At 40.8% G+C, this 57,671-nt stretch carries 62 protein-coding genes, 3 tRNA genes and 3 pseudogenes (2 of these 68 running past the window's edge); 19 read left to right on the top strand and 49 right to left on the bottom strand.

From position 1 onward, the window contains the following. Both M886_RS08405 and M886_RS08400 read right to left on the bottom strand, forming a co-directional pair. A protein-coding gene (locus tag M886_RS08405; RefSeq protein ID WP_235203905.1) for a FecCD family ABC transporter permease crosses the window boundary here: on the bottom strand, positions 1-526 show its 5' end (the start). Its footprint begins 545 nt before the window's first position; the window shows 526 of its 1,071 coding nt (coding positions 1-526); the start codon lies at positions 524-526; its stop codon lies off the left edge, out of view. A gap of 137 nt (positions 527-663) precedes the next feature. Beyond that, positions 664-1,980 carry an iron ABC transporter substrate-binding protein gene (locus tag M886_RS08400; protein WP_053228879.1) on the bottom strand — a complete coding sequence of 439 codons (1,317 nt, stop codon included), beginning with the start codon at positions 1,978-1,980 and terminating at the stop codon, positions 664-666. A 300-nt stretch (positions 1,981-2,280) separates the two neighbouring features. On the opposite strand from M886_RS08400, the gene M886_RS08395 reads away from it, so the two are divergent. Together M886_RS08395 and M886_RS08390 are read left to right on the top strand one after the other, a co-directional pair. Continuing rightward, positions 2,281-2,667, top strand: coding sequence for a hypothetical protein (locus tag M886_RS08395; protein WP_152558007.1), 387 nt, complete (start codon positions 2,281-2,283; stop codon positions 2,665-2,667). Positions 2,668-3,968: 1,301 nt separating this feature from the next. Next, positions 3,969-5,429, top strand: a complete 1,461-nt coding sequence (locus tag M886_RS08390) for an Ig-like domain repeat protein (protein ID WP_053228878.1) — start codon at positions 3,969-3,971, stop codon at positions 5,427-5,429. A gap of 635 nt (positions 5,430-6,064) precedes the next feature. Here the strand turns inward: M886_RS08390 and M886_RS08385 are convergent. From M886_RS08385 to M886_RS08340, 10 genes are all read right to left on the bottom strand, one after another. Further along, positions 6,065-6,149 (bottom strand) — tRNA-Leu (locus tag M886_RS08385). 92 nt (positions 6,150-6,241) lie between these two features. Further along, positions 6,242-6,329 (bottom strand) — tRNA-Leu (locus M886_RS08380). Between the two features lie 241 nt (positions 6,330-6,570). Continuing rightward, entirely contained in the window at positions 6,571-7,371 is an 801-nt protein-coding gene (locus M886_RS08375) for a DNA-directed RNA polymerase subunit D (protein WP_011034089.1), read from the bottom strand. 72 nt (positions 7,372-7,443) lie between these two features. Beyond that, positions 7,444-7,824 (bottom strand): 30S ribosomal protein S11, encoded by a 381-nt coding sequence (locus M886_RS08370; RefSeq protein WP_011034088.1) that lies wholly within the window; start codon positions 7,822-7,824, stop codon positions 7,444-7,446. Positions 7,825-7,826: 2 nt separating this feature from the next. After that, positions 7,827-8,486 (bottom strand): 30S ribosomal protein S4, encoded by a 660-nt coding sequence (locus M886_RS08365; protein WP_048051020.1) that lies wholly within the window; start codon positions 8,484-8,486, stop codon positions 7,827-7,829. Positions 8,487-8,507: 21 nt separating this feature from the next. Beyond that, complete coding sequence (locus tag M886_RS08360; protein WP_011034086.1) at positions 8,508-8,996, bottom strand: 30S ribosomal protein S13; 489 nt, start codon at positions 8,994-8,996, stop codon at positions 8,508-8,510. Positions 8,997-9,282: 286 nt separating this feature from the next. Beyond that, positions 9,283-9,365 (bottom strand) — tRNA-Ser (locus tag M886_RS08355). A gap of 158 nt (positions 9,366-9,523) precedes the next feature. Beyond that, complete coding sequence (locus M886_RS08350) at positions 9,524-10,540, bottom strand: RNA-guided pseudouridylation complex pseudouridine synthase subunit Cbf5 (RefSeq protein WP_048051019.1); 1,017 nt, start codon at positions 10,538-10,540, stop codon at positions 9,524-9,526. 178 nt (positions 10,541-10,718) lie between these two features. Beyond that, positions 10,719-11,261 (bottom strand): (d)CMP kinase, encoded by a 543-nt coding sequence (gene cmk, locus M886_RS08345; protein ID WP_015412339.1) that lies wholly within the window; start codon positions 11,259-11,261, stop codon positions 10,719-10,721. Then, positions 11,261-11,881: a DUF106 domain-containing protein gene (locus M886_RS08340; protein WP_011034083.1), complete on the bottom strand. Its 621-nt coding sequence runs from the start codon at positions 11,879-11,881 to the stop codon at positions 11,261-11,263. The genes cmk and M886_RS08340 overlap by 1 nt, the downstream gene beginning before the upstream one ends. A 545-nt stretch (positions 11,882-12,426) precedes the next feature. Here M886_RS08340 and M886_RS08335 point away from each other — a divergent pair. Further along, positions 12,427-12,972 (top strand): carbonate dehydratase, encoded by a 546-nt coding sequence (locus M886_RS08335; RefSeq protein ID WP_048047534.1) that lies wholly within the window; start codon positions 12,427-12,429, stop codon positions 12,970-12,972. A gap of 231 nt (positions 12,973-13,203) precedes the next feature. On the opposite strand, the gene M886_RS08330 is transcribed toward M886_RS08335, so the two are convergent. The 27 genes from M886_RS08330 to rpl3p all read right to left on the bottom strand — a co-directional run bounded on the left by M886_RS08330 (position 13,204) and on the right by rpl3p (position 28,525). Then, positions 13,204-13,482, bottom strand: a complete 279-nt coding sequence (locus M886_RS08330) for a winged helix-turn-helix domain-containing protein (protein WP_011034081.1) — start codon at positions 13,480-13,482, stop codon at positions 13,204-13,206. A 457-nt stretch (positions 13,483-13,939) separates the two neighbouring features. Continuing rightward, positions 13,940-14,449 (bottom strand): 5-(carboxyamino)imidazole ribonucleotide mutase, encoded by a 510-nt coding sequence (gene purE, locus M886_RS08325; RefSeq protein ID WP_015412336.1) that lies wholly within the window; start codon positions 14,447-14,449, stop codon positions 13,940-13,942. A 235-nt stretch (positions 14,450-14,684) separates the two neighbouring features. Beyond that, entirely contained in the window at positions 14,685-15,332 is a 648-nt protein-coding gene (locus M886_RS08320; protein WP_011034079.1) for an adenylate kinase, read from the bottom strand. Positions 15,333-15,424: 92 nt separating this feature from the next. Further along, positions 15,425-16,900, bottom strand: coding sequence for a preprotein translocase subunit SecY (secY, locus tag M886_RS08315; protein WP_048051018.1), 1,476 nt, complete (start codon positions 16,898-16,900; stop codon positions 15,425-15,427). Positions 16,901-17,040: 140 nt separating this feature from the next. After that, entirely contained in the window at positions 17,041-17,463 is a 423-nt protein-coding gene (locus M886_RS08310; protein ID WP_011034077.1) for an uL15m family ribosomal protein, read from the bottom strand. A 10-nt stretch (positions 17,464-17,473) separates the two neighbouring features. Beyond that, positions 17,474-17,935 (bottom strand): 50S ribosomal protein L30, encoded by a 462-nt coding sequence (locus M886_RS08305; protein WP_048040985.1) that lies wholly within the window; start codon positions 17,933-17,935, stop codon positions 17,474-17,476. A gap of 1 nt (position 17,936) precedes the next feature. Next, the gene (locus M886_RS08300; protein ID WP_011034075.1) at positions 17,937-18,566 is read right to left on the bottom strand and encodes a 30S ribosomal protein S5; all 630 of its coding nucleotides are present in this window, start codon (positions 18,564-18,566) and stop codon (positions 17,937-17,939) included. A gap of 9 nt (positions 18,567-18,575) precedes the next feature. Continuing rightward, entirely contained in the window at positions 18,576-19,100 is a 525-nt protein-coding gene (locus tag M886_RS08295; RefSeq protein ID WP_011034074.1) for a 50S ribosomal protein L18, read from the bottom strand. Between the two features lie 16 nt (positions 19,101-19,116). Beyond that, the gene (locus tag M886_RS08290; RefSeq protein ID WP_048038487.1) at positions 19,117-19,569 is read right to left on the bottom strand and encodes a 50S ribosomal protein L19e; all 453 of its coding nucleotides are present in this window, start codon (positions 19,567-19,569) and stop codon (positions 19,117-19,119) included. A 1-nt stretch (position 19,570) separates the two neighbouring features. Next, positions 19,571-20,005, bottom strand: a complete 435-nt coding sequence (locus M886_RS08285; protein ID WP_011034072.1) for a 50S ribosomal protein L32e — start codon at positions 20,003-20,005, stop codon at positions 19,571-19,573. A 10-nt stretch (positions 20,006-20,015) separates the two neighbouring features. Beyond that, positions 20,016-20,546, bottom strand: coding sequence for a 50S ribosomal protein L6 (locus M886_RS08280; protein ID WP_048051017.1), 531 nt, complete (start codon positions 20,544-20,546; stop codon positions 20,016-20,018). A gap of 14 nt (positions 20,547-20,560) precedes the next feature. After that, positions 20,561-20,953, bottom strand: coding sequence for a 30S ribosomal protein S8 (locus tag M886_RS08275; protein WP_011034070.1), 393 nt, complete (start codon positions 20,951-20,953; stop codon positions 20,561-20,563). A gap of 10 nt (positions 20,954-20,963) precedes the next feature. Further along, positions 20,964-21,116 (bottom strand): 30S ribosomal protein S14, encoded by a 153-nt coding sequence (locus M886_RS08270; RefSeq protein ID WP_011034069.1) that lies wholly within the window; start codon positions 21,114-21,116, stop codon positions 20,964-20,966. Beyond that, a complete protein-coding gene (locus tag M886_RS08265) occupies positions 21,117-21,614 on the bottom strand; it encodes a 50S ribosomal protein L5 (protein WP_048051016.1) in 498 nt (165 codons plus the stop codon). Between the two features lie 4 nt (positions 21,615-21,618). Continuing rightward, positions 21,619-22,326: a 30S ribosomal protein S4e gene (locus M886_RS08260; RefSeq protein ID WP_048040977.1), complete on the bottom strand. Its 708-nt coding sequence runs from the start codon at positions 22,324-22,326 to the stop codon at positions 21,619-21,621. 13 nt (positions 22,327-22,339) lie between these two features. Further along, complete coding sequence (gene rplX / locus M886_RS08255; RefSeq protein WP_015412330.1) at positions 22,340-22,690, bottom strand: 50S ribosomal protein L24; 351 nt, start codon at positions 22,688-22,690, stop codon at positions 22,340-22,342. Between the two features lie 10 nt (positions 22,691-22,700). Next, positions 22,701-23,099 (bottom strand): 50S ribosomal protein L14, encoded by a 399-nt coding sequence (rpl14p, locus tag M886_RS08250; protein WP_011034065.1) that lies wholly within the window; start codon positions 23,097-23,099, stop codon positions 22,701-22,703. Further along, positions 23,096-23,425, bottom strand: a complete 330-nt coding sequence (locus M886_RS08245) for a 30S ribosomal protein S17 (RefSeq protein WP_011034064.1) — start codon at positions 23,423-23,425, stop codon at positions 23,096-23,098. Before M886_RS08245 ends, rpl14p begins: the two co-directional genes overlap by 4 nt. Before the next feature lie 4 nt (positions 23,426-23,429). Next, on the bottom strand, positions 23,430-23,762 hold the full coding sequence (rnp1, locus tag M886_RS08240; RefSeq protein WP_011034063.1) for a ribonuclease P protein component 1: 333 nt from the start codon (positions 23,760-23,762) through the stop codon (positions 23,430-23,432). After that, positions 23,752-23,955, bottom strand: coding sequence for a 50S ribosomal protein L29 (rpmC, locus tag M886_RS08235; RefSeq protein WP_011034062.1), 204 nt, complete (start codon positions 23,953-23,955; stop codon positions 23,752-23,754). The genes rnp1 and rpmC overlap by 11 nt, the downstream gene beginning before the upstream one ends. Continuing rightward, on the bottom strand, positions 23,955-24,878 hold the full coding sequence (locus M886_RS08230; protein WP_011034061.1) for a 30S ribosomal protein S3: 924 nt from the start codon (positions 24,876-24,878) through the stop codon (positions 23,955-23,957). Before M886_RS08230 ends, rpmC begins: the two co-directional genes overlap by 1 nt. Then, positions 24,879-25,334, bottom strand: a complete 456-nt coding sequence (locus tag M886_RS08225) for a 50S ribosomal protein L22 (RefSeq protein ID WP_011034060.1) — start codon at positions 25,332-25,334, stop codon at positions 24,879-24,881. 11 nt (positions 25,335-25,345) lie between these two features. Further along, entirely contained in the window at positions 25,346-25,756 is a 411-nt protein-coding gene (locus M886_RS08220) for a 30S ribosomal protein S19 (RefSeq protein ID WP_011034059.1), read from the bottom strand. A 15-nt stretch (positions 25,757-25,771) separates the two neighbouring features. Beyond that, positions 25,772-26,488, bottom strand: a complete 717-nt coding sequence (locus M886_RS08215; RefSeq protein WP_011034058.1) for a 50S ribosomal protein L2 — start codon at positions 26,486-26,488, stop codon at positions 25,772-25,774. A 10-nt stretch (positions 26,489-26,498) separates the two neighbouring features. Beyond that, on the bottom strand, positions 26,499-26,747 hold the full coding sequence (locus tag M886_RS08210; protein ID WP_011034057.1) for a 50S ribosomal protein L23: 249 nt from the start codon (positions 26,745-26,747) through the stop codon (positions 26,499-26,501). Next, positions 26,744-27,505, bottom strand: a complete 762-nt coding sequence (rpl4p, locus tag M886_RS08205) for a 50S ribosomal protein L4 (protein WP_015412326.1) — start codon at positions 27,503-27,505, stop codon at positions 26,744-26,746. Before rpl4p ends, M886_RS08210 begins: the two co-directional genes overlap by 4 nt. Before the next feature lie 6 nt (positions 27,506-27,511). Continuing rightward, positions 27,512-28,525 carry a 50S ribosomal protein L3 gene (gene rpl3p / locus M886_RS08200; RefSeq protein WP_048038471.1) on the bottom strand — a complete coding sequence of 338 codons (1,014 nt, stop codon included), beginning with the start codon at positions 28,523-28,525 and terminating at the stop codon, positions 27,512-27,514. 109 nt (positions 28,526-28,634) lie between these two features. Here rpl3p and M886_RS19325 point away from each other — a divergent pair, with 109 nt between their 5' ends. Then, the gene (locus tag M886_RS19325; protein ID WP_264357967.1) at positions 28,635-28,760 is read left to right on the top strand and encodes a hypothetical protein; all 126 of its coding nucleotides are present in this window, start codon (positions 28,635-28,637) and stop codon (positions 28,758-28,760) included. Between the two features lie 722 nt (positions 28,761-29,482). On the opposite strand, the gene M886_RS08195 is transcribed toward M886_RS19325, so the two are convergent. The 7 genes from M886_RS08195 to M886_RS08170 form a co-directional block, all read right to left on the bottom strand. Then, positions 29,483-29,746, bottom strand: coding sequence for a hypothetical protein (locus tag M886_RS08195; protein WP_048051015.1), 264 nt, complete (start codon positions 29,744-29,746; stop codon positions 29,483-29,485). 15 nt (positions 29,747-29,761) lie between these two features. Then, complete coding sequence (locus M886_RS08190) at positions 29,762-31,351, bottom strand: PASTA domain-containing protein (RefSeq protein ID WP_235203904.1); 1,590 nt, start codon at positions 31,349-31,351, stop codon at positions 29,762-29,764. A 37-nt stretch (positions 31,352-31,388) separates the two neighbouring features. Further along, positions 31,389-31,793 carry a hypothetical protein gene (locus tag M886_RS08185; protein WP_048037809.1) on the bottom strand — a complete coding sequence of 135 codons (405 nt, stop codon included), beginning with the start codon at positions 31,791-31,793 and terminating at the stop codon, positions 31,389-31,391. Positions 31,794-31,957: 164 nt separating this feature from the next. Then, the gene (locus tag M886_RS08180) at positions 31,958-32,578 is read right to left on the bottom strand and encodes a hypothetical protein (protein WP_235203903.1); all 621 of its coding nucleotides are present in this window, start codon (positions 32,576-32,578) and stop codon (positions 31,958-31,960) included. Positions 32,579-32,847: 269 nt separating this feature from the next. Beyond that, positions 32,848-33,033, bottom strand: coding sequence for a hypothetical protein (locus M886_RS18275; RefSeq protein ID WP_152558006.1), 186 nt, complete (start codon positions 33,031-33,033; stop codon positions 32,848-32,850). A gap of 348 nt (positions 33,034-33,381) precedes the next feature. Further along, positions 33,382-33,906, bottom strand: coding sequence for a PEF-CTERM sorting domain-containing protein (locus M886_RS19105; RefSeq protein ID WP_053228877.1), 525 nt, complete (start codon positions 33,904-33,906; stop codon positions 33,382-33,384). A gap of 979 nt (positions 33,907-34,885) precedes the next feature. Further along, complete coding sequence (locus M886_RS08170) at positions 34,886-37,309, bottom strand: DUF1616 domain-containing protein (RefSeq protein WP_048051014.1); 2,424 nt, start codon at positions 37,307-37,309, stop codon at positions 34,886-34,888. A 496-nt stretch (positions 37,310-37,805) separates the two neighbouring features. Here M886_RS08170 and M886_RS08165 point away from each other — a divergent pair, with 496 nt between their 5' ends. Next, positions 37,806-38,987, top strand: a complete 1,182-nt coding sequence (locus M886_RS08165; RefSeq protein ID WP_235203902.1) for a M48 family metallopeptidase — start codon at positions 37,806-37,808, stop codon at positions 38,985-38,987. 357 nt (positions 38,988-39,344) lie between these two features. Continuing rightward, positions 39,345-40,775 carry an IS1634-like element ISMma20 family transposase gene (locus M886_RS08160; protein WP_048051013.1) on the top strand — a complete coding sequence of 477 codons (1,431 nt, stop codon included), beginning with the start codon at positions 39,345-39,347 and terminating at the stop codon, positions 40,773-40,775. Positions 40,776-40,856: 81 nt separating this feature from the next. On the opposite strand, the gene artC is transcribed toward M886_RS08160, so the two are convergent. Further along, positions 40,857-41,618 (bottom strand): archaeosortase C, encoded by a 762-nt coding sequence (gene artC / locus M886_RS08155; protein ID WP_084685058.1) that lies wholly within the window; start codon positions 41,616-41,618, stop codon positions 40,857-40,859. A gap of 285 nt (positions 41,619-41,903) precedes the next feature. Here artC and M886_RS08150 point away from each other — a divergent pair, with 285 nt between their 5' ends. The 8 genes from M886_RS08150 (at position 41,904) to M886_RS08115 (ending at position 51,521) form a co-directional block, all read left to right on the top strand. Next, entirely contained in the window at positions 41,904-42,740 is an 837-nt protein-coding gene (locus M886_RS08150) for a hypothetical protein (RefSeq protein ID WP_048051678.1), read from the top strand. Between the two features lies 1 nt (position 42,741). Further along, positions 42,742-43,758 carry a lipid II:glycine glycyltransferase FemX gene (locus M886_RS08145; protein WP_048051677.1) on the top strand — a complete coding sequence of 339 codons (1,017 nt, stop codon included), beginning with the start codon at positions 42,742-42,744 and terminating at the stop codon, positions 43,756-43,758. A 63-nt stretch (positions 43,759-43,821) separates the two neighbouring features. After that, the gene (locus M886_RS08140; RefSeq protein WP_235203900.1) at positions 43,822-44,274 is read left to right on the top strand and encodes an acyltransferase; all 453 of its coding nucleotides are present in this window, start codon (positions 43,822-43,824) and stop codon (positions 44,272-44,274) included. Beyond that, positions 44,271-45,296 carry a DUF354 domain-containing protein gene (locus M886_RS08135; protein WP_048051012.1) on the top strand — a complete coding sequence of 342 codons (1,026 nt, stop codon included), beginning with the start codon at positions 44,271-44,273 and terminating at the stop codon, positions 45,294-45,296. The genes M886_RS08140 and M886_RS08135 overlap by 4 nt, the downstream gene beginning before the upstream one ends. A gap of 63 nt (positions 45,297-45,359) precedes the next feature. Continuing rightward, complete coding sequence (locus M886_RS08130; protein ID WP_048051011.1) at positions 45,360-46,253, top strand: glycosyltransferase; 894 nt, start codon at positions 45,360-45,362, stop codon at positions 46,251-46,253. Continuing rightward, positions 46,225-47,835, top strand: a complete 1,611-nt coding sequence (locus tag M886_RS08125; RefSeq protein ID WP_053228876.1) for a hypothetical protein — start codon at positions 46,225-46,227, stop codon at positions 47,833-47,835. Before M886_RS08130 ends, M886_RS08125 begins: the two co-directional genes overlap by 29 nt. 550 nt (positions 47,836-48,385) lie before the next feature. Continuing rightward, positions 48,386-49,501, top strand: coding sequence for a glycosyltransferase family 4 protein (locus M886_RS08120; protein WP_048051010.1), 1,116 nt, complete (start codon positions 48,386-48,388; stop codon positions 49,499-49,501). 574 nt (positions 49,502-50,075) lie between these two features. Further along, complete coding sequence (locus M886_RS08115; RefSeq protein ID WP_048051009.1) at positions 50,076-51,521, top strand: flippase; 1,446 nt, start codon at positions 50,076-50,078, stop codon at positions 51,519-51,521. 36 nt (positions 51,522-51,557) lie between these two features. On the opposite strand, the pseudogene M886_RS17755 reads toward M886_RS08115, so the two are convergent. Then, a pseudogene (locus M886_RS17755) lies at positions 51,558-51,737 on the bottom strand (IS481 family transposase); the annotation flags it as partial. A gap of 222 nt (positions 51,738-51,959) precedes the next feature. On the opposite strand from M886_RS17755, the gene M886_RS08110 reads away from it, so the two are divergent. From M886_RS08110 to M886_RS19575, 4 genes and pseudogenes are all read left to right on the top strand, one after another. Beyond that, positions 51,960-53,390: an IS1634 family transposase gene (locus tag M886_RS08110; protein WP_048051008.1), complete on the top strand. Its 1,431-nt coding sequence runs from the start codon at positions 51,960-51,962 to the stop codon at positions 53,388-53,390. A 181-nt stretch (positions 53,391-53,571) separates the two neighbouring features. Then, positions 53,572-54,345, top strand: coding sequence for a DUF1670 domain-containing protein (locus M886_RS08105; protein ID WP_230628066.1), 774 nt, complete (start codon positions 53,572-53,574; stop codon positions 54,343-54,345). Continuing rightward, positions 54,342-55,130 carry a DUF1670 domain-containing protein gene (locus M886_RS08100; protein ID WP_011032664.1) on the top strand — a complete coding sequence of 263 codons (789 nt, stop codon included), beginning with the start codon at positions 54,342-54,344 and terminating at the stop codon, positions 55,128-55,130. Before M886_RS08105 ends, M886_RS08100 begins: the two co-directional genes overlap by 4 nt. A gap of 62 nt (positions 55,131-55,192) precedes the next feature. Further along, positions 55,193-55,558, top strand: a pseudogene (locus M886_RS19575) (ISH3 family transposase); the annotation flags it as partial. 96 nt (positions 55,559-55,654) lie between these two features. Here M886_RS19575 and M886_RS17750 read toward each other — a convergent pair. Then, positions 55,655-55,869: pseudogene (locus M886_RS17750) on the bottom strand (ATP-binding protein); the annotation flags it as partial. A gap of 972 nt (positions 55,870-56,841) precedes the next feature. On the opposite strand from M886_RS17750, the gene M886_RS17745 reads away from it, so the two are divergent. After that, positions 56,842-57,671, top strand: partial view of a right-handed parallel beta-helix repeat-containing protein gene (locus M886_RS17745; RefSeq protein WP_084685057.1) — the 5' portion only. 2,890 nt of this gene lie beyond the right edge of the window; the window shows 830 of its 3,720 coding nt (coding positions 1-830); its start codon is at positions 56,842-56,844; its stop codon lies beyond the right edge, outside the window.

Here is a 57,671-nt window from a genome sequence, read left to right as displayed (position 1 = left end):
TACCGGCGAGTACCAGCGTGACAACAGGCGTCTGCCCCCTGCTCCTTGCCAGCGTGTATGCAAGGAATACGGAGAGCGAGGCAAATATGAAAGCACCCAGCTGTATAGAAATAAAGATATGAGGATAGACTATCCCCAGAGCTGCACCGAAAGCCGCTCCCGAAGATACCCCAAGGATGTATGGCTCCACAAGAGGGTTGCGGAAACATCCCTGATAAATCGCCCCGGCTACAGAAAGACCGATGCCGACGGTTATAGCCATAATGACCCTCGGGAAGCGGATATTCCAGACAATTGTGTTTTTCAGTTTATTCAGGGAATCCACGTTATCCGATGAAAAGAGATGAGTGGCAATGATTGAGTATACTTCCGGTATAGAGATATGATAGGTCCCTAAACAGATCATGACCATACCGCCTGCCACCATCACAACAGCAAGGAAAAGCATGATACAAAGCTTCCTCGCTTCAAAAAAATCGAGGGTGGTAAGGGTCGATTTTTTCACGTCATTCGATACTTCTTCCACGACAAACACCCTGGAACCCTGCTCTATCGTTCAGTCCAGCCACGTGTTTAAACGAAGCAGCACGCTTGATACACTTCGACACTTTCATCTGCACACCATGCATTCCATAACACACCTGTATCCTTTCCACCGCATTTTTAGAAATCGTACTCGACAGTCCAGTCAAGGTACTGGGCCGACCTTATTTTTTCTGCTGTTGCACGATCCACCCCGTATACATCCTGATATAGTTTCAACGCAAACTCATGGACTTTAATATCCTGGAAACGATCAGGATAGCAGCCTTTAGCGACAATCAGCAAATCCAGAGGATACTCGACACGACGGTCACAGTTTCTCGGCGTGTAAGGCATGGAATAGATACGCTTGTTTTTTATTGCCTGAAGTTCCTGCACATTCTGGTAATATATTGCATCTTGCAGTTCGATAGACGGATGGTACCCGGAATATGTGGGTAAAAAAATCACATCAGGATTTAATGCCAGCACCTGCTCGGCATTGAGCAGCTTTCCAGAGCCGGTGTCCTGGTAAGCATTCCTGCCATTGGCAACGGTCTCGAGTATGTACGATTCAGGAGTATCGGTGCCGCTCACATACCCGGCACCGCCGCTCTGCCTGGCCTTGGAAGAAATCCCGAGGTACAGCGCTGTGACCTTCTCATCTTCAGGGACATCCCTGGTCCTGTCCAGGATCATCTTTTCCGTATTATCCAGATAGTCTGCCAGGGCCATTGCCTCTTTCTCCTTATCGAACAACTGTCCGATTACGCTCATCTCATCACGCATGGTGTTCAGGCCGGAATTATTGTAATTGTTCGGTGAATAGAGCACAATTACGGGTATACCCAGCGACTCGATCGTTGATATCTTTTTATTGTTATTTTCGATATCATTGGCACTAATGGAGCAGTCACCGACCCTTATGATGAGAACATCAGGATTCGCGCTTGCCAGTTTTTCATAGTTAATTATGGTCATGCCTGACGAAGACTCCGTACAGGACACATTAGCCAGCCATGGATTAACAACGCACATCGTGTTTGATCCACCGCTAAAAGTATAATTTGTACCGGAGTTTAGAGTAATATTTGACTGATAAAATGAACTGGAACCAAGCCCAACTGAACCGACGGAGACTACTTTATCAACCTCGCTAAGATTTGTCAGGACTCCTTCAACAAACCCATCATCGATGGTAGCGATACGCTGGATATCCTTAGGCAGTTTCACCTGAACGCCACGCATATCCTTCACGTAACGGAATTGTTCATCAGGCGCGGCTGCTGTCGTCGAGGAGTCTGCGGCAGTTGTTGTAATCTGACCTGTCTGTTCAGTGCACCCTTCTACAGATACTATAAAAAGCATTATGAGTACACACAACACAAAACCCTTTTTAAAATAGAAATGACTCAAATGCCCGGTTATTCGATTATCATTTTCAGGTTTATCATTCATATATGGCACCTGTTGCTATTTATTAAATATACTTCAATTCCGAAAAGTAATAATATGAACCATTCGTAAACTAACTGTTACAAAATATAAAGATTTGTAACATTTTTTATTACACAGACTTACTTATTTAACATTTGTATGTATTATTGTATGAAAAGTTATCGATTTTATTCAAAATTGTATGACATACAGATGTGTTAAAAGCAAGTTTGTACAGGGGTTATTATGTTAAGGTCCAGTTATCATCGGTTTTCCGAAAATCAAGAGATAAACGTATTACATGAGCTGTACCTGGCAATATTGGTCATATTATTACTTTTACCCACACTGCCATCCGTGGCTGAGGCGGAAGATACGAAACCGGTTACCGCCATATATCTTTATGATGAAAGCTGCCATCGATGTACCGAAGCAATGCCATTAGTCAGGCAGGCTATTGAAGAAGCCCGTAAAGGAGGTATACCTGTCGTTTATCAGGAAATCAGAGTTAATTCGCAAAAAGGCGCATCTTATGTCGACAGATACAATCTTTTAGATATCCCGGATCTGATCATAGATAACTATACAGTCATCGGCCCCACAAACCTGGAAGGACAATACGGAACCGTTTTGAGGGATATTAAGGATACAATCGCATCTTCTTATGGCTATGCTCCGAAGCATTTTCCTGCGAAAACGGAGGTATAAGAATGAAGGAAAAATCATACACCGCCTGGCTGTGGTGGGAAAAGTCGTGAGCCAGACCTGGTAGTTGGCCTCTGTTTGATAGCTCTCTTTATAGGGTTTTTCATATTCTTTGCTACTCGAATATTGCAATATCGGAGGCATATAACATAGTTAAAACGAATAGCGGAATAAAACAAAATGTGGAATTAAAAAGAGAAGAGATGGGATTTCTGCGTAATCTTATACGCATACTTTCTGGGAACTCATATGAGGGAGTCAAAATCAGTATCTCTTTTTTTCTTTGATGGTAAACACATGAACGATCTACTTAAACGCATGAAAGATCTATCTTTTTCTTAAAACATGGTCAACAACTTGCTGATACGGTCTGGATTTGATTTTGATACTTTGTTTTTCATTTGGCATGAGAGTACTTCCAAATACTTTCTTTTTTGTGCCTATTCTTTGAAGTATTTCATGTTTGTTTTTTGTGCCTTGTACTTAGAAATATTTCGTGTTTGTTTTATATATTTCATTTTTCTTTGTTATTCTTCACCGATTTCTTTTCTGAATTCTATGTAATCCCTTTCGACTTCTTCAAGTTCGTATTCCATTTTATACCTCCATCTTTAAGTAATAGCAATTGAAATTAGTTTAACAAAGATTATATGTAATTATTTAGGAATTAGGTAACCTACTTCCTATCTAATACTATAAATATATTTCCCAGGGAATCGTAGAATTATCCAGATGAAAAGCATCATACATGCAGAAAATTATTGCCTGTAAAGATCAAGAGATAAAAACACGTAAAACCACTCGTGAGAATTGAGAAAAGACTAGAAGAAGAAGCTAGAGTAGTCTCATAGTCAACAGAAAAGTCTAGACATCAAGAGACAAAATAATGAATAGCAAAAAAAGTCTGGATGCGAGGGTTGCGATTCGAACGCACGAACTCCGACGAGACCAGGCCCTCAACCTTGAGCCATTGAACTGGCTTGGGCAACCCTTTACTTATAACGTTATCAGTCCTCTTTTAATGCCCCATTATGACGCTATAAATCTCCTGTTCTTACTTCACTCATAATTTAGAATGATTATTAATGAATAACCGAGTTTCTGACAATTATTTCCACTATGATTATTTAAATGGATCAGAATTCATTGATTTAAATCTATAGAAACATACATATCACATAAATTAACCAATTAGCATAAAAACTCAAACATTTTAAATTATTGATTAAGTATCCGAATATTAATTATAAAAACATTACATTAAATTAGATTTTCGGGCGTTACATAGGGAGGCAGGGAAATAAATGAAAAAAGAAAATAAAACATATTCCCTATTTTTGGCTTCAACTTTTATTCTATTATTTTTAATTCTTTTTTTATTTATAGAACCGGCATCCTCTTTACAAAGTGGCTCGTCTGCTGAATATGCATATGTTCCAAATGAGAAAACCAATGATGTTTCGGTAATTAACACAACAACTAATAAGGTTATCTCCACTGTGCCTGTAGGGAATAATCCTGTAGGAGTTGCAGTCAATCATGATGGAACAAGGGTATATGTAACAAACTATGGCAATGACAATGATCTTGGATACACTTTCTCTATCATCAACACAGGTACCGACGAGGTCACAACAAGGCTTGTAGACGAAGGCAAAGGAATCAAGCCTTTTGGAGTTGCAATCACTGAAGACGAAACGCTATATGTTTCAAGCTACGTGACCGAAAAGGTTTACGCAATCAACCCTATAAACAATACTATTGTCGAGATCGATGTAGGACCTAAACCTTTTGGAGTTGCAACCACACCTGATGGAAAACGGGTATACGTGGCAAATAGTGGCAATAATACTGTCTCCGTAATCGATACGACTGCAAACAATGTTATAGACACTGTGAAGGTAGGAACCAGCCCTTATGGAGTTGCAGTTTCACCGGATGGGAAAAAAGTATATGTAACTAACCAAGGTAGCGACAATATCTCTGTAATCGATACAGTTACAAACAATGTCACAGCCACTGTGAAGGTAGTAAAATATCCCGCTGGTGTTGCAGTTACCCCTGACGGAACAAAGGTATATGTGGCAAATCATTGCAAATACGTTGGCACTGTCTCTGTAATTAATACAACCATAAATATGGTCACAGAAAATATAATTGTAGATGAGAATCCCTGTGGGGTTTCGATCGCTCGAGATGGAAAGTGGGTGTATGTAACAACTGCAGGTAGCGAAAACGATTCTGGCAGTGTCTCTGTAATTAACACCACGACTAACACTGTTCTCCCAAGCAGAGTGTTTGTAGGAAATCGTCCTTCTGGTATAGGCCAGTTTATAGGTTCTTCTCAAGAATCCAGAGTAGAAACCACAACTTCCATATCTTCTTCATTCGATCAATATCTAATTCAATCTTTAATTGGGAAACCCATAACGCTTATAGCTAAAGTAAATACAACATCTCAAGAAACAAAACACCCTTCAGGCAAAATTATTTTCATGGAAGGATCAACCCCTATCGAAAATGGAATTAAAGACTTAACAGATGGACAGGCAACTTTGGATACTTCATCTCTTCCATTTGGTTCGCACATTATAAGAGCAAGGTATACAGGTGATATAGATTTTAGACCCAGTACATCACCTCCTTTCCAGTTAACGATCGGCTCCAATGCATTTTGGCCACAAATCTTTTCTGGTAGTATTCTTGCATTATTCGGAGGTATTGTTACAATATTTGTAGCAGCAATAACGAAAAAATATCTGTGATTGAAATTTTTGTACTATTCAAAATACTAGAAGCTTTTTTACCTGCTTTCGGCAGGTTGGTATTAGAAATAAAAATATTTTTCACGGTGCCGTTTTAGCACATTAACTAACTATAGATCAGGTTAAAAGCTGATTAACGTGTGGATCAATTCCACAACAAATATAAATACTGAAAAATACTGAACAAATTTTCATTGAAGTTTAGTATGATAGATTGTTAATTTGCCATATGTAAACCTATAAACTATAGAAAATTATGGGACACGATTCCAAAATCGCAATCAAATAAAATTACCAAAATTAAATGTTGGCGTGCCTAAAGAAGATTTCAATGTAACAGCAAACTCAGTCTGAAAAACCTTGTAATTTAACTTTGAACTCAAAGGCAAATGAATCACATGTTGAGCTCATCCCAAAACCAATTTTATTCTCAAATAATGAAAGTTTCAGAATTATAGCTCATGATTCGAAAATCGATTGAATGTCATAAACTCAAGATTTTGAGGAGCAATTTTGAGTTTTGGGATCAACTCGTTATTGAATCGAAACAAAAGGATTGGCGGTATGCTAATTTTTCTGTAAAATTACAAGAAAAATTAGCATAAACTTCTGATAGATATAGAAAAAAGTCTGGATGCGAGGGATGGGATTCGAACCCACGAACTCCTACAAGACTAGGCCCTCAACCTAGCGCCTTTGACCTGGCTGGGCAACCCTCGCATTTCGATTAAGCAAATAAATTGGCTTTTAATGATTTTAAAAATTTTTTTATTAAAATACATCGATTTTAAGTTAAACAGAATTAAGGAATCTGGTGCGAGGGATGGGATTCGAACCCACGAACTCCTACAAGACTAGGCCCTCAACCTAGCGCCTTTGACCTGGCTGGGCAACCCTCGCATCGTGTTTTCCTGTGAATTATGGCGCGCCTTGCGCCCTGCACTTCCTCACAATATCATGGATAATATATAAACGTTTCGAGTCATGAGTGGCGCTGACAATAATTGCCGAAAGATCCTGCAATAAAAGAAATGGTCTCGGAAGTAATCATGTAAAGAAAATCCTCTGTGCAGAGAGTTTTCCGGAACCAGAAAATAGGCTCCGAAAAAATCTTTTTGAACCCTCTGGTTTAACCAGGGGTTCAGAGCTGGTCCAGAATTGCCAGAAGTTCCTCGGCTTTACCTTTAATGACGTTTGCAGCATTAATGGTAAGGTCTTTAGCCGTATATGAACCATCGGACTCCATGGTGAAAACAAAAGCGTTTTCGTAGAAATCCACTTTTATAGCGTTAATGTCACATACCTGCTCACAGAGCCTGCAGAGGGAACATTTTATAAGATCGTCCTCAGCAATCCTTGCTCCTGCTTCTTCAACCCGGATAATGCCTTTAGGGCATTCTGCCGCACAGTGTCCGCAGGCATCGCAGTTCTCAATGGTTATAACAGGTACGTTCTTGTAGCCACAGGCAACGCCTGCCTGCCATTTTACGCTGTCTCTGCCGTAGCCCATATGGGCAATAGCCTCGAGCACAAGCTTCTGTCCCTTTTTCAGCTCAACAATCGGGATATTAGGATCTGCCGGCTGGATCTTGGGGTCAGAAGAGATAAGGTCACGCGAATAAACGGTACCAGGACCTTCTGCACTGAGGGTTAAGGAGACCTCGCAGGCAGGGCAGCCTTCTCCTCCGCAGACCTCACACTCAGCCTGAGGCATATACGTCTCTATATCCGTTACAAGCGGGATTAAGGAGAGACGGAGAGCCAGCTGTTCATCATAGAGCACGGAGGTATTGTCGTAAAGGTTTACATACTCGATTGCAAGAGTGGGTACATCGGCGATCATGGCACGCCGTACGCCGTTAGCAAAAGCCATGCTTACCCGGGACAGCACAAACTTTGCAGATCTGTCCGATAACTCCAGAATGTCTACTTCCATCGTCATATACCTTAATTCCCCTGAATTTTGAACACATTAAAAAAAGAGAATTTTGAAGAATTCTCTGAACAATTTTTATTATACACGCCTTCCGCCTTTTGGACGGGTTCCGTCGTGCGGGACAGGAGTCACGTCCTCGATCCTGCCAATACGGATTCCTGCTCTTGCAAAAGCTCTGATTGCAGCCTGTGCGCCAGGTCCAGGGCTTCTCTGCTTGTTTCCTCCGGGAGCTCTCACACGGATGTGGATCCCGTTAATGCCCTTGTCCCTGAGCTGGTCAGCAAGCTGGCCTGCCATCTGCATGGCAGTGTAAGGAGAGCTTTCATCCCTGGCAGCCTTTACCACCATACCACCAGAGGACTTGGCAATAGTTTCAGCCCCGGTGATATCTGTTACTGTAATAATTGTGTTATTAAATGAGGATTTGATGTGAGCTACAGCCCATTTCATATCTGCCATGTTTATCTCCTCCCGCCTCTCTTCTTCCTGCCGCCGCCTCTCTCAGGAGGTCTTTCTCTTGCCTGCTTTGCCTCGGCAGCAGCCTTAAGGGTCGTTGCACTGTCTGCAAGGAAGGATGCAATCTGGACAGGCCTTTCAGAGTGGGACTCACTCATAAGAGGAGAACTTCCATAGTATCCTATGTGCATCTCGTCTTCTTTTGAGACCAGCATTCCCGGAATTGTAGCTTTTCTGCCGTTAATTGCAATGTGGCCGTGGGTAATGAACTGGCGTGCCTGAATAACAGTCCTTGCAAGCCCGAGGCGGAGAACCTGGGTCTGGAGCCTCCTTTCAAGGATGTTTTCGGTCTTTAGAGAGAGAATATCGTCAACGTTGGCGTCAGCTTTTATAATGCCGTAGCGGATGAGCTTGGAAAGAATTTCTTCGGACTGGGTTGCGTAGTGCCCCTCAAGTTCCCCTTCCTGTCCTCCGGAAGCTACCTGTGCAAGAAGTTTCCTTGCTTCGGACCTGTACATCCTGAGCATACTTGCTGCTTTCCAGACTTCCTTTTTGTTTCTGAGGCCGTATGCCTTCACGAGCTGGACTTCAGCAGCCATCCTGGCTTCCTGCCAGGGGTGCCTAGGAGTCTCGTAACTTTTACTTTTTTTACCTGGATATGCCATTTCAAATCACCAACCGAAAAATTACTTCTTCCTGCTCACACCGACAGTTGACCCGCGGCGGCCTGTGGATTTTGTCCTCTGTCCTCTGACCTTAAGGCCTCTCTCGTGCCTGAGTCCTCTGTAAGCACGGACCTTCTTCAGGTTGTTAATATCTTCCCTGAATGTCAGCAGGATGTCTGTTCCGAGCAGGTGCTTGTCCTGTCCGGTGGTGAGGTCTTTCTGCCTGTTAAGCATCCAGCTAGGGACAATCTCTTCGAATTTTCCGATTGCAGCGTCGAGTTTGGCTACTTCCTCGTCAGGAAGGTATCCAAGTGTAGCAGTGGGGTCAACACCTGCACCCTTAGCAATAAGGATTGCAGTGCGTCTCCCGATTCCGGGAAGACCTGTAAGAGCATACTCTACGGGCTTTGCCCCCTTCAGGTCGGTATTCATAATCCGAACAAGATGCCTTAGTTCTTCGTTGTTATTTTCTTCTGCCATATACTTCCTCCATTGGAGTGCATGCAGCATCCTGTAGCCCCTGACCGAATACCCATTAAGAATACGCGAGTAATTCAGGAGCAGCTCTCATAGGAGCTTCTTTACAGCATATACTGATGAGTTTCTTTACATGCAGCTGCCAGTATATAAGGATATCTGCGTTTATCCCCTCCTAAAAGCGAATGCCGTCAGGATAAAAAGCTGGTATGGGAGACAAATTAACGCAGGAATAAATGTAGAAAATAATTGAAGTGATACAGAAAATATCTAAAGAAATTCTGAAAAATTTATGTGATATCAAAATAAGAAAACATGACGCCGAGGGGGAGATTCGAACTCCCGAGGGGCTAAGCCCCACAAGCTTTCCAGGCTTGCGCCCTACCACTAGACTACCTCGGCACAGAGCGTATGGCACGACTTATACCATAACGGAATAGTGATATATAAATCTTATTCTAGAAAGAATGAGGAAGAAAGAAGAGAGAACTTTAAAAGAGATATTGAGGAAGAAAGGGAGAAGAGAGAACTTTAAAAGAGATATTGAGAAATTTGAAAGGTCAGAGCTGTACCTTTTCTTCTTTTTTAGTCCAGCCTCTTGGATAAGTTCCTGCTTCCATAAGTACACGGATGGGAGAAGCTGCAATACCCGCAGAGGCTTTGAGGACCTCCTCAGTGGTCATTTTAGCCTTTGCAAGAGCAACAAGTTCCCCTTTTAAAGTAAATAGCCCTGTGAGTTCTCCTTCAGCCAGATTAGAGTCGAGACCTGTAATACCAGGGACTGCCAGGGAAGCTCCTGAACAGATAGCATCCACTGCACTGTCACGCAGGATAATTTTGGGGAGGTGGGATACGGCGGATTCCATCGGCCTTATAACCCTTCTCAATTCAGACTCGTCCCCGTCTTCCTTCCAGAAAACATAAGCATCCTTCAGTTCGTGGAGGGTAATAAGCGTCTTTTCCGTAAACGGGCCTGCTTTGGTCCTGCGGAGCCCCTGCATATGTCCGCCGCAGCCCAGAGCGAGCCCTATATCGTGGCAGAGTTTCCGGATATAAGTCCCTGCTTCACACCCAACACGGAAGAGCACAGACGTACCCTCGATCTCAAGCACTTCCAGATAGTAGATTGTCCTTACCCTTATAACGCGCTTAACAGCGGACTTGATAGGGGGCATCTGGTAAATAGGGCCAGTAAACTCCTCACATACCTGGCGGACCAGCTTCTGGGGCATAGCCCTGTGAAGCTTCAAATGGCAGATGTACTCTTTTCCCGAGAGGCGCAGGGCTGGCACGGCAAGGGTAGCTTTTCCGAGCAGTGTTGGAAGAAGACCTGTAACCTTGGGGTCAAGAGAGCCTGCGTGTCCTGCCGTGTGTACGCCAAGGATGGCTTTTACCCAGGCTGCAACTTCATGGCTTGTAGGTCCTCTGGGCTTGTCAATATTCACAACTCCCTTCTCAATATATTCATGGATGGGGCGCTTTTCCGGAGGACAGCCGTAGGCTGGATTTGTCCAGGCGCCGGACTTCCGGACAAGGGTTCTTTCAACTTCTGATGGCAGTTTGCCGGCGGATGACATGGTAATTTTAAACTCCTGGGTATGGTATATTCAATTAGCGATCTGTGACCAGTATGTGTTTATAAGGCTTCAGAATAACGGATATCCCCCTGTTCACACAAGATAATATCCGTGTTCGGAAGATAAAAACCCGCGCTGATGTAAAACCTGTTTAAACTCCCTCAGGGGCCGGTGAAAGTCACTCAGGCCCGACAAGAGCGTCAATAGCGACCCTCAGGATATCAAGAGTCTGGTACTGGTTCCATTTTTCAGAATCAATTACAATATCATAAATAGACAGGTCAGTAATATCAATCCCATAATAATTCTTATACCGGAGGGTTTCGGACCGTTCCCTTTCAACCGTTTTTTTCAGTTCTTCATCAAATGAGATCGTTTTCTCGCGCCTCTGGATACGCTTTACCCTGGTCAACAGGGGGGCTTTTATCCAGATTTTAATCACATCAGATCTTCCCTGAGCCATATGGCCTGCAAGCCGACTTTCAAGAATAATATTCTCCCGGCTGTGAATAATGGCTTTCTGGTTTTTGTCAATATCAAGGTCAATGGAAGGGTCTCTCTCAGCCAGGGCTCCGAACTCAGCCAGGCTCATCCCTCTTTCTCTAGCCATTCTTCGGAAAATTTCCCCCGAAGAAATCAGCTCGAGGTCATAACACTCAGCAAGGAGCTTTGAGAGAGTGGAAGTGCCGCTTCCTGGAAGCCCGCTCACTGTGATCTGCATCAGACCCCACCGATATTAAGGGCTTTCCTGACAAGCTGGCTGACTCCAAGAGAGGAGATGAAGTACCAGTAGATCCAGTGCTGGAAAGGACCAATAGCTGAAGTGGTCAGAAGCTGCTCACCCCAGAAAGGAAAGACCATGGTAGCCGCTTCGTGCCCGCTGATGAAATAATAAGCCCACATGAAGAGAGGCAGGGAGATGATACTTATATAAGCCATGGGCTTGAACTGCTGCTTGGACATCTTCATCTGGTCTTCCATCATCTCTTTACGCTGGTCTTCAAGTTTTTTCAGCATATATGTATTCTGGGAAAGCTGTGCCTCCCGGAACTCTTTCTGGAAAACCTTCATGCGCTCCTGAGTATTCCTCATCAGGTCCCAGTCCATGGTATACTTCTGGATAAGGGATGCATAAATGGCAGTGATGGCAGCCATGACTAAAAGGATCAGATGGAAGTTCTGCTCCCCGACCAGCATGAGAACGGGGTCCATAAAGATCCCTACTGCTTCTCCTACAGCCTGCCTGAATTCCTGCCCAAGGAGCATTATCCCGAACATAAGGGAAAAACCGAAAGCCAGAAGGAACCGGTCAATTTGCTTTTTTAATGTCTCTGTAACCAAGTTGTCCTCACCATTAAGGTTCGATAGATTTAATTTTAATTGTTTCAAGCGGGAGAGTATTACCGGATGAGCTTGAACGAATAAATCCCGAAAATGATTTGATAACAATAAGCCCGAAGTGATTAAATTAGCCGTAAACCAGCCATAATCCGGTGCATAAATTGCTCAATGAGTCAGCTCATGATGAATGAGCTATTTAAGACATCATACAGGGTTTTCTGTTAATAAGTTTCGATGTATATATAAGTTATACTATTCGGAAATATTATATCAGGTTCATGCTGCAAATGCCTTTTATTCCTGTTTCTTATGCGAACATTGTTTCTGACATTATCTGAGAAATTGTATTCCTTTTCCGGTTTCCAAAAAATTCCTGAATAATTTTTTAAAAATTAAGACCAAAACATAGCTTTAAATAAGTTATCATAATTTATCATAAAAAGAATCGAGATACAGGACATGGAGCCTGACCTGGGAGAACCATAGCAGATTCATAAAAATGATCCGCTAGAAAGCGCTTTCAGGTATCAAAAAGGAGTTTAGAAATGCACCTTCCAAACCCCCATAAACAGCACCCGAAAGTCAGTAAAAGGGCATGGATATCAGAAACTGCAGTAATAATCGGAAATGTGAGTATTGCAGATAATGTGTTCGTAGGCCCAAACGCGGTTCTCAGGGCAGATGAGCCCGGGTCATCCATAACAGTTCAGAGCGGCAGCAATGTACAGGACAATGTTGTTGTCCATTCCCTCTCACACTCAGAAGTCCACATAGGCAAAAATACATCTCTTGCCCACGGGTGCATTGTACACGGGCCCTGCAGGATAGAAGAAAACTGCTTTATAGGGTTTGGAGCAGTGGTGTTTGACTGCAATATAGGGAAAGATACTCTTGTCCTCCACAGGTCCGTAGTCCGCGGAGTAAATATTTCTTCGGGCAAAGTGGTACCTGACGGGAGTGTGGTTACAGGCCAGGGATGCGCTGACACCCTTGAAGGAACCACAAAAGACCTTAATGAGTTTAAAAGGTCCGTAGTCAGGGCAAATGTTGACCTCGTAGAGGGATATATCAGGCTTGTAGAGGAAAGCTGAAAACAAAGGGATGCAAACTCTCCGAAACTGTCAAAAACAGAATAATATCATGAACCGAATGGAAATTTCCGGAGACATTCAGGAATCCATGATGAAAGAAAAAGAGTAAGAAAAAAAGAGTAAGAAAAAAAGAGTAAGAAAAAAAGAGTAAGAAAAAAAGAGTAAGAAAAAAAGAGTAAGAAAAAAGAGTAAGAAGAAAAAAGTAATTAGATAAGGAGCTCATGACCGGAGTTAAAGATATTTTCCCTCCAGTTTTTCCAGAACCTTTTTTCCATTATCCGTAAGCATGTATTTTTTCCAGGTCGTTTTTTCAGGGGTCAGGCATTCGATTAAACCTTTATCTTCAAGCTCTTTCAAAGCGCGGCTAATATTCTGCGTGGACCTGTTTGTTTCATGGGCGATATCCGAAGCCCTTACTGCAGTATGCCTTTTCATGGATTCCATCAGTATCAGGCGGCGGTCAACGCTGATGACCCACTTTATCAATTCGTCTGTCAATTTTTCAGTCATATTAATTCAGATTCTCCAGCAAAAGCTTCCTAGTGAAATAAGCAGTCACATAATATTTAAAATTTAATCACTGTGTCGTGCAAAGAATCAACTGTGAAAGACTGTTCAGGCATTTAATGAGGTTCTAAAGAACGGTATTCAACAATGAATTGATTATTGGAAGTAATGAGTAGTCAAAATAGTATGGGATCTAAAATTAAATAACTGTTGCTGAAAAATAACGAGCTGAAAGAAAAAAGGCTGGAGAATAGAGCTGCAGAATTCTTCAAAGGAAAACTGAACAGCTTTATCTTTCTAACCTCGAGTCAGCCCCTGTTACAGAAAAACAGCTTGCTTCCCGATCTTTCCTGTTACCTATCAATTCAGCCTCTGTAATAGATTATCAGCTTGCTGCCCTGAAGAGAGGATCAGCTTGCTGTCCTGAAGAGAGGATCAGCTTGCTGTCCTGAAGAGAGGATTAGCTTGCTGCCCTGCCTGCAGTGACAAGCTCGTCCATCAAGCTTTCTGCGTCCTTCTCAATCATCTCGACAAGCTCTTTTCGATAATTCGAAAGCTTTTCCGCAAGCTCCCCGTTTTCCACTGCCAGCAGCTGAACGGCAAGAATTGCAGCATTATCCCCTCTTCCGATTCCCACACAGGCAACCGGAATTCCCGTAGGCATCTGGGCAATAGACAGGAGGGCGTCAATCCCATCAAGTGCTGAGTTTACAGGGACTCCGATTACAGGTTTTATAGTGCTTGAAGCCACAACTCCTGGAAGATGGGCTGAGAGCCCGGCAATAGCAATAAATGCCTTTACGTCGGTTTTATGCGCAGTTTCAATTATTTCAGCAAGCCTCGCAGGGGTCCTGTGTGCGGATGCAACAGTGATGGTATATTCAATACCAAACCTGTCAAAGACTTCGGTTGCCTTTCTTGCTACTTCTTTATCGGATTTGCTGCCAAGGATTATTACAACATCAGTCATGTATACTCCGTAATCATGTGTATGAGAATATATGTTAATATATGAGAAATTATTTAAGCTTTTACCTTAAGAGAATTCAATCAAGGAGTAAAAAACCAAAAACAAAAAAAAAACAAAAACAAAAAGGAAAGCAAAAACAAAAACAAAAACAAAAACAAAAACAAAAACAAAAACAAAAAGGAAAGCAAGAATAAACAAACAGAAAAACAAAAACAAAAATAAGAGGAAAAGAAATTCAGGCAAATTTTGCCAGAACTGCTTTTATATCCTCAAAGACCACATTTATGTCCTTTGTGCCGTCAAGTGTGACAAGAATGCCCTTTTCTTCATAATAATTGATAAGAGGCTGGGTCTGCTTCTTGTAAACGTCCAGACGGTTCTGGACAGCCTCTGCTTTGTCGTCGTCCCTCTGGTAGACTTCGCCGCCGCAGATATCGCAGATATTGTCCTTCTTTGGTGGGTTGGCAATTGTGTGGTAGCTTGCCCCACATTTGCACATAAGGCGCCCGCTTATCCTTTCCACAAGCACTTCATCAGGAACCTCAAGGTTGAGGACGACATCGATGGGCTTGTCAATTTCATCAAGGATTGTTTCCAGGGCGTCAGCCTGAGGGACAGTTCTCGGGTATCCGTCAAGAATGAAGCCTTTTTTGCAGTCTTCCTCATTAAGGCGGTTTTTGATAATGCCTATAAGTACGTTATCAGGGACAAGTTCTCCTTTGTCCATGTATGCCTTGGCTGCAAGTCCCAGTTCCGTTCCTTCTCTAACATTTGCCCGCAGGATATCTCCTGTGGAAATCTGCGGAATTCCGTAGAAGTCAACCAGTTTTTTGGCCTGGGTACCTTTGCCGGCACCCGGGGGCCCGAAGAGTATTATATTCATCGAAGATCCCCTTTTTGCATCCTTTTATTTGATTGTTTTCCCTTAATCATCTATCTTTTTCAGTTAGCCCTGCAATAAAAAGTTATAAAGTTTCATTGCTCCCCAAAGAAAGAACGAATCATCGGGTGCATCTCCATCATCTGCTCGGAAGCTATATCCTCATACAGACGGTACACAATACTTACAGTCAGCAAAAGCCCCGTACCTCCAGCACTTCCAAGAGTACCGAGCAGGCTCGCAATCAGGGTCAGTAATCCTATAAAAGCCCCGCCTATAACGGTAACCTTTGGGATATAACGCTGCATGACTTTTTCAATACTGCTGATGTTCCGCCTGAAACCAGGAATCTGCATACCTGAGTTGAAGATCTTCTGAGCTGTCTGTTTAGCACCCATGCCTGTGGTCTCTATCCAGAAGAGGGCAAAGATAATACCTCCTGCAATCAGAAACGTGGCATCTATAAAGACATGCAGTGCGATCTGCCACATAGCCGGAGCGGTTGCCCCATAGCTTGCAAATGATTGCTGTACCAGGGACGGGATCCAGTCATATGGGCTGTTTATAGGAGACAGATAATACATGATCCCGTTCAATGGGGTTGAGCCGCTGAATTCTCCGAGGAAAGTAATCCCTCTGCCGGAAAGAATAATCCCTACCATCTGGATGTTAGCCTGAAGAGCCCTGACAAGGATCATTGGCAGGACTGATGCGTAAATAAGTTTGACCGGGAAGCGGCCCCTTGCTCCTCTAACTGCACTGTGAGCGAGAGGGATTTCTATTCTTGTACTCTCCACATACACCACGAGCAGGAAGATAGCAATCGTACTCAGGAGAGCAAGAATGCCTCCACTGACCAGCATGAATAAAAGGCCTTCACCGGATAAGAGGTAGCCTGCATCGGTATTCTGGGCTATGTAAATCCATTTGGGAATAAGACCTACAGGGAGCCCGTTTTCCATTTCCCAGTTAAATATCCCTGTAACGATCTGCTGAGAGATTCCCGCAACTATGAAAAGCCCGACTCCTGAACCGATACCCCATTTGGAGACCACCTCGTCCATGAAAAGAACCAGTACGCCTCCAATAAAGATCTGGACAAGGAGCAGTAAAGTGATCACTCCCAGGCCTACACCAAGAGCAGAAGCAAGCCCCGGATCCGGCTGGATGTATCCACCAAGAAGCTGTGGAAGAGCTTCCAGAATAATCATAACAAAGACAAGGAACTTCTGAGATCCCTGGAAGAATGACTGATCTCTGGGGTCCGAAAGGTCCAGTTTGATAATGTCTGCCCCGACAAGAAGCTGCAGGACAATGGAAGCCGTAACAATTGGACCTATACCAAGGAGAACTAAAGTTCCCGAAGCCCCGGCAAAGAAGGCACGATAAGATTCAAAAAGGTCAATAGAATCCTGAGACATTCCAAAGAGCGGCACATTTGCAAGAGCAAAATACAGCACCAGAATTCCCAGAGTCCACCAGAGTTTATCTTTAAAGTGGACATGTTTTTCCGGACTTGCTACTGCAGGTAACTTATTAAAAAACGGTTCTAAGGTATCCCTGAGAGTCATCGATTACACCATTCAAAACATAAATTTTTTTACTATTTTAAATATTAGATTATGCTTTTACCGTAAAATAATGGTATATAGCACACCTAATATAAAAAGTTACTAAAAGAATGAAATAAGTAGGGTCGAGATGACACTACTTATTCTGCATCGATGCAGCTTCCGCCAGCATTTTCGATTTTTTCGCGGGCAGACGCGGAAAACTCCTCTGAAGTGACCACAAGGTTCTTTGTGACACGTCCGCTTCCAAGGACCTTCTCGATTCCGAGGTTTTCAAGGTTAATGTGGTATGCTCCGTCCTTAACTTCTGCAAGCCCTTCTTCAACAAGATAGGGAGCAAGTTCGTCAAGTTCTCCAACATTTACTATTGAAATGTCCTTTGAAACTTCAACAGGGCGCTTGAAACCGTGCTTTCCGTAGCTGTATCCACGCATCATAGCTCTTACGAAGTGGTGTTTGCAGCCACCGGCTTTTCCACGGCCTCCGCGGTTTCCGGCTCCACGCCTGTTTTTATGGGTCCCGCCTCCGCAGGTCCTGGACCCTCTGAACTTCTTAATATCCATTTAAACCACCTTATCTCATCTTGTGCAGGAGCACGTTGATATTTTCTTCGTGGTTTCCGAGTACGCCGCCCTGCTGGACTGTCCTCTTAATCCCTGCATGCCCTTTTCTGGGCGGGTGAAGCCTGAATACAGGTTTCAGTTTGGGGACGTCCTTAAGGGAAGCTTTTCCCTCGACAACTGCTTCTGCGAAGGCCTGTATGGAATCATAGTCCGTGTTTTCACGGATGTATTCTTCTGTAAGGCGAGCGTCGCCTTCAAGCCTTCCACGGTTTTCAAGGACTTCTGCAAGAGTCTTTGCATCAATCTTTCCGTATGCAACGTAGTCCTTTACTTTCTGGACCATGCCCTTGTAGTGAGGATTCTCCGGCAAGAACACACAGTGGTTAACTTTGTGCAGGCGGAGCATCTTCATAGTATCCTCAATGGTATAGCGAACGTTGACCTGACCTCTCAGTCTCACAACTGCATACATCTCAGATTTCCTCCTTACCGTAGTACACAGGCAGTCTTACGACATTGACCTGATTGAGGGCATCATATGTAGCCTTTGCGAAGTTGAGTGTAGACCTGGTAGTTCCGAAGGTCTTGGTCCATACGTCTTTAATGCCGGCTTTTTCAAGCACTTTGGTTGCAGTGTTCCCTGCAGCAATCCCGAGACCTCTTGGGGCAGGGATGAGGGTTACACTTACACTGCCTGCCTTTCCGGTAACCTCGTAAGGTACGGTGTGCGGCAGTCCGCATGCGCATTCCCAGGAACCGCAGCCTCTGCGGATATAGGTAATATTGAGCTTTGCAGCGTCGATTGCCTTGCGGATAGCAGGCCCGACCTGTACGTCTTTTGCCTGTCCGAGCCCTACATAGCCGTTTCTGTTTCCTACGATTACGGTTGCTCTGAACTTCACACGGCGTCCTGAGTCAGTCATCCTCTGGACCATGTTAATGTCAAGCACCTCATCTTCCAGGTCAGGAAGCAGCATATCAATTATCTGGGGTTCTCTAATAGGCAGGCCTGATTTGATTGCTTCGTCCATGGAAGCAACCTGTCCTTCAACGACTAATTTTCCAAGCCTGGTTTTCGGGACCCAATCTTGATCGAATGCCATTTAATCACCTTAACTAAATTCAGCAAAGATTTTCTCTTTGGTTGCTTCAAACTGCTCTGGCAGGTCTGAGCTCTCTTCTCTGTATTCGGCTATGTGCTCTCCGCGGATCCTCTCGTCAGAGGGGAACACGTCGGAGCTGCATGGAATTTCAAAGCCAGAATCTACGATCCCTTTAAGGGCGGCGTAAACTCTTGAACCTGCAGAGGAAGCCTGGAGACCTATGTCCAGAATGCCTCCTTCATAGCCCTTCTGCAAACTCTTCAGCCCGAATAAGAGCCCTGTAAGGTATGCAGCCGTTGTATTTCCGGTAGCTCCTGTGTAACCGTACTTTGCAAGTTCACTTGAAACGGCTGAGGAATATGTTATGTCCCCTTCAGGGGTCGGAGCTAGTAACTGGATCTGAACGTTTCTTGCACTCTTTCTGACAACCACACGGTCCTGCCCTGAGAGTAGTAATTTAAGGCGGAGGTGGTAATTGGTGCGTCCTTCTCTTCTTCTTCTAAAAGGAACCTTATATCTTGGTCCTGTTGCCATTTTCAGCTCCTCCAGGTTATTTCTGTAACAGTTTTTCGGACTCAAGGTGGGAGTTCAGGTGAGAAACGCTTCTGTATTCTCCGCCTTTTGCCTTTCTATAGAGTCTGCAGTACACTGACTTATCAAGTGCTCCGTCTGCGCGCAGCTCCTTGAGTCTTCTTCTAAGAGCCCGGATCTTTTTCATCCACTGTTCCTTCTTTGGTGTACGGGCTCCTTTCTTACCCTTTCTGGAACCATGCCCCTTGCAGTGCCCATACTTACGCTTGGCAGCAAGAGCTCTGGCTCTGCCTCTGCTGACCCCTTTTACAGGCTTTGCTTTAATGACGCCTTTCTCAATGAGTCCGCGGATGTCTTCTCTTGTAATTGCGGAAGCGATTTCTTCGGAAGCTTCAGGATTAAGCCATACTCTGTCAAGCCCGCACTCAAGAACTTTGGAAGCCAGTCTTCTCTGGTTGGCCAGGTCTGACATCTTACTCACTCCTTCCAGGGTTCAGGACTTTAATCCCGGCTTCTTCGGCTTTTGCAATAATGAGAGCTTTCTTTTTTGCACCGATCTTTCCTGCAATTCTTATTGCTTCGAAAGACGGGTCAACAAGCTCAAGCTCTGCAATGCTGGAAATAAGAACATCAGAATAACCCGAGGGGTGCAGGCCCTTTACCGCTGCCGGGCTTCCGTACCCTACCTGGGCAAGAGCTCCTTTTGCAGCATACTTTCTGCGCTGCTTACCCTGAGAACCTCTGGGGCGCCTCCAGTTGTCGTCAAGTTTTTTGAATTTGTGGCTGCAGGTTCTCTTGAACTGGGGTTTCTTTCCTTTAAGAACCTTTCTCACATTGAACAAACGCCTGGATTCAGGATCCATATCAAGGGAGACCGTGGTACCTTCAACTTTATTGTCTTCTGCCATCATAACCACCTCAGGCCTTCTGCACTATGTAGATTCCATCCTGGAAGATCCTTGGATCGAACCTCTTAATCTTGGTCTTCTGTTCTATGTTTGCGGCAGTCTGCCCAACATCTTCCTTGTTGATACCGGAAACAACAATTTCGTTCCCGTTTACCTTTACTTTTGTCTCACCAAGGATTTTTGCAATTCTTGGCTTCTTTTCTCCAAGGAAGTTCCCGATAACCAGGGTTTTGCCTTCAACCTTTACCTGCATGGGGAAGTGAGCGTACACAATGTTCATCTTGCACTCAAAGCCTTCACTTACGCCTATGATCAGGTTCTTGAGATGGGAAGCAAAAGTTCCTACCATCGCTTTCTGCTCTTTCCTTGAGGATTCAGCGTCAACGACCACTTCGCCTTCCCTTACGTCGATCTTGATTCCGGGGTACCAGAACGTTCTTTCGACAGTTCCTTTGGGACCCTTTGCAGTAAAAACATCCTGAGAAAGAGAGACGGAAACTCCTTCAGGAATCTCTATTGTTCTTGCAATCTCCTTAACCATTTCCTGTTCCCTCCTCAGTATACATAAGCAAGAAGCTGCCCACCGATCTTCTTATCACGGGCCTCATACTGAGACATAACACCGCTAGAAGTGGTTAAGATAAGGGCACCAAAGTTCTTTGCTGGCAGAAACTGCTTTTCCCAGCGTTCAAAGCTGCCAGTTCCCACTGAATACCGCGGCTTGATTGCACCGCACTTGTTAATTCTTCCCACAAGGGTAACGCTGTAGATTCCGGCTTTTCCATCATCGATAAACTCGAAATCTCCAATGTAGCCGAGATCCTGCATAACCTTCAGGACGTTGCCGATATTCTTTGAAGCAGGCCTGACAATACAGGAGCTCTTCCCAATGGCTTCAGCATTTTTAATAGTGGAAAGGGCGTTTGCAAGAGGATCAAGTAATACCATTTAAATCACCTTAAGAATACTTCTCAAAGCCCATCTCGTGGGCAATCTCCCTGAAACAGTGCCTGCAGAGGTAAATGTCGTATTTGCGGACAAGACCCTGCTTTCTACCGCACCGCTTGCACTCGTTAACTCCTCTTCCGGACTTGTCTATAGAATCTGTCATTTACATGACCTCCACGCCGTAACTTTCGTTAAGGAAAGCGATCGCATCATCCACCGTGACCCTGTGGTCAGTCGGGATCTTGCGGGTTGCAATTCTCCTCTTGCAGATCCTTTCTCCCGGGCGCTTGAGTACAACGGTCACGTCCATTCCAAAAACCCCGATATTAGGGTCATATCTCAGACCCGGAAAATCAGTGTGCTCTTCAATTCCGAAAGAGACATTCCCGAGGGAATCGAACTGGGCCCTGCTGAGAGTCTTTTCAATGATCTCGAAAGAGGTCCCAAGGAATTCCTGGGCTCTCTGACCCCTGAGGGTTACTTTGCAGCCTATGGGTTCATTCTTCTTGATTGAGAATGCAGGAAGGGTCCTTTTGGCAAAGCACCTTACGACTTCCTGACCTGTGATGGTCTTGAGGATTTCCTCGGCATTTACAAGGTGCTGACCGCTTTCTCCAACACCCATATGGACAATTACTTTCTCAACCATGGGGGTGCGCATAGGATTACTCACTTATCTCACCGCCAAGCCGAATTTCAGGTTTGTCCTCGCCGATAACAATTACGTAGTCTTCGATTGTTTCGAAATCTGTTTCCCCGGAAATCATTACCGTGTTGTGCCTGGAACTCTTAACTTCCCTGATCTCCATAATCTTACCGGTTTCGCCCGAGTGCTGGCCTCCTATAACCATTGCAAGGTTGCCTACCTCAAACTTCAGGTGTTTTACTACCTGCTTGTCAGGTATGGAAAGGATAAGGGAATCTTTTGTCCCGTAATCGTTGGAGCCGAGGATGTTGGTTCCGTCATTGAGGTTAAGCTGTATTTTTCCTCCTTTAACGGTTGTCTTGTTGTTGATCCTGCACAGCTTGTTTACATTGGTTTCATTGAGCTTGTAGAGGACAAGACGTCCCTTTTCATCCTGGAGCATCCTGTATGCTTCATTTACGAGTGGAAGTGTAATTACATCAAAGAGTCCTACCGGGAACCTGAGATCTTTCCTGGAAATTCCGTCAACAAGGACTTTTCCTTCGGAGAGAATCCTTTTACCTTCTCTGTTGTTGTCAACAAGTTTGAGAACGTCCCGGATTATGAGTCCGAGCGGAAGACTGCGTGCCTGGCTGTGAGGCCCCGGGCGGGTAGTGGAGATCCACTTGTTACCTTTTCTCCCAACCTTCCAGCTCTTAGGAACTGATAATCTTTTCTGGTGTGTCACAAAATCACCTGCCTCACTTCTTAATGCTTGACGCTCTGCGCCCGTCTTTCATTTCCAGTTTTGTGATCATAACATTGGAGGGGTTGATGGGCCTCGGGACTTCGGTGCCGTCCACTTTTGTGGAAATGACCCCGTCCACTGCAATAGTGCCGTCCATAAGAGATACGGACTGGACTTTTCCTTCCGTGCCCTTGAAGTCTCCGCGCATGATCTTTACTGTGTCGCCAGTGATAACTGCAGCACTTCTTGTGCCGTACTGCTTGGCAAGCGCCTCACTGAGCCTTGCACCCATGAATTTCTGCCTGATATGGAGAGGTGCGGTATATCTTGCCTTTCTCTGTTTTCTGGGCTGTTTGGATACCATTTCAATCACCTCAGACAATAATGGATGCGGTGGTCCCGATCTTGGGGAACCTTTCTGCAACTTCCCTGGCAACAGGACCTTTAATGTCCGTTCCTTTCGGGATTCCATCTTCGTCCGTGATCACCATTGCATTGTCTTCAAATGAGACATGCAGACCGTCCGGGCGGCGGAATTCCTGCTTCTGGCGGACAACAACTGCAAGGAGGATCTGTTTCCTCATTTCAGGTGTGCCTTTTTTTACAGACACAACGCACATATCCCCAATTCCTGCGCAGGGCATTCTGTTCTTGACGCCTCTGTACTTTTTGACAGAGATGATCTCGACTACTTTAGCCCCTGTGTTGTCCACGCAGGCGATCTGGGCACCTGCATTGAGTGCTCTTGGGATGTTTGAGCGTATGCCTTTCATTTCGGCACCTCTGCTTTGACGACAACAAAGGATTTGGTCTTGCTTATAGGTCTGCATTCTACAATAGTGACGATGTCACCTACTTTTGCGGAAATGCAGGCCGGGTTATGTGCATGAATCTTCGAGCGTCTCTTTTCATATCTCTGATATTTCGACACCATCTTCATGTATTGCCTTTCGATGACTACCGTGTTGTCCATTTTACTGCTGACAACGGTACCCACAAGGATCTGTCCTCTTACCGGAAGTGTTCCGTGGAAGGGACAGTATGCATCGTCACATTCCTCTGATGGCGCCGGTATATTTAATCCAATATCTCTTGCCATGAATTTAGCCCCATTTACGTAGCTTTTTAATGTTCTTGATCCGATTTTCGGGTTGTGAGAGCAGCAGGTTTCCCTGAATTTTAACGAATATATCGGATCTGCGGCCTTTTTCTGAGAGCTCGGCAGGGATCCGGAAAACAAATTCCGAATCCGCCTTGGGAATCTTCAGTTCCCGGGACTCTGAGTTTTCTACCACAAGCATATTTTTCGTCTCGTTGATTACTCTGCCCCGGATTCCGATTAATGATGGATTAGTGGAATTACTCACCTTAATTTCGAGCCCTATCAGTTCATGAAAGATAAGAGTCGAAGGCAGAATTTCCACTTTAGATCTCATTTAGCTCGTGCTGAATTGTCTTTATACGGGCAATCGTTCTCCTGATTTCTCCGATCCTGCCAGGGTTGTCCGGAGCTCCACCAGCTGAGGTAAGAGCTCTTTCCCTGACCAGTTCGTTTTTCAGGTTTTCGAGTTCATCTGCCCGTTCTTCAATTGTCATGGTCCGGATTTCGCTGGTCCTGAGAATTGCCATTATTCCTTAGCCTCCTTGTGGACTCTTGCCATGGGGTGCCAGTAATCATAGCTCTCATGTTTGTGCTGCCAGACGCCGTTGACCTGCCTGCGGACTTCTTCTGAGCCCTCTACATAGATAAGTTCAGCTTCTTCAAAGTCTTCGGATGCCTCGACCTGGGCTTCTTCAGCTTCTTCAGGCTCTGCAACTTCAGGTTCTTCTGTAGGTGCCGGTTCAGGTGCTGCTGCAGGAGCAGGAGCTTTTGCCTTTGCGGCTTCCTTTTTGGGAGCTACGGCAGGTTTCTCAACCTGTTTCTCAGCAGGCTTTTCAGCGGGTTCCTCAATTTCGACGGATTCCCTTACTTTGTATGAGTCGGGAAGGACAACTCCAGGCTGAATAATCCTTACTTTGCAGCCAAGGGTCCCGAGCTTTTTAATTGCTACTGCAAACCCTTCGTCCACGACTTCTTCCACAGGGTGTCCGGAGTGCTTTATGTACCCGTCAACGAATTTTTCGACTCTTGACCTTGCCCCGGTAAGTTTTCCGGAGATTACGACTTCACAGCCAAGTGCGCCTGCGTTCATGACTGCCCTGATGGTGTTGTGACCGGCCTTTCTGAAGTACCAGCCCCTCTCAATGGAAGCTGCAAGCCTTGATGCCATCATCTGGGCATTGAGTTCGGGCTTCTTGACTTCCTGAGCGTCGATCTGCGGGTTTTCGAGGTTGTATTTGGTTGCAACGTCACGGGTAAGTTTTCTGATGACCTTCCCGGCTTTTCCGATTACCATTCCAGGCTTTTCGGAGTAGATAATAATCTGAGTGCCCATTGGGGTCCTGTTTAACTCCATGCCGCCGTATCCAGCCCTGTTGAGCTGTTCTGCAAAATACTCGTCCATGGAAGCTTTGACATACCCGTCATTGACGAACTTTTTCTCTATTGCCATTTAGCGCACCTCGGAGAGGATCATCTCGATGTTTACAGTTTCCGTGTCTTTGGGCGATGCCCTTCCTCTGGCTCTTGGCATGAACCCATGAATTACTCTTCCGCGCTGAATAGCAGCATGAATAATATACATGTTTGCAGGTTCAAGACCCTTATACTCGGCATTGCTCTCTGCGTTTTTAAGAACCTTCAGGATCTCTTTAGAAGCACTGACAGGATATCTTCCTCCAGCCATGGGGCCTTTCCTGTGACCGGCTCCTTCACTGTGTCTCTTGAAGGGAACTGCCTGTTTCATGGCAATTACGTCTTCGAGGAACTTCCTTGCTTCAGAGGCTTTCATGCCCTTAATCTTGCAGCAGACTTCACGGGATTTCTTGGGAGAAATGTGAAGTTCGGAACCCATTGCTTTAGAGGTATTTTCAGGGTCTGCATTGATTGAATAATTGATTCTTGCCATTCCCTTTCACCTCATTTAAGCGGCACGAACTTGCTTGAACGGGTTGCTCCCACACCTGCACTGCCGTGGTTAACTCTGGATCTTGTAGGTGCGAATTCTCCGAAGCGGTGCCCGATCATTTCAGGCTGGAGCTCTACATTAACAAACTCCTTCCCGTTGTGGACTTCGATAGCTATTCCGATCATTTCCGGAAGGATGATCATGTCCCTGTGATGGGTCCTGATTTTCTTTCCTTCCTTGAACTCATGCAGGACTTTTTTCTGCCCGTCGGTAAACCCGCGTTTGATGCTCCTGCGCTCTCTTGAAGGCAGAAGTTCCGCAAACTCTTCAAGGCTCAGTTCCTGAAGTTCTGAGACGGTCTTCCCGCGGTAGGTATACTCACCCTTTCTCTTTGGTAACCTTGATGATGATTTTTTTGCCATAACGAATACACCTCATCAGCGCTTCATTCCGGTCCTTCTTGCTGCGATCAGTCCGACCTTTCTTCCGGGCGGGGCGTTTCTGCTAACAGTAGTTGGCTTCCCCGGGTGTTTCCAGGCACCGCCACCGAACGGGTGGTCACGCGGGTTCATGGCAACAGCTGAAACCCTCGGATACTTTGCAGCCCTTGTTTTCATTTTGTGATACTTTTTCCCGGCTTTGAGCCAGGGTCTGTCCACTCTGCCACCGCCGGCAACAATCCCTACAACTGCCCTGCATTTGGGGTTAAGCCACTTTATGTTCCCTGAGGGCATGGATACTGCAGTTCTGGTAGGTTCGTGGGTCACAACGGTTGCATATACTCCGGAGGAACGGACAAACTTGCCACCGTCGTTTGGCTTTGATTCGATGTTGCAGATGAAGAAACCTTCAGGCACGTTTCCGATAGGAACAATGTTCCCGGGCTTTACCTCGGCATCGTCTCCGCATTCAATGATGTTCCCTACTGCAACGCCTTCTGACGCAAGAAGGAAAAGTTCCTCTCCGTTTTCAAAGGCAACTTTTGCGATCGGGGCTGAACGTGCAGGGTCGTGCTCGATGTCTATGACTTCTCCCTGAAGGGAGGTATTTTCATCCACACGGGGGTGCCTCAGGTCTGCCTTGTACTTGTGAGAAGGAGCTCTGTAGGTAGGAGTGCCTCGACCCCTGTTCTGTGATATCAGTCTTTTACCCATGGATCACACCTCACATAAGTCCTATTCGGGTTGCAATCTCATGTGCCGCTTCAGGTTCTTCAAAGGCAAGGACTGCTTTTTTTGTACCCTTCATTGTGGTCATGGTCCGCACGGCTTTTACTTTGAACCCGTACAGCTTCTCAACATCTTCTACGATCTGCTTTTTGTTTGACCTGGTGTCAACGATGAACTGGAGCTTGTTTTCGTCAAGCAGCATCATCGCTTTTTCAGTAACAAATGGATAATTGATAGAACTCATTGGAATGCGCCCTCCAGTTTTCCAATTGCAGACTCTGTCCAGACAGTAAGGCGACCTGCGTGCGTACCCGGTGCGAGCAGTTCGGCATTCAGTGAGTCTACTGTTACGACGTCTACTCCCGACAGGTTTCTTGCAGCCTTCAGGATAGGAGAGTTTTCTCCTGTGACAATCAGAACACTCTTCTTGTGCTTGTATTTCCTGCCTCTGAGCTTTCCTCTGCCGGCTCTTATGTGCCTTCCATATTTTGCCCTGAGTACGTCCTCGTAAAGACCAGCAGCTTCAAGGAACTCGATTACCTGCTTTGTCCTCTCAAGGTTTTCAAGGTCATTTACTGCTACAATCGGAAGTTCGGCTTCAAAGATGTGCCCTCTCAGGTTTACGAGGGTAGGGTCTATGGTTGCTGCGATTGCCGAGCGGATTGCGTAACGGCGCTCTTTTGTGTTGACCTTCTCGCTCCTGTCAGCTTCCGGTTTTGGCGGGTGAGCCCTTCTTCCGCCCTTTGCGTGCGGGACTCTTGCAGCTCTGCTGCTGTTTTTGAGCCTGGGAACGTGGGATACGCCTCTTCCGGAACCCCAGCCCGTTGCCGAAGTCTTCATACCTGCGTAGAGGCTGGGACCGTAGGGCTGAAGCCTGTTTGCCTGGGCTGCGAGTACTGCCTTTTTAATAAGGTCAGGGCGGTAATCTGCGTCAAACACTGCAGGGAGTTCGATTTCCCCTACAGTTCTTCCTGTAAGGTCTATGGTTTTTGCTGTAGCCATCTTAGATCACCCCTGCTTGGATTCCCTGCTTATGTACAGGATGTTGGGTTCGCCAAGGTCGGCTTTCTTTGCTCGGATCGGATCTCTGAGCCTTATAAGCCTCTTGGAAGGCCCTGGAACACTGCCTTTTATCAGGACATAATCGCCGCGGACAAGGCCGTAGTTAATGAACCCGCCTTCAGGAGTAACTTCTTCCCCGTCGGACCCGATCTTGAGTATACGCTTGTTAAACTCGGTCCTCTGGTGATATCCGGTCTGGCCCATCTGCGGAACTCTCCATGAGACGCGAGACGGGTTGAAAGAACCGAGAGTACCTATCTGTCTGAGGCTTCCCTGCCTGGAGTGCTTGCCTTTCTGCAGCTGAATGCCCCAGCGCTTTACAGGACCCTGGGTACCTTTACCTATGGTGATTGCGGCAGTATCAACAACGGTTCCGTTCTTGAAAACGTCTGTAACGTTTACAAGGTTTCCGAGAATTGATTTTGCGTATTCGAATTTGGCGCCTAGGTCTTTTGCACTGATTCCGGATTCCATGATGTCAGGAACCTTTTTAGGGACACCAGTAAGGCTTTTTGGAAGGGTGTAGGTAACTGCCCTTATGTCGCTTACTCTGCCTTCTTCGATCAGTTTTCCGATATTTTCAAGACCTTCAGCCTGGTTGCCTGCTGCCGGGATGGGTATCCTGCGCTTTAATTCAGAATCAAGGTCTGCTGCCCATGCCTCAGCGATTGCCTTTTCCCCGGTGCTGTCTTCTGTATAAGCCCTGACGGCTGCGACCCTTATTGCAGGAGTTTCGATAACAGTTACAGGTACGGAGATCTCCATACCCTGGGTAAGGCTGTTCTTTATATCATCAACCATGATCACGTGGGTCATACCCACCTTATAGCCTGCAAAACTCTGCAGCTTTGGCTCGCCCGTAGCTTCCGGCCAGGCCCTGAACCTTGGAATGTGGCTCTTGGCCCTCTTGCGCGGACTGAATGCGAGGGAACCTCGTTTTGGTCGGTGTATGCTTGCCATATTTCTACTCCGTAAACTTCAATTGAAAACCAGTCCCTCCGGTCGGAGCAACAAAAGTGACAAAAGAGAAATGCTCTGGATTCCCCGAACGCTACCAGGTGGGGGAGGGATGTCATCAGACCTGCCGGCACAAAGCCTCGAGCAGACCGGAGTTCTGTACTCCTGGTACCCTACATTCCTTCAGGCATCTGCAGATATTCGAATCCCTCGTTCCTGCCTTGCAGGAAACCTCTAATTGAGGGACCGACCTTACGATCCTGGCAGACCCAAATCCAGGCACTTGGCCCTGATTTGAAACATATAGCAATCTGATTTTGAAACTTCAGTATTCAGTAACCTGATTCTAATTCAGCTAACCTGATTTGAAACTTCAGTATTCAGTAACTGCAACCGCAACTCATCGAAAACCTGAAACAGTTTCGTGCGATTTAGACGCCTCCGGGGCGCCAAAAGCGGGCGTTTCAAAGCATTGGCCCTTTGACACTAATGTTGATCCGACTTTTCTCACTGGCTTGTATTCAATGCAGGAAATTCAACCGCAAAAACGGTAGAAAACCCTTACTTCCGGAGATTTCCGGGAGTTTAGCATTAAGCATCACATTGATCTGATTAAACGCTTCAAGCATGAAGATGCCTGAAACTTCACATCTCTGATGTACTTTGCCTTTAAAGGGCACATCTATTATATAAAGCCTTTGCAGAGCAGGATAAAAAATAAAAAAGAAGAATCAATGGCAGGGGAAAAGAAATAAAGTAAACTGGGAAGTTAAAGACTTCCTAACTGCCCGTACCCGGAGAATATACAGAAATCTGCAACACACAAATGTAAATTGCTCTATATAATACATTCAGGGCAACAAACCTTCTCTGTTTGTAGTCCTGAGTGGACCGGGGAACAAAAAACCCCTGAAAAAAGAAATCTTGAAGATTTCCAGATTGGATAGGGTTAGAAAGAGTTCAGAGCTCTGCCTGTTTTTTGGCAGACTCCCTTTTTACAATTCTTGGAATTTTCCTGCCCCTGAAATTGATCCCGCCTGCAATTGCTACCCCTTCTGTTTTTCGTATTAATTCGGCATAACTGCTGTCGAAGCTTGCAATGAGTGTTTTTCCTGCTACCATTTCAATCCGCCCCCCGGTTTCCAGAACCAATTTAAGGAGCTTCTGGACCTGAAAGGCTGTAGCATTATCTGTAACCTTTATAAGATACGTTTCAAATGGCATTGAAAAACCTGCAGATCAAAGCTTAATCCTGGAAATTGTATTGCTGCGCAGCTGGGTCACAGGTGCCTGTTTTGAAACCGTAAGGCTGACCGGGACTGACAGATCAACTGCAGAGCCTGCACACGGATTCTGGCTTATAACTGTTCCTGCAGCAGCTGTAGAAACAGCTTCAGATACTGTTCCTGCTTTTATCTCCTGAGCCCCAAGTAAGGAGATAGCTTTTTCAAGAGGCATTCCGACAAGATTAGGAACCGGTTTAACTGAGGGCTCGGCCTGGGCTCGGACCTGAGGCTCTGCAGATGTTTTCACCTGAGTTTCTAAAGGCGCAGTCGATGAAGTTTCACCTGAAACTTTAAATGTAGTTTCAGGCTGCAGCTTTGATGCGGTTTCGGATAAAATTTTATTTACAGGTTTTTTAGCAGCAGTTTCGGGAAAAGTATTCAAAGGCGCTTCAATAACTGACCCTATTTTCCCTGCTGAAACTACGAGATCAATTTTTGAATATTTTTCCACTTCAGCCCCGGGTTTAAGGCTCTGTGCAAGGACAATGCCCGGCTTCCCGCTGCTAACGAGCTGTTCTTTGATACTGCCAGGCAGGAGTCCGGATTTATCTATTACCTGTTTTGCACTCTCAAGCTCAAGTCCAAGCAGGTTCGGGACTTTAAAAACCGCTACTGAAACCGTCAGGACAATTGCAGTGTCAACACTGACTTCAGAACCAGGAGGGAGGCTCTGTGCAAGGACCATACCCGGGGTTTTATCAGCAGGTTTTTCTTTGACCCCTTCAAGCCTGAGCCGCGATTTTTCGATGAGAGCTTTTGCAGCTTCGAGACTGAGACCTGAGAAGTCCGGCACTTTTAATGAAATTATTTTCGAAATGATAAGATCCACAGCTGCCCCCGGTGCTGCGAGGGAGCCTTCAGATGGGAGCTGGCCTATTACCGTGCCCTGGGATGTGCTGCTTTCTTTTTCGAGAATCTCTCCTGCTTTAAAACCTGCCTCCTGAAGTTTGCTTTCTGCTTCTTCTTTTGAAAGCCCGACAAGGCCAGGGACTTCTTTACAGGAAGCAATATCCGGCTTTTCAGGAACAGCCTTTAAAGAGAATTCTATTGTGCTGAGGTTTTCGGGGCTGATAATATCATCGGCTTCTGGCATCTGGAACCTCAGTTCCTCCCCTTCCAGAGCAATATTTGTTTTAAGGGTCACGTTCATACCGCTGACAAGGTACTTTGGACCTGACTGGATTTTCTTCAGTCCTTTATCCATTTCCGCAAGTGAGGACGCAAAAGAGCTTACAAGGTTCGAAGAAGAAAGCACAGGCCTGCTCTTCTGTAAAATGGAGATTTTTGCTTCAAGGCCTGCTTTTTCATTTGAGAGCTTTGCCACCTGTGCTGCAAGACTGCTTTTTTCCCTTTCAAGGACAAGTTTTTCTCCAAGAACCTTATCCAGATTTTCCTTATAAGTAAGGGCTTCTTTCTGTATGGATTGAATTTCTATTTCGGTATAATTCAATTTATTCAGAATGCTGGTATAGCTGCTGGCATCTATTGTCCCGGCTTTCCTGAAGGCTTCCAGGTTGCTCTTTATATCACCTATATTCGTCATCTTGTTCCTCCCGGAAGAGCGTCTCCTTAAAAGGGCATTATCCCTCCCTAACCTTTGAAGAGGCAGGTATGGACACTATTTTTGCTTTGATGCAGCTTGAGCCCTGAACATCATAACTGTAAAGAGAGTTATAAGAGGCATTGAGAGGAGAAGCGTTGAGGACAGGCCTGTAGCCCCGGATCCGGTTTCTGGAGTCCCTTTCCTCTTCAAGCTTCACAGTTAGCGACATTTTGAGTTCAAGGTCTACCTCCGGGATATGATACCATGTAGCCTGTATATCATATCCGCGGAGGGCTTTTTCTTCGTCAATTTCTATCTGGGTCTTTATGGAGTTCAGGTCAAGAGCCCGCTGGGTCTCAGCAACAGAACGCCCAACTTCCCCCAGAAGCCTGGAAAGAGGGGTGATAAGTATTTCTCCGATTTCTTCCCCGTTGTTTGCCACAATTACAACTCCTTTAAATAAGTTTCGGAATGAATATGAAAAAACACATCAGTGCAGACATCATGCAAGAAGTATATTTAAAGCCTTACATGCCGCGACTGCAGTCAGAACCTCATATTAATTAAAACATCCTGACTGCAGCAAGAAACATTTTACGGAAAATTTTAATTCGGGCTGGCTGGGGCAGCAGCCTTGACTGTCACTTTGGGAATTGTCCTCTCAGGGGCAGGGACAGGCCTCAGGGTTGTCCTCAACAGGCTTGTACCTTCTTCCTTGAAAGAATATTTTGAACTGTATTTTGCATTAAAAGTTGAAGTATAAGCAACGGTTGTTGTATTTTCAATGCTCCCCTTGCTCTTTCCAAAGAGCAATTTTGCAAGCCCTCCGGACTCCATGCTACCGCTGACCTTTGACTCGTTTGTCAGCTTAAACTCACTGCCGTAAGTGAGCTCAGTTGATGATTCCCTCATCATTGTGATCGTCATCTTAACCTCGATAATCGATTCCGTAAATTCGTAAAAACGAGGCTCAAGCCCGTAAGTCAGAAGCGACATTGGCTTGTCATTCGTAACAACATCGCTCGCAGTAACGTTGCCGTCAGCGTCCGTTGTCTCTTCAATGTACATTACAACGCTTCCGGCATCAAGCCTGGTCCCTGCAAGGGCCTGGGCAACCTGCACGGAATTCATGTCCAGAGCCATCTGTCCCTCTGCAATCGCAAGGGCCATTTCTTTAATCATTTCCCCAAAAGGAACGTTCAATAGTTCCTGACCGACACTTACCATATTAGTTATCCCCTTAGATTTTACAAAACTGAGTAAAAAAATTAATACATTTATGATATAAAATACTTTGTCAAAAAGTCAGATCTTATTAATAAAAGAGTAAACGTATCTGCTCTAATATCTGGCTGCTGTTCTTGAAGATAGTAGCTGCAAAACCAGTAGAAGATAAGTCACCAACAGGAAAAAAATATTAAAAAGAGAATATTAAAAAGAGAATATTAAAAAGAGAAAGGAAATTAATTACTCTGTTAGAATAAAGCGGAATAAATTTACGCAGACACTCCGGAGAAGACCTTTTCTCTCATTACTCTTCCCTGAGCTGCTGAAAGGCATTCAAGCGTACAGTAAATTGCCTTATCCTCCACTTTTTTCAGGACTATAAACTCATTTCCACAAATCGGACAAATTTTTCTTACATACTCCATAAACATCACCCACTTGCTGTTAACTTTCATTCAAATAATACATTCTACAGGCAGCTACTGCATATTTTATTCCTGATAAAGGGAATTAAAGGCACAGAAGAATATTATTAACCATCTGAATACTTTGAGCGTAATAATATGAACTCATATTTCTAAGTTTCTATAATTTTATTCGCACCTATCATTTAATAGTAATAAAAGTTTGTAGATAGTAGACATTAGATGAGTAAATAACATTAGGAAAAATAGTTTCTGAAAATTGTTACTTAAAGTTATTACTGAAAAAGTAGGAGTTTCCGGAAAGATTTAGAAATGGATTTAATAAATAAAAAAAGAAAAAATTAAAAAGATTAAAGAAAAGAAGAGCTGGGAGGGAAATCACAGACCTTCTTTCTTACGCCCGAAGATGAAAACTAATCCAAGGATTGCTGCAATTGGGAGAGCTAGAGTTGGGAACTCAGGTATACCTATATCTAACCATGCAGCTGCAAAACCTTTAGAAGCTGCTGTTGATGTTCCTTTCTTGATTACTATTTGTACTTCTCCTTCTCCAGCAGGTACTGTGGAATCTCTTACTAGATGTATATTACCTGTATTATCTCCGCTATAAGTGAAAGTTGAGGTCCAAGTGGCCCCACCGGATGATGACCCAGTTAAACCAGAGAAATCTTGAACTTCTCCACTGAGACCCGGACCAGATACTGTAAACTCAACTATATATGTACCAGCAGAAAGACCATTAACTGTGAAAGGAACGTCCAACGCTCCAGTATCAGAGGGTATATAATAATTACCATCATCAGATGGATCAAGTCCCAAAGTTATATAGCCTGATGCCATTGCGCTTCCACTAAAAAGCAACACGAGTAATCCACTTATAAAAAATAAAAATATTTTTTTCATAATCTACCCCTATTTTCCAGATATTTGTTTCATTATTTTTCTGAAAGACATATAAATTAGATTATACAAATGTTTAATCCGAGTATCCATTAGAAAAATTAACGTTATCCACGAATATTCAGAAACTCATACTAAGCTCTTAATGATTACTTAATGTATAACCATATCTCTATGCATACATAAGCTTGATAACTAAATTGAAAAGAATGGGGAATATTCAGGGGAAACAATCAATCAGACGATGGATCGCGCCAATTACTAGATTAAACATTTTATAATGCTATTCAGGTATCTATTGCAAAATATATAAGGATGTGCATATTAAATATTTAAAATAAGATTTTAGAAACCAATTAAAGAAGATAAAGAAAGATAATTAAAAAGTAGTAAAGGATTTGAAAGTTGAAAACTCAGGTTATTCCCTTTAGAAAAAGTTGACCAGTGTAGAATAAGTTTTATAAGCCAATTTTTATTTTAGTAAACATTTCTAATATTTTATAATAATATGACAAATGTGCTAAAATATATAAAGAACTATATTTATAGTGTTATTTATTTTCCTAAAAACGATCATGATTAAATAAGATAGAACAGAAAATCAAAAGTTTGCTGACATAGATATGAACAACAGCTAAGTTTAGCCCAACATTTCAAAAACTGGAAATTATAAACTTGAAACAAAAACAAAAACAAAAAAAACATAACAAGTATTAGAGGAGAAATAAAAAAACACGGAGTGAAAAAAGTCAAAGTTTTTTGTGAGTTCATCCAAACTGAGATTAGAGTTGGATATAAGTTTTAAAATGATCATTCTTGGGATCAAAAATTATTTTTTAGACTATCATTGAAAAGGAACAAAATTGGTTTTGATATGAAGTTTTGTAGTATATGTCTAGATGTCCATCGACCTTTAGTTCACATTATTAAAAATTCGTTAATCAAAAAACAATAGTTACGATCATCTGAAACAATCAGCTGTTTAGATGGAGAGATCTACTACAAATGTAGTATTGCCCTCCACTTTTTTGGAGTTAAGATCATAGCCCGTAACATAGACTTTGTGATCGCCCTCATTCAAGTCAGACCGTATTCTTGCTTCATAATAGTAGGACCCGTCAGAGTAGGACAGGTAAGTGACGTTAACCGTGCGATTGCCCGAGACATACACTGAGGGCAATGATTTTAAAGTAGTTGAAGGAGTTACGTTAATTTCCAAATATCCTACACCTATAATTTTAGGATCGAGTTCAATTTCAAAGTTAGGAATTGAAGTATCAACTTGAAACTCATCAAAAGTGGAGACTGTATTCCCATAAGTATCCGTGCAGACAGCTTCCACAAAGAAGTGTTTTCCTGCACTTACAATATAATTGGCTGTCCAGTTAATCCCATCAGATGATTCAAGTTCAATCTTTTCTGACTCAAAGCCGTCTCGAGTAACCAGGCATACTGCAGACTGGAGAGGCACAGGATAGGTAACGGTAAAGGTTGTGGCAGTCTTGCAAGGATTGGGAGAAATATCTAGCATAACCCTGGGGGCTCCGGTGTAAATTTGAGTCCGGGTATCAGGTTCCGGATGCTCAGGCTCTTCATTGCCTGCCCTATCAACAGCTCTTGAACGGAAGTAATAGGTCTGGTTATCCTTTCCGGTAAAGCTGAAAGAGTTATCTGTTGTCTTTGAAATCCAGGGCTCCCAGTTAACCCCGTCCGTGCTTGAGTCTATGGAATAATAAGCAATTCCAGAAAGGTCATCTGTCCCGTTCCAGGAAACCGTAAAGGTTTTGTTGTCCGTGAATGCCGGGAGCTCCAGCACACTTGAGGTTGGAAGCACGGTTTCGACAGTATTGGTCTCCGAAATATAAGCAGATAGTTCTGAAACAGGCTTTAAGGAAATCCTATCCCAGAAAACGTCAACAGGTACAATTTCACCCGGCACCTGCCTCAAACCGAATGAGAGGTTGTTCTCTCCTGCCTGAAGAGATACCGGGACTTCAAGGTGCTGCCACCCTTCCGCTTCGCTGACCCCGTCTGTCCACACGGTATCTCCATTAACTGCAACGTATTTTAGCTGAGAGTCTTCCTTAGAAGTTAAGTTGAAGTTATCGATAACGTATGCCGAGAGCACAGCCATGGTGTCTTCACCACAAGTTATGTTTTGAGAGATTTCACCGGATTGCCCTGGCTGATCAAAAAGGCTTCCATTATAGGAGCTGCTTATTCTGTATGCGAGGGAGGAGTTTACTCCAGACCCACTTACATAAGAACCTGTTATATACTCGGTATTTGAAGTGAAGTTCCATATTTCTGAAGATTCCATCTCTCCATTTTTAATCACCGGAAGCGATGAGGCATCAGTGTACTTCTCATCAACCAGATGAGAGAAGGTGTTATTGTTATCCAAATAAAGATGGACAGACCTGTAAGAGAAATAATCGGGCTTTTCCTTAAAAAGAGCAAACTCGAGTTTGGACCTGTCATTTTTCAGGCTATGACGCGTGTAAGTCAAATTCTTCTGCCATACCTCTCCGTCTTTCAAAGGAACATTAAGCTCCTGAATTACCTCCTCATCGACTTTCATCTGGAGGATATAGTTTACACTCTGAAGTTCATGGTTTTCAATTCCTACTGTGACGTTAACAGGGACATTGATGAAGCTCTCATTCGGATAACCTTCGGCTTTTCCGTCGGGACCAAGGAGATAAAGCATGGTAAAAGTCTCCTTTTCCCGGGTCATCTTGGCGTATGCCAGCATTGCACTTGAGATAATAATAGAGCCTATCAAAGCAATTACGAGAGCCTTTTCAATTTCCGGAGGCAGGGACTTTTTTCTGGTATCAGCCCCTTTCTCTTTGATGGACGGGTACTTCAAACCCTTTGCTTTAACTTTGCTTTTTGACCTGTGAAAACGCCTTGCTTCGGCTGGAGAAGTCATTTTTTCAGGCTCTTCGGGCTCTTCAGGCTCTTCATCAACCTCATCCGACTGAATGGATTTTATGAATTCTTTTAATGAAAAAGAGAACTGCTCGCTTTCATCTTTTAATTTTCGTGTAAAAATTGCAAGAATACTGAAGAAAGTCGTGATCCCAAGAATGGATATAACTATCGGGGCAGGGCGATAGCCCCAGGGAAGCAGGCTTATTAAAAAGCCGTCAAAAACTGTAAGTACGAGACTGAAGCCAACACTTAATGTAAAACGTTCTATGCCACTGATTTCTTTATTACCAGGAAAGAGTGCGGATATAAAAGCATAACCTGGAACGAAAAAAAAGAGGGACAGCGCTACAGGAATTCTAAGAAATGTTTCATTGAATGGGGGAACAAGTACAAAAATAGCTCCCAGACATGAAAGAATAGTAACTGCAAGCAAATCGTCTACAAAAACACATTTTTTTAAGTGTGGCATTCTACTATGAAGTAATTCAACAAAAGATATAATATTTTCCCAATATTAAAAATACATTTTCCCAGATTTTATAGCACGGGAGCAAAAACCTGTAGCCTGTAGTCTGACAAAGTATAAAAACCCGGATGATCAGAGTGAATAAATATTTGCGAGGATAGAGATACGGAGAAGTAAATGTAATTATTAAGTAACCTGAAGTGTATCGAGCCTTCATCCGGAGATTTCTATTCGAAAAGTATTTACTTTCTTGAGAATTACTGCCTACAATTACATTATTAAGAAGACAGACATACACAGAGAAAGCCCCTTTAAAAAGTTAAGCTTTTTATTATTTCATCAATATTTTTGGTATAAGTAATTCAAATAACAGATGAAAAATCTACGTTTAAAAAATCTACGTTTAAAAAACAAATTTAAGTTTAAAAAATCTGCATTAAAAAACAAATTTAAGTTTAAAAAATCTGCGTTAAAAAACAAAAAACAGGGGGACATATAAATGACCGGATCCGAAATGCCTGAATCTTTTAATTTTTCTTCAGCCCTATCAGGCGGGGTTGCAATAGAAATTATTTTGATTGTTGCAATAATTGCAATTTCAGGGTTCCTGCTGTATGCTTACATATATTTCTCAGGCAGCAAATGGATCCTCAGATGGTATGGAGCACAGAAGGTCCAGAAGAGCGAAAAACCTCTTCTTTACTCACTCCTTGAGGACCTTTCTTCCAGAGCAAAAGTCAACCCCCCCGAAATATACAGCTTTGAGTCCAGAATTCCCTCAATGTTTACAGTCGGCAACACAGGCAAATCTTCAATCGCTATTTCGACATCCATGCTGGAGATGTTTGGAGAACTGGAACTGGAAGCCCTGATGGCGCATGAGATCGGACACATACAAAATGGGGATGTGGGCAAAAATACGTTTATAGCATTTCTTGCAGGCACAATAATGTCATTTCCTAACTTTGCAATGTGGTGCTCCATGCTCTCCGGTTTCGGACAGCCCGAGGACCCTGCACCCAGATTCTTCAGATATATAGGAACTGCTATTGCCGCTCCGCCTGCAGCACTTCTCATACACTTCACAAACCCGGCTAGAAGAGAACTCGAAGCCGATGAAATAGCAGTGAAATTAACAAAAAACCCCCAGGTCCTGGCAAAGACGATAGAGTACCTTGAAAACTACATCCCCCTCCAGCCTGTATCCACCAGGTTTAACCCGGGCCATTTCCACCTTTTCAGCACGCACACCCAGCAGGTGAGAGGATACCTGTCTATATTCATATCCCTGTTCGACACTCACCCCGAAACCGGAAACAGAGTCTCACGCATCCTGAGCCATACAACTTACTCGAAAAACGAGAATATCAGCAATAACCGCTCAAGGGTCCCAGGCTTTTTTGATGTGAAAAACTGGAGGCTTTCACTTGGTATAAGCTTTGTATCTTATATGGCTTTCCTGTTTGTAATTATCGTGGGAGTCACTTTTGCAATCAAAGATTTCAATTTCCTTGTAAACGGAGGAATTGCTGCAATATACACATGCGCAGTCGTACTGCTTATCGGAGCTACTGCGAAACTCTCCAGAAGGAAGACTTATTTTAAAGGTCCTTCTCTAATTCGCAAAAGAATTATTTTGAACTCTGTACAGGCTTTCAAGCATCTAATGAGAAGAGAATAAAACTGTGCTTCCGCTCACCTGTACAAATATCTATCCTAAGAAATTGACTGAAAGAAAAAGAAGAAAAAAAGAAAACATAGAGAAGAAGAAAAATAAGAAAAGCAAATAAGGCTTTACGAAAACTGAGAATCCTTAAAAGGTAAAGAGATAAATAAAGCTTTTCAAATTAATTTACCACTATTTTAATTTACACTTCATCTCTTCAGTTCTATAAAGTACATTATACCTGCTGCAACACCTGCAAAAATAATCCAGCCTATATGTGTGTGTACTAGCATCATCGTTTCCTGCCCATAGTAACCTGACTTTGACAGTAATATAAAAATAAGTGCTCTTTGTTTTGTGTTGTTTGGTAAAATGAACATCACAAAACATAGAGCCTTCCCTACAATTCCTAACAAGAATATATGTGTTCCTATCGGACCGATTCTTGCCGTCCAACTCTTTTATGAAAAGCTTAATTTCTGTGACATTTTTAGCAAGCATAAAAGCAAAGGTCTTGACCTCAATAGTTTAATAATCGGTTTGTTAAGCTATAAATTAACTGAGAATTTCAGTATCAAAGAAGCTGGCAAATGGTTAAATCAGAAAGAGATTCTCGATATCTTAAATCTTGAACAGTTTCATGAAAGAGTTCTTTACAGAACTCTTGAACTTTTAGGACGTAACAGAGAGGAAATTCTCTCTGATATTCTGGATTCTCTGTTTTCTGTATACGATTTTGAAGAGACAGATATAAACCTGGATTGGACGAGTATAGTTCTTTTCGGAACTAAATCCAAACTTGGTAAATACGGGTATAGCAGAGATTACAGACCTGATAAGCTACAGATAACCGTTGGAATTAGTGAATTAGCTAATCCCATTAACATTCCTATTGGAGTTACAGTGAATAGAGGAAACGTTCTTGATCTGGAGCATTTCTCTGACACATATAACCAGGTAAAAAGTAAACTTAAAAAAGGTTCTCTTATTATTTTTGATAAAGGAGCTAATACCACTGATAATCTCAAGAGTATACAGGATGCTGAGATGGAATATCTCACTGCCATGAAACTGAATACAAGTGACGATAAAATAATAGAGAACTTTTATCTGGAAAAAGCAGAACTAATAGATTCCGAAAAAGGTATATATGGGATAAAAATCGTCAAGCCTAGCAGCATCAAATACTTATATTTCTCTGAATCTTTACAGAAAAGACAGTTAGAGGCAAAAGCAAGAGCTGTTATGAGGAAGTTAAAGGAAGCAAAAGAGATTCAGAAAGCTGTAGTAAACAAGAAAAAGCTTCCTAAGAAATTCAGAATAAATAATGAATTGATTGAGATTGATTACTCTTTTAGAACTAAGCTCGAAGAGCTTAGTGACGAGGAAGCTGTAGAACTCCTTAGAGCTTCACTGATTAATGGAAGAGAAGGATTTTTTTGTCTGAAATCAAACAGGGATTTGACACTTGAAGATGCGTTAGTAACATACAGAAAAAAGGATTCTATTGAGAAAATATTCCATTCGTTGAAAAATGAAATCCAGATTAAGCCGTTAAGAGTTTGGTCAGAGGATAGCGTTTATGGAGCTATTATCCTTGGATTTATCGCTCAATTATTCATATCGCTGATGCGATATGAATTTGAAGAGCTAAAACACACCTCTACAAAATTCATTAAAAAAAGCTTGAAGAATTTGACACTTACAATCAAGTTCAGGATAAATGGCGTCAAAAACTATATTTTTGCGAATTTTGACAGGATCAATAGCTTGATAGTAGCAAAATGGAATGGAATTACATAGAATATGTAAGAAATTTTTATAAAATTGAACGAATTGTCAAGTCAAATTGGGACAAAAAAGAAGGGAAAAATAAAGTATCAATTAGTGGATGCTGTCAAACTTAGGATAGTAATAAGCAGTTAAATAAAGGACAATTACCCTGAATAAATTTGAGATGTAAGCGACTGCCACACAGAATCCGAGCATCATAAAGGTTCTGTTAAAATCCATTTTTTCAATTCGGCTGTATCCAAAAACGATTCCGATCAGAAGGAACATAGAATACAGGCCTGAGCAGGGTCCCCCGATAACTATAACCATTTCCTCCACGCCGCTGATTCTGACAGTTTCCGTAGTGATTACCTCAAGAGGAATTCCTATTAAGCCGATAATCTTTACAGTCGGAAGAAGTATCATGTAATGATCAAACTTGTGCAGGAAATCAATGTTAAGGAAAGCAAACATAGTATAGAAAATAAGATATAGAGCAACAAAAACAGATGAAATGTATAGCCCGAACCTGGAAATGCGCTCAACCTGAGGGTTTTGAAGCTGCGTTCCGATTAAAGATATTCCAAAGAATAATGTCATAAAGTCCAGAGTCCCAAGTTCCCCACCTTCTTTGATGTTGTAATAAAGATCGGCTAAAACGATGAAAATGCCTATAACAAAATAAGTTTTCGATTTTTTTAACAGGCCTGAATCGCCCAGATGGTTGAAATTTATTCTTGTTAGCAAAAGTATAGAGGCTAGAAACAGGACAACTCCAACTGTAGTAGACCCTTCACTGACCTCAACTGCCATTCCTGTAAACAAGGCCAGAACCAATAAAATTAAAACCAAGTTTTTGTTTTCATCTTCCATCGTACCCGCCCTTCACATAAGTACATAATTAAGCAATTCGTTTAAAAATATTTCTAAAATTAATTGGTATCTCTAAGAGAACTTATTGTATAAAGTACAGAATAGTAAGAAATATATATAAAAGCATAACATTTTAAGCTGAAAAGAAGTAAATCAGAAAGAAAGCCTTCTAAATGATCATCTGGAATCGCAAAAAACGTGGAAATCAAAAAATCGATTTACATTTGTGGATCCTTAATCTTAAGTAACTTAAAGATGGAAAGATTCAAAGTTCAGGTTAAAAACATGGTGCCAACAGTGAGAGATTTTACCTTAACAAAGTATGAAAATTTGTTGCAGGCAATTAAAAAAACAAACTATTCTACCTGCACAGTACACGATTTTCTTAAAAACGAACCCGAAAACTGCATAATCCTCAGGCACGACGTGGACCGTGCAGTTAACAGGAACCTCGCTATGGCAAAACTTGAGCACAGATACGGAATAAAATCGACATATTATTTCCGCCATATCGAAGAGACATTTAAACCCGAGATCATACGCCAGATGGCAAGAATGGGCCACGAGATCGGCTTTCATTATGAGGTTATGGATAAAGCAAACGGGGATATGGACAGGGCAATTGAAATCTTTAAAAAAGAACTTGAAGACCTCAGAAAAGCTGCTGAAAAAGTTACCGAAATAAACACGGTATGCATGCACGGAAACCCTCTCAAGCCGTGGTCAAACCGGGACCTGTGGAAGAAATATGATTTTAGGGATTTCGGGCTTATCGGGGAACCATACCTCTCAATTGACTACAATAAAGTCTTTTACCTTACAGATACCGGGAGGACCTGGGCTGATTTGAAGATCAGAGTCAAGGATACGATTGATAACCCCGGAGCAAATGAAAAATCGGACCTGAGGTCAATTTCTTCTACTGATGATGTAATCCACCTGATTCAAACCGAAAAAATTTCTCAGATCTGCCTGCTCGTACACCCAAACAGATGGTGCGAAGACCTTGCCGGCTGGACAAAAGAACTGCTGTTCCAGAACGTGAAGAATGTCGGGAAGGCAGGGATTGTGTGGTACAGGAGCAGGACCCGAAAAAAAGATACTGTAAATGCGGGGCTTTAAAGTGATTGAAGTTACAGAGTCAATTGACCGGGAGAAATGGGAGAATTTTGTTTCCAGCCACCCGGAAGGGAATATTTTCCAGACCTGTGCAATGGCAGATGTATACAGGTCAACAAAAAATTATGAACCACTCTCGCTTGCTGCAGTTGAACAGGGAACCGGAGAGATACTTGCAGTCCTGCAGGCAGTTATTATAAAAGATGCCCCTGGCCTGGTTGGCTCAATGTCTTCAAGATCAATTATCAACGGTGGTCCCCTTTTTGTTGAAGACAAAAGAGGGTTTGAAGCCCTTGAAAAATTACTCAATTACTATGAGAAGTTTCTGAACAATAGAGCAATCTACACTCAGGTCCGCAACCTGTGGGACACCGAAAACTCGAAAAAAAACCTGAACTCCCTGGGATACGAGTACGAACCTCACCTGAATTACCTGATAAACCTCGACCGCCCTGAAAAAGAAATCTGGGGAGATATCCACAAACCCCGCAGGAAAGGAATAAATAGAGCCGAAAAAGTCGGAATTGAGGTTAGAAAAATCAAAAATCGGGACGAGATAAAAGACTGCTATAAAATAATTGAGGAAACCTACAAAAACGTAAGGCTCCCACTTGCAGATATCTCTCTCCTCGAAAGCGCATATGACCGGCTTTCAGATTCCGGAAATATCGATTTCTACCTCGCAATCCTTGAAGGTGAAGTTGTCGGCTCAAGAGTAGTCCTGAAATATAAGGGTCTGGTGCACGACTGGTATGCAGGCTCGAAACAGGAAATAAATTATGTAAACGAAGCAGTTGTCTGGCACATGCTCTCGGAATATGCAGGTAAAGAAAAAGTGTTTGATTTCGGAGGAGCCGGACATCCGGACAAGCCATATGGGGTAAGGGAGTTTAAGAAGAGGTTTGGTGGAGAAGAAGTGAATTTTGGAAGATATGAAAAAATCCATGACCGTAGTAAGAAAGAGCTTTTGAATCTGGGATTTAAGGCTTATAAGAAATTGAATCTTGCAAGAGTGCTGTGAAAATCGACATAGTAAGGTTTGCAACTTGTCTAATAATAGGAAGCAAAGTACTTTGAGGCAGATATGAAAAATCTAAGAATATTTAAAAAAAAGATGCTGAAGTATTTTGCTAAAAATCTGCCCTGTTGCAGCCTCCGGATATTTATGTATAGAAATTGCGGATATAAGATTGGAAGGCACACATATATAGCAGAAGGTTTGACAGTTGCCGAGAAATTAGAAGATAAAGATAACCTGATCATTGGGAATCGTGTAGCAATTGGGCCAAATGTTACTCTGCTCACATCTTCAGACCCAAATAATTCTCGTATAAGACCTTACGTAAAAATTCAGAGAGGCCGGATTTTAATAGAAGATGACGCGTGGCTTGGCGCTGGGTCCATAATTATGCCTGATATTACAATTGGTAGAGGAGCTGTAGTCGGAGCCGGATCGGTCGTCACAAAGAATGTAGATCCCTATCATATCGTTGCAGGGGTGCCTGCTAAAATAATAAAAAAGGTTGAGATGCCGTGAATATACTATTTGATATCGGACACCCAAAAGACGTAAATGTCTTTAAAAACGTGATCTGGAAACTTCAAGAGAGGGGTCACGAAATCAAGATAGTGGCAAGAGCCAAAGAGAATACAAAAAGAGTGCTCGAAGAATATGGATTTGAGTATGAGGTTTGCAGATACTATAAGCAAATGGCAGGCAAAGCCTTTGGCATTATTACAAATGATATACATCTTTATAATATCTCTAAAAAATTCCAGCCAGATATCTTTGTTAGTCCAGGATCTCCTTATTCGGCTCATGTAAGTCGGTTACTTGGAAAACCACATATTGCTTTTTCTGATACTGAAATTGCCGGGCTTGTAATAAAATTGACATTTCCTTTTACGGATAAAATATACACTTCATCCAGCTTCTATCTAGACCTTGGGCCCAAACAGGTGAGGTTCAATGGATACTATGAACTTGCATATCTGCACCCGAGATATTTTACACCAAAAATGGATGTACTTAAAAAATATAATCTGGATGAAGGCTATATTATACTTCGCTTATCTGCACTTGCATCCCACCACGACATAGGAGCCAGAGGATTTACTTTCAGTGCTGAAGAAGAGCTAATCGACTTTATTCGGGAACTTGAAAAATATGGCCGGGTGATTATCTCTTCAGAGACAAAACAATGGAAAACCATCTCTGATTATGAGCTTATATTTAAGCCAGGCGACCTTCATGATTTACTTTACTATTCAAAAATTTGCATTGGAGAAGGTGCAACAATGGCTTCGGAAGCAGCCATACTTGGAGTCCCGGCGATATACGTTTCAAATACCCATAGAGGGTATCTCGATGAGTTGGAGACCTACGGATTAGCATTTACTATCCAGAATAGAGAAGAAGCCCTTGAAAAGGCGAAATCGCTTCTATCAGACAATTTTCTGCTAAAGAATTCTAAAGAGAAAAGAGAGAAGCTATTAAGAGAAAAAATAGATGTTGTGGAATTTATGGTCAATGAGATCGAATCTTCATATAAACTATAAATAGTAAATAATGATTCAATTTCAACAGATTTTTATTAGTTGGAATGAAATAGGGGGAAATAGATGGCCGTAGAACCTTGTTATATTTTGATGACTCCATGCAAAAATGAAGAAAGAACTCTCCCGGAGCTTGCAGAATCCATAATTAACCAGACGATAACTCCAAACCTCTGGCTCATTGTAAACGATAACAGCACTGATAATTCTGTTGAAATTTTAAGGGATCTTGAAACAAAACATAACTGGATTCATATATTTACATCAGAAGGAACTAAACGAGATCTTAGCTTCCATTATGCAAAAGTAGTAAGAGATGGATTATCTTTATGTCTGGACATAAGTTCTGCTGAAAAAATTCCCTTTGAATATATCGGCCTTATTGATGGTGATATGGTTTTAGAAAAAAACTTTTTCGAAAAGATTATGGATAGATTTGAACAAGATTCCCATCTGGGTGTTGCCAGCGGGAGCACAGCATACTTTGAAGCAAATAACCTCGTTACCGAGAAAGGCAGAGATAACCTTCCAATCGGAGGCCTGAGGGTCTGGAGGCGGGAATGTTTTATAGAAACAGGAGGCTTCCCCATAAGCTATTCACCAGATTCCGTATCAAACGTCCTTGCCGTTTTACGTGGCTGGAACACAAAAAAGTTTGAAGATATTGTCGGAATCCAAACACGCAGAACCGGCAGTGCTGAAGGTTTATGGATAGGATACAGGACTAAAGGGGAATCCGATTATTACAGGGACTATCACCCATTATATGCCATATTTAAATTTGTAAAATATAGCTTAACAAACCCTTTCTATATAGGAATTGCGTATATAGCAGGATATATAAATGGAGTCGTAAAAATCCGAAAGAAAATAGAAATCCCGGAAGTCAGGCAGTACTATCGAAAAAAACATCTTGAGATTGGGAGATATTATGCAAGAAAATTTAAGCTCAAACTCTGATGTTCAGTACAATCCGAGCAGAAGAACCAAGATTTTACTAACGGGATTATTGGTAATATTGAACATCGTAATGAGAATTCCCAGCATACCTCATGAGAAAGGTTATGATTCCTTCTTTATACACTCACTTGCAAACTCCGTTTCAAATTTTGGGGTTGCACAGTGGTGGATTAACTGGATGTCTGTCTTCGGGCTGTATCCTTATTCTTATGCCAGCGCAGTTCCATTTACACTTTCAGGCATGTCACAATTGACAGGCATAAGGATGGAAATAGTAATATTACTGTTTTGTATAATTCTGGGTCTGTTTAGTATATTTGCATCTTATTCATTAGCAATAGTCCTCTATGATAATTTCCTTCATCGATTCCTATTTGCAGCCATATTTTCTTTATCTGCTGGTACTTTAAACCTTACAACCTGGGAAATTACCACACGTGCCCAAATGTTAGTGTTTTTTCTGTTTTTATTATATTTTCTATTTCAGATAATAAAATTCAAAATTAAATTTCTGTTTCTTTTCATTATGACAATATTCTTTTTATTTGCAAATCATCACTATGTATATCTAGGGTTGTTTTATTCGTTTCTAATAATTGTTTCCGCGTTAATTTACAAATTTCATAAAAGAACTCAAATTTCGAGATATATTCGAGGAACCAATTTGGAGAACCTTAACTCAAATTATATATATATTGCAACATATTTTCTTCTTGTAATTTTTATGTTATTATTTGGGACTAAATTGGGTTTAATAACTTCAGAGTCAAGATATACATGGATAAAGAATATTGCAATAATTACAGGAAGAAATGCAGGATTAGTCTTGCCGTTTGCAGTAAGCGGTTTTACATATATCTCTCTTAAAAAATGTAAGTCAATGGAAGAGTGGATACTTTTAATTTGCTTACTGCCTACATTGATATTTTCATTAGATCAAACATACGGTTACATTACAACGTATATTTTCATTACGCTATTAGGATCTGTGGGACTTTACAACTTAAGTAAAAATTATAAATTTAATAGCAAAATTGTAGTTATTACCGTAATAATCTTCTTAATATTAAATGTAGCTTTTTCAACATTTTTTGCCCATTATCGTCTAGGTATAGGCAGGGGTTATTCTGAATGGTATATGAAAGAAGAGACATATAAAACAGGAGAATGGATAGCAGAGAGTATAGAGTGGGACAAAAAAGCGGTATCAAACAGTTTGGAATGTAATCGATTATTTGCATCTTATGGGGGACAGCCAGCAATATATTTGGATGATATAAATAACTATGTTAATGGATTCATAGTTTTGAATGAAGACTACATAACAAAGAATTCGATATTCTCCAAGGAATTTTATATAGATAATCCTTATATTTTAAAAAGTGGGACGACTACATCAGGATTGTATAATTGGACATCTCAATATCCAATTACTAACAAAAAAACTCAGACATTTATAACTGAAAACAATATTTCATATTTTTTTGAAGACATACATGAAACTAATGCATTATTCATGTCAGTATCCCAAAATAAAAGTTCAATATATAAGAGTGGAAGAATGAGAATATGGATCAATTAAATTTACTGATTCAAGAATGAATGTAAAATATTTATCCAAATGAATGATAATTGCTAAGAAAGAAGATTAATTTTTAAATACATAGCAATAACATAAAAGAACTCAGATCAAACTATAAAGATATAAAATTATTAATTCATTTCTTGACTTATATGTATTCAAAAACCATTAAAACTCAATACAAATAATAGGATTACAGAGTAAATCAAGTTTCTTTAGAAAATATTGAAGTTATAATGTATCATTAAAATGTGACAGTTTTTCTTTGGCAGTCCTCAAACTTTAGCATACGAGAATTGCCCTGTATACATATTAAAATAAAATGCTTGTGATTTTTTAGTCCAATATGATTTTATAGTAAACATATTTAACCAAACGTTTCGAATTTAGTGAATTCATTAAATTATATAAATGCAATTACAGATGTTGTAATTTCAAAAAATCATTAAAAGTTCATACGTGGGGTTATGTCAAATGAATACATAAAATCACATATTGAGATTAATAATAAGCGACTTTGACGTGTCTAATTAGATTTGTTGGTGGAATTATGAAATTAGTTGTTGTCCATCCTGCACATATGGATTATAGAGCCGAACTTTTCAAAAGACTAAATCAAAATTATGATACAACCTTTCTATTTACAAAACAAGGAAGGGGCCAAGATAATGTAAATGAAAAACAACAGAAAATACCAGAAGAATGGAATAGTAAGGTTCTAAAAAGTGATTTTGAGATTGGTCAGAGAGATATTGGTATGTACTTGAGATTAGTAAGAGAGCTTTTATATGGGAAATATGACGTTATTCTAACTTCTACAAGTTGGTATATTTGCTGGACAATAGCAAAAATACGTCGAAAAAAATTTGTTTTTATGACTGAATTTTGGTATTGGGAAGATACATCTTTCACCAGGCAATATCTAAATAAATTTACTAGACATATATCAAAAAATTCAAATTCAATTTTTGCAATGGGAACAAACGCATATAACTATTATACAAATATTGGTGTAGATAAAGATAAAGTTTTTATGCATCCACAATGTGCTGTTGATTATAGCAAACAGTCTGTCTTCGATTTACGGTCTAAATTAAAACTAAACAATAAACAAGTAATCTTATATTTAGGGAGGATTATTGAGAGAAAAGGGTTGAGATGGCTGTTAGAAGTGTTTAAAAAAATTGACGAAGAAAATGAAAATGCTTTTTTGCTCATAGCTGGAGATGGACCAGATAAGAGTGTATGTGAAAAAATCGCCAGTGATCTAAAGATAAATAATATATTATTTACAGGGCAAATAGAAGAAAACGAAAAGGCATCTTATTATAATGTATGTGACGTTTTTGTTATGCCATCTATATTTCTTGAACACTCATATGAACCATGGGGTTTGGTTATAAATGAGGCGATGGCCTTTAGTAAGCCTATTATTGCTACAAATGCCGTTGGAGCTAGTGCCGACATGATCATAAATAGTTATAATGGGTACATTGTTGAAGAAAAAAATAAAGATGAACTATACGAATTTATGAAAAAGATATTGTCCAATCCAGAAAAAATGAAAACTATGGGTGAGAATTCGAGAAAAGTTTTTGAGAAAAAAAATGACTACAGCGCTTTTGCTGAAACACTTATCAAATCCATAGAATATGCATGTGATTAATTGGAATTATAATTGTTGGAATTATATTAGTTTACCTTGTAACAAGCTGATTGGATATTGAAATAAACTGAAAATTCTATATCTTAATTTTCTAGTAGATGGAATTTTCCATAAGACCAATTTAAAAGATCACAAGTCATTACAAAATATAGCCATGCTGTAACTCTGTGACTCTATAAATCAAATTGCGGGCGGCCACCCCACCCTAAAGATGGGGTATGCTTCGGGCCGCCCGCCCGATTACTTGGAGACAGATGATTAAGTACCCTTTAACAAGGTTTCCTTAACATAAGTGATTGAAATTTTGGCCTTGGTTTTCTGCCGATTACTATCTCTATACAAGGAAACTATGGTCTAGATATTTAAAGAGAAATACGAAGAGGCGAGGGTTCACTTCATCCCCTACCTAAAGAAAGGGGTATTCGTGACCCTCTGCGCTCCCGTAGTAATAAAATTTAAGAGACAAATTGAGTGAAGAAATAGAGAATAAATAGTAAAAAAGTATGAATGGAGATATATTTTATGGAAGATAGTTGAATTACTCTCTTTCTTTATAGTTTTTTGAGAGATTATTATGTCTACAGCTAAGAAGATTGCGAAAAACTTAGGTTCTCTACTTATCAGTAGAGTATTGACTAAAACAATTAGCTTCTTTATATTTTTATATATCGCACGTTATCTTGGTCCAAGTGATTTTGGGAAATACTCTTTTGCTTTTGCATATACATATTTTTTTAGTTTCATCCCAGATTTGGGAATACATCAAATATTGGTGCGTGAGGCAGCAAAAGATGAAAGAATAATGGATAAGCTCATAGGAAATGCCACAATAGTTAAATCAGTTTTATCAATACTTGCCTTTTTATTATGTTGTCTAGCTATAAGCATTACAAACTATTCCACCTCCACAAAAAACGCCGTATATATCGCAGCTCTTGGGTTATTAGCAATAAGTCTTAGTGGATTTAGTGTAGTATATGAAGTAAAATTAAGAATGGACTATTCTATACTATTTAGTATAACTAGCAGAGTATTTTTCCTTGTATCAGTTTTATATCTAATTCGGTTTAATCCAGATTTAAACGTATTTATAAGCGTAGCTGTAATAGCAGATATTATATATTATATTTTGATGACTGTATTTTCTAAACGTTTCGTAACACCTAACTTTAAAATAGAATATAATTTAGTAAAAAAAATTGTATTAGAAGCATTACCTGTAGCAGTCTCTACCGCATTCATTATGATATATTTTAGGATAGATATGGTCATGCTTTCATTTTTAACAAATGATACTGAAGTAGGACTTTATAGTGCTGCCTATCGCTTGACTGAGGCTTTAACTTTTATTCCTTCTATTCTTATGGTTTCTATATATCCAATTATGTCAAAATATTTTAAAGACGGAAACAAAGCTTTCGGATATATTTATACAAAATCGTTCAAAATACTGTTTGCATTAGGTTTATTAATCGGAACTAATATCACTTTTTTATCTGAGAAAATAATATTAGAGATATATGGATCAGAGTACTATGGTTCAGTTATCGCATTACAAGTACTGATATGGGCTACCTCGGTCATGTTCGTAAATCAACTTCTGAGCTCTACATACATCGCAAGTGGGAACCAAAAAATTATGGCAAAGATATCTTTCATCGCAGCTATATTAAATATAGGACTCAACCTACTTTTAATTCCATCTTACAGTTATATAGGAGCTAGCATTGCAACGTTTTTTACTGAATTCATTGTAATGATTTATGGAATATATTGGATTAATAAAAATATTATTCGTATTGGCTTATTTAAAGAAATTATCCATCCTTCAATTAGTGTCTGCATAGTATCTGCTTTCATAATAATTTCGAAAAATTATGTGGATATTATTCCTTTAACCTTGGTATCAGTGTTAACTTTCATTGGAATACTCTACATTACAGGATGGATAAATTCAGAAGATATAATGTTACTTAAAAAGGTTATTCCAAAAAAAATGAGGTATTTTGTCCTGAAATAATTTCTCTTTGAAACTTTTTTCCATTTGCCCATCTTTTCACCACCCAAACGATCTCATTCCTATTCTGAATTTTGCCCCAAATGCTAATCCATTCCAGAATTCATCCTATGGAGATAACTGTTCAAGTTTCAAAGCTCCATAAGGCTTCTTGTTATACCACAATAAGAATTCTTCGAATGATTCAAGCTCTCCTCTAAACCTTTGATATGTATCGAATCATTTCTCTATCCTACTTCCCGCAGATGTACAAAAATACCATTTATTTCCCCAATAAGGCAATAGACTAAAATTTAATCTATATTGAATGAGAGAATAGTGACAAATTCAGTACTTCGCTAATTTTTATTTCCTCATAACGGGGGCTTTTCGACACCTTTATATCCTGACTTTGACAGTTATATAAAAATAAGTGCTCTCTGTTTTGTGTTATTCGGTACAATGAACATCACAAAACAGAGAGCCTTCCCTACAATACCTAACAAGAATATATGTGTTCCTATCGGATCGATTCTTGCCGTTCAACTCTTTTATGAAAAGCTTAATTTCTGTGATATTTTTAGTAAACATAAAAGCAAAGGTCTTGATCTCAATAGTTTAATAATCGGTTTGTTAAGCTACAAATTAACTGAGAATTTCAGTATCAAAGAAGCTGGCAAATGGTTAAATCAGAAAGAGATTCTCGATATCTTAAATCTTGAACAGTTTCATGAAAGAGTTCTTTACAGAACTCTTGAACTTTTAGGACGTAACAGAGAGGAAATTCTCTCTGATATTCTGGATTCTCTGTTTTCTGTATACGATTTTGAAGAGACAGATATAAACCTGGATTGGACGAGTATAGTTCTTTTCGGAACTAAATCCAAACTTGGTAAATACGGGTATAGCAGAGATTACAGACCTGATAAGCTACAGATAACCGTTGGAATTAGTGAATTAGCTAACCCCATTAACATTCCCATTGGAGTTACAGTGAATCGAGGAAACGTTCTTGATCTGGAGCATTTCTCTGACACATATAACCAGGTAAAAAATAGACTTAAGAAAGGTTCTCTTATTATTTTTGATAAAGGAGCCAATACCACTGATAATCTCAAGAGTATACAGGATGCTGAGATGGAATATCTCACTGCCATGAAACTGAATACAAGTGACGATAAAATAATAGAGAACTTTTATCTGGAAAAAGCAGAATTGATAGATTCCGAAAAAGGTATATATGGGATAAAAATCGTCAAGCCTAGCAGCATTAAATACTTCTATTTCTCTGAATCTTTACAGAAAAGACAGTTAGAAGCAAAAGCAAGAGCTGTTATGAAGAAATTAAAGGAAGCAAAAGAGATTCAGAAGGCTGTAGTAAACAAGAAAAAGCTTCCTAAGAAATTCAGAATAAATAATGAGTTGATTGAGATTGATTACTCTTTTAAAACTAAGCTCGAAGAGCTTAGTGATGAGGAAGCTATAGAACTCCTGAAAGCTTCACTGATTAACGGAAGAGAAGGATTTTTTTGTCTGAAATCGAACAGGAATTTGACACTTGAGAATGCATTGATAACATACAGAAAAAAGGATTCTATTGAGAAAATATTCCATTCGTTGAAAAATGAAATCCAGATTAAGCCGTTAAGGGTATGGTCGGAGGATAGCATTTATGGAGCTATTATCCTTGGATTTATCGCTCAATTATTCATATCGCTGATGCGACATGAATTTGAGGAGATAAAACACACGTCTACAAAATTCATTAAAAAAAGCTTGAAGAATTTGACACTTACAATCAAGTTCAAGATAAATGGTGTCAAAAACTATATTTTTGCGAATTTTGATCGGATCAATAGCTTGATAGTAGCAAAAAGGAATGGAATTACATAGAATATGTAATAAATTTATATAAAATTTAAATAATTGTCAAGTCTACCTGAGACAAAAAAGAAGGGAAAAATAAAGTATCAATTAGTGGTAACTGTCAAACTCCTATTGGTTCATATGACACCACGACCTAAGTTTACAATTGGCGGTTCATATGAACGATATATATATTCTAAAGAGTGGGATGACAAAGGAACAAATGTTTCGTCTTCGTTTAATTAGCGGATTCAATTTTGCTCCGATAATTGCAGACGCAATAGTTGATCTGAGTAAAGATTTCTTTCAAAGCGATAATTCTGAGGTTTGCTGTGGCCAAATTCTTTATCTTGCTATATCTGATGAAGAAGGTCCTGGCAAACCGATTCTTGATTCAAAGCATGTAGAGGTTATCCTGACATTAGACCTTCCTGAGGATATGGATGTCTATGAAAAATTTGGTTTATCAGCATACAGACAACATATATTGCTAAGGATTACTCAAGAAGCCAGAGACCAGAATGCTCTTTTAACGATAAAAGATCTTGTAAAACTCCTCAAAAGCAGTTACAGCACTATAAAAAGAGACCTAAAGTACTTCAGAGAAAAAGGGCTTTATGTACCCCTAAGAGGTATCGTAAAAGACATTGGTCCTTCATCACATAAATCAAAAATTGTAGAGTTATATCTGAAAGGATACACAACTACTGAGATTCAGAGATCAACTAGACATTCGTTACAAAGCATAGAACGTTACATCAAAGACTTTTCTCGTGTCTCTATTCTCACACAGAAAGGTGAGTCAATAGACAATATCAGATTAATTGTTGGAATCTCAGAACGTTTGGTAAAAGAGTACCAAGAACTTTTCATAAAATACAAGGATGGGGACAATAAACAAAGAGTAGAAGAGCTAATAGATAATATAACTGTTTATGATTCACCAATGAGTTTCAAAAAAAATTCGGGGATGAGAATGTGAAAGAGGACTGGTATAGAAAAATGTATGGCCCTTCGGCATCAAAAACCTATGAAACAAGTTTGTTCAACCTCATAACATCAGAGTTTGGATACATTGGTGGTCCTGATGTTGTCAAATTGTTCACTAAAAAGATTGTTGAGTTGAATAATCAATATTACCTGAGGGAGGAGTTTGTTCGACCAGGTCAAATGAGATGGCTTGTGTTAAAAGCAGGCCAGAAATATTCCAAGAGTAAAAAGTTGAGTGAGATGCAGCTTATTCCCGTTACATTAACCTTAATAAATCCTGAAGATATTGAGGACAGAATCACGAAGGTAAAGAAAAACGAATTGATAGAAAAACTAATAGTTAGATTATGCAATGAAACCAAAGAGCAGGGAGGTGTGCTTACAGAAACGGATATTGCAATATTGTTCAGGTTGTCTTGTACCATGATTTCCAATCACGTGACAAGTTATGAGAAAAGGACAAAAAAGGTAATTCCAAGAGCAGGTACCGAAATGGACATGGGAAAATCCTTAACTCATAAAAGATTAGCATTCCATAATTACAAGAAAAAGATTCCTACTTCAGAAAATGCACGTTTAATAGATCATACTCCAGAGTCAGTAGATCGATACATCAAAGATGGAACACGTATAGAAAAGCTCTATGCAGCTGGATACGATGAGTGGAACATGGCATTTTTTACAGGACTTCCCATATATGTAGTTCAAGAATATGTAGAGATAATAAAGTCATACGAAAAAGAAAAAAATGATAAAAAGGATATTGAAAATCAATAACAAATGGATGAAAGGGTCATATGAACCTATCTTAGGTTATATGTGATAAAAAATGCCTTTTTATGCCTTTTTTCACAAATAATCCCGGAAATAGCTTTAAAATCGAGTTAAAATCAAAATACTGTATTGATTATGTATTAGAACCTCTTACATCTCATGTAACCATTAAAATAAATGGTTCACTTACAAGTGAAGACATTATTTGTACTGTTGTGAGTTTGGCAGTCGATAAGAATTCAGTTCATTCTGTCTCAAAACAGTACTCTGCTGTTACTTGTGAAACATCTTTACGTTACCAACTTAAGAAACTAAACATGAACGAATTGATCCTATGCAATGAAAAGATTCTTCTTCAAAATCCCTTAAAAACTCTCAAAGCAGGTAAAAGTTATGAATTTGCCATTGATTTAACCAACGATCCGTATTACTGTCAAGGCCGGTTTACTTTTCCCCACTTTGGTCGGTTTAAATGTCCCCATCTTTTGATATAAAGTTTACTCAATTTTTCATAAACTCGTTAGAAATTACTGGAAAATATTTCCTGTTTTTATTCCCTGTTTCTTCCTTTCTTTCAGCCTGTAACTTTCCCCTTTAATATTAATTGTGGTACAATGATGGAGTATTCTATCAAGTACAGAAGTCGCTATTACATGATCCTTAAATATCTCTCCATTCTCTATAGGACTTATGATGTAGAGATTGTCGGGTTCTTTTCATAACGTCTTGAGATTAGCTGAAAGGAGCTGGCAATGTCTCGAATTTGCCGTAAATTCAAAGTCAATTTTTTGGATACTGCATGTGAAACTAATCTACTGATATCGGATTTTTGACTCAAAAACTTCTTAAAGTTTGTAATTTTACAGAAAAATTGGTATACTGCCCGTAAAATGTTATTATTCTACTTTTTGGATAGGCTCTTATAATGGATTTAAGTTAGAATTTTAAACTTATCATATAACTGAAGAGTAGTTCTAAATTGAGAAATTAGTCAAATAAGGGTTAAGTTACAAAAATTATTAATACTGTTTTAAAGAATTATTAAAATGGGGAAAGAAACATGATGCTAACTGTCTTGTCGTGAATAGGAAAATACCATAAAAGATTAAAATAACTGTAGATAAAAGTTTATCGAGAAACTAATGAGGGTATTTGTACTCCTTAAAATTGAATTCATAAATTCCTAGATTATCTCTAAAGTATTGAAAAGAAACTAAAAGGGCCATTTCAAATTTTTATTACATAAAATCTTAGAAAGATCACAATAAAGTTTCTAGTTTTCGGCAAAATGATTCTAACGATAGTGCAAATTATTCAAAGAAAAACTAGCAATAGTTTCTAGATCTCATAATTACAGATCATCAGATAAGCGGCACTGAATTTTATTCTATTATATTTTATTCGATTCAGTAAAAAAGCCCGATAGAAGTCCCGATAGCTGGATTAAGAAATGGAAAAACCTGCAGGAGTAATTATGATAAGAACTCTAGAATACACATGTTACCCACAATAATGGACATCAAATGCATTAAAAATTGTATAAAATATGCAAATTAAATGGAGACTATTTTTCAATTCCAAAATAGATTCATAACCCTAGAATTTTGAAATAAATATCAAGATCGATAACCCTTCATAAATAAGGAGTTACTTTAGAACTTATATACTGATACTGTAAGTGCCAATTTGAAGATAAACGTAAGGGAGTGGTTGAATGAACAAAAGAGCTTTTATTGTTACGCTATTTTTGATTTACTTAAGTATTCCACTTGTGTCAGGTGTCACGGAAGGAAAACTACTAAATATATTTTTTGATGAGAACAAGGAAATTATTGCAAATGATCCTTTAAGTGACGACTACAATGCTACCTTGAGTATTAATAGAATGCTATCAGATGAGGATAAGAGAATAATAGCATCTGATGGATTACTTGCATCTAATAACAGATATTATGTTTCACCTCAAGGTAACGATACTAATGATGGAAAATCTATTGAACACGCCTTCAGAACAATAAAATACGCTGCTTCTGTTGCCCAAGCGGGCGATACTGTTGAGGTATTAAACGGAAAATATAGCGAACAAAATATTGTCGTAAACCATCAAGGAATAGAGAATTACCCGATAGTTTTTCATAAATATAACGGATCAATAACATTAGATGGAAGAAATGGAGGTATGTATTCTTTTTACTTAAAAGAAAATCAATGGATAACAATTGATGGTTTTGATATAATTGGATATTCTACCGGGATAAACGTATATAATTCTGAGAATATAAAAATTGTAAATTTTACTTGTACAGAGGAGGATTATGGAATAAAAGTTTCTGGTTCGAAGTATATAGAAATAAGAAATGGATCATGTAGAAATATTAATGCCACAGGAATAGATATTACTTCCTCTGAGAATTTTAAGATTATGGAATCTACACTTGATAACCAAAATTATGGATTCGTGGCACGCCTTTCAAAGAACATTAACGTATCAAATATTTCTTGTGATAAGCTTTGGACAGGAATTGATTTAATCTCCTCAGATAA

The sequence above is a fragment of the Methanosarcina soligelidi genome (assembly GCF_000744315.1).
In the GTDB taxonomy this organism is placed as follows: domain Archaea; phylum Halobacteriota; class Methanosarcinia; order Methanosarcinales; family Methanosarcinaceae; genus Methanosarcina; species Methanosarcina mazei.
The sequence above is the reverse complement of the archived record's forward strand: the minus strand, read 5'-3'. Positions and strand labels throughout refer to the sequence as shown.

Coding starts and splice junctions, on each gene's coding strand:
- M886_RS19325 (WP_264357967.1), top strand. CDS start 28,635: ATGTCATCAGACCTGCCGGCACAAAGCCTCGAGCAGACCGGAGTTCTG.
- M886_RS08180 (WP_235203903.1), bottom strand. CDS start 32,578: ATGGTAAGTGTCGGTCAGGAACTATTGAACGTTCCTTTTGGGGAAATG.
- M886_RS08150 (WP_048051678.1), top strand. CDS start 41,904: ATGGTGCCAACAGTGAGAGATTTTACCTTAACAAAGTATGAAAATTTG.
- rpmC (WP_011034062.1), bottom strand. CDS start 23,955: ATGGCAATTCTCAGGACCAGCGAAATCCGGACCATGACAATTGAAGAA.
- rplX (WP_015412330.1), bottom strand. CDS start 22,690: ATGGTATCCAAACAGCCCAGAAAACAGAGAAAGGCAAGATATACCGCA.
- M886_RS08290 (WP_048038487.1), bottom strand. CDS start 19,569: ATGTCAGACCTGGCCAACCAGAGAAGACTGGCTTCCAAAGTTCTTGAG.
- M886_RS08245 (WP_011034064.1), bottom strand. CDS start 23,425: ATGGCAAGAGATATTGGATTAAATATACCGGCGCCATCAGAGGAATGT.
- M886_RS08300 (WP_011034075.1), bottom strand. CDS start 18,566: ATGGCATTCGATCAAGATTGGGTCCCGAAAACCAGGCTTGGAAAATTA.
- M886_RS08140 (WP_235203900.1), top strand. CDS start 43,822: ATGAAAAATCTAAGAATATTTAAAAAAAAGATGCTGAAGTATTTTGCT.
- M886_RS08310 (WP_011034077.1), bottom strand. CDS start 17,463: ATGGATATTAAGAAGTTCAGAGGGTCCAGGACCTGCGGAGGCGGGACC.
- M886_RS08110 (WP_048051008.1), top strand. CDS start 51,960: ATGAACATCACAAAACAGAGAGCCTTCCCTACAATACCTAACAAGAAT.
- cmk (WP_015412339.1), bottom strand. CDS start 11,261: ATGCAGATCACAGTGAGCGGGCTTCCAGGAAGCGGCACTTCCACTCTC.
- M886_RS08350 (WP_048051019.1), bottom strand. CDS start 10,540: ATGTCATCCGCCGGCAAACTGCCATCAGAAGTTGAAAGAACCCTTGTC.
- M886_RS08280 (WP_048051017.1), bottom strand. CDS start 20,546: ATGGTTAAGGAGATTGCAAGAACAATAGAGATTCCTGAAGGAGTTTCC.
- M886_RS08365 (WP_048051020.1), bottom strand. CDS start 8,486: ATGGCATATCCAGGTAAAAAAAGTAAAAGTTACGAGACTCCTAGGCAC.
- secY (WP_048051018.1), bottom strand. CDS start 16,900: ATGACTCTCAGGGATACCTTAGAACCGTTTTTTAATAAGTTACCTGCA.
- M886_RS08390 (WP_053228878.1), top strand. CDS start 3,969: ATGAAAAAAGAAAATAAAACATATTCCCTATTTTTGGCTTCAACTTTT.
- M886_RS08400 (WP_053228879.1), bottom strand. CDS start 1,980: ATGAATGATAAACCTGAAAATGATAATCGAATAACCGGGCATTTGAGT.
- rnp1 (WP_011034063.1), bottom strand. CDS start 23,762: ATGAGATCTAAAGTGGAAATTCTGCCTTCGACTCTTATCTTTCATGAA.
- M886_RS08225 (WP_011034060.1), bottom strand. CDS start 25,334: ATGGCAAGAATCAATTATTCAATCAATGCAGACCCTGAAAATACCTCT.
- purE (WP_015412336.1), bottom strand. CDS start 14,449: ATGACTGATGTTGTAATAATCCTTGGCAGCAAATCCGATAAAGAAGTA.
- M886_RS08335 (WP_048047534.1), top strand. CDS start 12,427: ATGCACCTTCCAAACCCCCATAAACAGCACCCGAAAGTCAGTAAAAGG.
- M886_RS08270 (WP_011034069.1), bottom strand. CDS start 21,116: ATGACAGATTCTATAGACAAGTCCGGAAGAGGAGTTAACGAGTGCAAG.
- M886_RS08125 (WP_053228876.1), top strand. CDS start 46,225: ATGCAAGAAAATTTAAGCTCAAACTCTGATGTTCAGTACAATCCGAGC.
- M886_RS08330 (WP_011034081.1), bottom strand. CDS start 13,482: ATGACTGAAAAATTGACAGACGAATTGATAAAGTGGGTCATCAGCGTT.
- M886_RS08305 (WP_048040985.1), bottom strand. CDS start 17,935: ATGTATGCAGTTGTGAGACTGAGAGGTCAGGTCAACGTTCGCTATACC.
- M886_RS08275 (WP_011034070.1), bottom strand. CDS start 20,953: ATGGTATTACTTGATCCTCTTGCAAACGCCCTTTCCACTATTAAAAAT.
- artC (WP_084685058.1), bottom strand. CDS start 41,618: ATGGAAGATGAAAACAAAAACTTGGTTTTAATTTTATTGGTTCTGGCC.
- M886_RS08220 (WP_011034059.1), bottom strand. CDS start 25,756: ATGGCAAAAAAATCATCATCAAGGTTACCAAAGAGAAAGGGTGAGTAT.
- M886_RS08285 (WP_011034072.1), bottom strand. CDS start 20,005: ATGGCAGAAGACAATAAAGTTGAAGGTACCACGGTCTCCCTTGATATG.
- M886_RS18275 (WP_152558006.1), bottom strand. CDS start 33,033: ATGAAAGTTAACAGCAAGTGGGTGATGTTTATGGAGTATGTAAGAAAA.
- M886_RS08215 (WP_011034058.1), bottom strand. CDS start 26,488: ATGGGTAAAAGACTGATATCACAGAACAGGGGTCGAGGCACTCCTACC.
- M886_RS08190 (WP_235203904.1), bottom strand. CDS start 31,351: ATGACGAATATAGGTGATATAAAGAGCAACCTGGAAGCCTTCAGGAAA.
- M886_RS08160 (WP_048051013.1), top strand. CDS start 39,345: ATGAACATCACAAAACATAGAGCCTTCCCTACAATTCCTAACAAGAAT.
- rpl4p (WP_015412326.1), bottom strand. CDS start 27,505: ATGGCTACAGCAAAAACCATAGACCTTACAGGAAGAACTGTAGGGGAA.
- M886_RS08360 (WP_011034086.1), bottom strand. CDS start 8,996: ATGCTGCATGCACTCCAATGGAGGAAGTATATGGCAGAAGAAAATAAC.
- rpl3p (WP_048038471.1), bottom strand. CDS start 28,525: ATGGCAAGCATACACCGACCAAAACGAGGTTCCCTCGCATTCAGTCCG.
- M886_RS08210 (WP_011034057.1), bottom strand. CDS start 26,747: ATGAGTTCTATCAATTATCCATTTGTTACTGAAAAAGCGATGATGCTG.
- M886_RS08230 (WP_011034061.1), bottom strand. CDS start 24,878: ATGGCAATAGAGAAAAAGTTCGTCAATGACGGGTATGTCAAAGCTTCC.
- M886_RS08295 (WP_011034074.1), bottom strand. CDS start 19,100: ATGGCAACAGGACCAAGATATAAGGTTCCTTTTAGAAGAAGAAGAGAA.
- M886_RS08195 (WP_048051015.1), bottom strand. CDS start 29,746: ATGCCATTTGAAACGTATCTTATAAAGGTTACAGATAATGCTACAGCC.
- rpl14p (WP_011034065.1), bottom strand. CDS start 23,099: ATGAAAGGCATACGCTCAAACATCCCAAGAGCACTCAATGCAGGTGCC.
- M886_RS08320 (WP_011034079.1), bottom strand. CDS start 15,332: ATGAATATAATACTCTTCGGGCCCCCGGGTGCCGGCAAAGGTACCCAG.
- M886_RS08165 (WP_235203902.1), top strand. CDS start 37,806: ATGACCGGATCCGAAATGCCTGAATCTTTTAATTTTTCTTCAGCCCTA.
- M886_RS08370 (WP_011034088.1), bottom strand. CDS start 7,824: ATGGCAGATATGAAATGGGCTGTAGCTCACATCAAATCCTCATTTAAT.
- M886_RS08375 (WP_011034089.1), bottom strand. CDS start 7,371: ATGACGATGGAAGTAGACATTCTGGAGTTATCGGACAGATCTGCAAAG.
- M886_RS08130 (WP_048051011.1), top strand. CDS start 45,360: ATGGCCGTAGAACCTTGTTATATTTTGATGACTCCATGCAAAAATGAA.
- M886_RS19105 (WP_053228877.1), bottom strand. CDS start 33,906: ATGAAAAAAATATTTTTATTTTTTATAAGTGGATTACTCGTGTTGCTT.
- M886_RS08120 (WP_048051010.1), top strand. CDS start 48,386: ATGAAATTAGTTGTTGTCCATCCTGCACATATGGATTATAGAGCCGAA.
- M886_RS08105 (WP_230628066.1), top strand. CDS start 53,572: ATGACAAAGGAACAAATGTTTCGTCTTCGTTTAATTAGCGGATTCAAT.
- M886_RS08265 (WP_048051016.1), bottom strand. CDS start 21,614: ATGCGCACCCCCATGGTTGAGAAAGTAATTGTCCATATGGGTGTTGGA.
- M886_RS08115 (WP_048051009.1), top strand. CDS start 50,076: ATGTCTACAGCTAAGAAGATTGCGAAAAACTTAGGTTCTCTACTTATC.
- M886_RS08170 (WP_048051014.1), bottom strand. CDS start 37,309: ATGCCACACTTAAAAAAATGTGTTTTTGTAGACGATTTGCTTGCAGTT.